This window comes from Corynebacterium sp. (assembly GCF_030532965.1).
In the GTDB taxonomy this organism is placed as follows: domain Bacteria; phylum Actinomycetota; class Actinomycetes; order Mycobacteriales; family Mycobacteriaceae; genus Corynebacterium.
The window spans coordinates 1-57,671 of record NZ_JAUNKC010000003.1 but is presented as its reverse complement, the minus strand read 5'-3'; the positions used below and the strand labels follow the sequence as shown (position 1 = coordinate 57,671).

The following is a 57,671-nucleotide window of genomic DNA, read 5'->3' as shown; positions in this document are numbered from 1 at the left end:
CGGTTCTCCTTTGAGCGGGATTCCGATGCCCAAGGCGGAACCATTGATTTTGGCAATGGGCGAACCGTTGAGGTTGACGGTGCCACCACCATCCTTGAGGCGGGGGAGAGCATCGGTGTGCAATTGCCGTTCGGTTGCCGAATGGGCATTTGTCACACCTGTACCCGCACGCTTGATAAGGGCAATGCGATTAACCTGGTTACTGGTGAAGAACATGAAGAAGGCGCGCGGCTGCGTACCTGCGTATCAGTGGCGTCGGGAGATATTTGCGTGAGTTGATTGTTGGAAACGACGACGCAATTTTTCCTACAACCACAACAGCATGGGTGAGCTGCTGTACGTAATTGAACCCAACTTACGTCACACAACATAACGAGCGATTGGCTTTTTTAAGCGGACTGCCCCGAAACAACCGACACACCCGTTACTGAAAAGGAGAGTGAATTCTTAGATGGCGATTGACAATATTAAAGCGTATTCGCACTTAACCGACCAGGATATTGAAGAGATCGGTGCCAAGTTAGACAAGATCAAGGCCGATATCACCAATTCGCTGGGCGAAAAAGATGTGGCGTATATTAAAAACCTCATCCGGCTACAGCGTTCTTTGGAGGTCGCAGGCCGCATCAGCTTGATGTTTTCCTCCAAGCGCAGTTTCTGGTTGGCAGGCACTAGTTTGCTGAGCTTGTCCAAGATTCTGGAAAACCTCGAAATCGGCCACAACGTTTTACACGGCCAATGGGACTGGATGAATGATCCGGAGATTCACTCGACCACCTGGGAATGGGATCTTGTGTGCCCGTCGTCGCAGTGGATGCATTCGCATAATTACGTTCACCACACCTACACCAATGTCCTGGGAATGGACAACGATGTCGGATACGGCGTGCTTCGGGTGACCCGCGACAAGCGGTGGACGCCTCTGAACGCCTTCCAGCCCGTGATTAATACCGTCTTGGCGTCGCTGTTCCAATGGGCGGTTGGTTATTATGACGTCGAGATCGGAAAGCTCATGTCGGGCCGTAAATCGTGGGCGGAGACTCAGGAGAAGTTCTGGGAAACCACCCGGAAGGCTGGTCGTCAGACTTTACGTGACTACGTGTTATTCCCGGCGCTGTCCGGCCGGAATTTCAAAACAACCCTTGCGGCCAACGCCACGGCTAATTTCGTGCGCTCCGTCTGGGCGTATGCGGTGATTTTCTGTGGGCATTTCCCAGATGAGGTGGAAACCTTTACCAAGGAACAGTTCAAAAACGAGGATCACAACCAGTGGTATCTGCGGCAGATGCTGGGCAGCGCGAACTTCCACGGCGGTAAAATCCTCACCATTTTGTCGGGTAATTTGAACTACCAGATCGAGCACCACCTGTTCCCGGACATGCCGTCGAACCGGCTGGCTGAGGCAGGCGAGAAAGTGCGTGCGTTGTGCGTCGAATACGACCTGCCGTACAACGTCGACTCGTTCCCGGTGCAGCTGTTTAAGGTGCAGAAGACGCTGTTGAAACTGACGTTGCCGAATAAGTACCTGGTTGCCGACCCGGACAATGCGCCGGAGGTACGCTCCAACCGCGCGTTTACCAAGTACCCTAGCGTCGAAATGCAATTGCATCGCGGTGAGCATGATGGGTTGCGCCGCGGCCTGAAAACCGGTTTGAAGCTGCTCAAGGAACTGCGTCCTACCGCGATGGATGTGGTGATGCACTTCTCCGGCCGCACGCCGAAGCGCCTCGCTCGTTAGGAAACGGCTAGGTCTTCCACACAACCCACCTGAGGGATGAAAACCCCAGGTGGGTTGTGTTTTTCGACCGTGGCTATTCCCAGTCGACGTTGGTGCGAAGCGCGCCAAGAAGCTTGCGTACGGCTTGCACGCGGCGCCCGGTGGGGGAGTCGCTAGTAAATTGATCCAATTCGCATTCCGGGTCGGCCGGAGGTCCCATGTGGGTACAGCCACGCGGGCAATCCTCGATAGCCGCCGCAAGGTCCTCAAAAACGCTAACCACCGTGTCCGCGTCGACGTGGGCGAGCCCGAAGGAACGGATACCGGGGGTGTCGATGATCCAGCCGCCCGCATCTAGTGGCAAGGCGACAGCTTGAGTGGAGGTGTGGCGGCCTTTGCCGACGCCGGAGACTTCGCCGGTTTCGCGTTGGGCGTGGGGAACGATCCGATTGACCAGCGTGGATTTGCCCACACCGGAATGCCCGATCAGCGCTGAAATATGCTTTTCGACGATCTCAAGCACCGGTTTCACCGGGTCGTCAATGCCGCAAATGACCACAGGAACATTCAAAGCTGCGAATTCGGCGGCGAATTCTGTGGGATCTGCCAGATCTGACTTGGTTAGGCAGATCACCGGTTGCAAATTACCCACAAATGCTGCGACCAGGGCGCGCTCCACAAAGCCAGAGCGTGGTGGTGGATCGGCGACCGCACATACAATGAGTAGATACTGGGCGTTGGCTACAACGATCCGTTCATACGGGTCGGTATCGTCTGCCGTGCGTCGCAGAACGGAGCTGCGTTCTTCAAGTTTGACTATCCGAGCTAGGGTGTCTTTTTTCCCGGAGGTATCGCCGACAATTCCTACCCGGTCGCCGACTTCGACGGGGGTGCGGCCTAGTTCCCGGGCCCGCATGCAGACGATGGGGTTTTCGTCTTCTCGGCCGTCTAATACCACGCCCCACCGGCCCCGGTCTTTGGTTATGACCATGCCAAATTCGGCATTGTCATGTTTGGGTCGGTCTTTGGTTCTAGGCCGTGACCCTTTGCCGGGGCGGATTTTAATATCTGACTCGTCCCATGAGTGCCGAGTGCGATTTGTCCGTCGTGCCACTTAGCTGTGCTCTCCTGCCGGTTGGGTTACTAATGCCGACCACATCTTTTCAAAACCTGGCAGCGTTTTGGCTGTTGTCGAGATGTTTTCCACGTCTATTCCCTGGGTGGCCAGACCGATGATTGCACCTGCTGTTGCCATGCGGTGGTCGGCGTAGCTGTGCCAGGTGCCACCATGCAGGGTGGCGGGCGTGATGTGGAGGCCGTCGGAAAGCTCCACGCAATTTCCACCAATGCCGGTGATTTCCGTGCACAGGGCCTTAAGCCGGTCCGTTTCGTGCCCCCGTAGATGAGCGATGCCGGTTAATACCGATTCGGTGGTCGCCAGGGTTGCTAGCGCGGCGACGGTTGGGGTCAATTCCCCAATATCGGACATGTCCATCGTGATGCCCTTGAGGGTGCCGGGTGCCGGGCCGGTGACGGAAAGGTCGTGGCTGTTGCCGATGGCATTTAGTTCCACGTGGCAGCCCATGCGGTCGAGGATAAGCCGGATAACGTCGCCTGGTTGGGTGGTGCTGATCGGCCAGTTTTTAATGGTGACGGTGCCGCCGGTGACGGCAGCTGCGGCGAGAAACGGGGTGGCGTTGGACAAATCGGGTTCCACCCGCCAGACGCCGCCGCGCACCGGTCCGGGCGCGACTGTCCATTGGTTTTCCACGGTTGTATCGACGCTCACGCCGGATTGCCGCAGCATATCCACGGTCATTTCGATGTGCGGGGTGCTGGGGAGTTTGCCACCTTCGTGTCGTACCGTGATGCCGTGTGTGTATTTCGGTGCCGCTAATAATAACCCGGATACGAATTGTGAGGATTTCGAGGCGTTGATGGTGACCGTGCCACCGGCAACGTCGCCCGTGCCGATCACTTCGAAAGGTAGGCCGTCGCCGTTGACAGTGATCCCTAATTCCCTAAGCCCGTTAATAATGCCGCTCATCGGGCGGGTGCGGGCGTGGGCGTCGCCGTCGAAAAACACGGTGCCACGGGCTAAGGCCGCGATCGGGGGAACGAACCGCATGACGGTGCCAGCTAAACCGCAGTCGATCGTGCCGCCGCGCATCGGCTGCGGCTCGACATGGATCGTGGCATTGGCGGCATTGCCATGTTCGACTTCTAATTGCACGTCAATGCCGATGCTGCGCAGGGCTCGCGCCATGAGCTCGGTATCCCGGGAGCGCAACGCCCCGGTGATGGTGGAGGGGGTTTCGGCGATGGCCGCTAAAATCAATGCGCGGTTGGTTATGGATTTCGATCCAGGTACCTGCACCACTCCCTGGACGGGGTGGTGGGCAACCGGGGCGCGCCAGAAGGTTTCGTTGTTATTGGGGCTCGCGGTTTGGTTCATGTACACCATAATAGGTGTAATGTGTGGTCGTTTCGTATTATTTGCCAGCGAGGATGACATCCTGACCCTGCCGGGTTTCGAGAGCATCCATGCCCCGGCGGGTTTGCCGCCTGCCCGCTATAACATTGCGCCTACCCACATAATCCCGATCCTGCGGGCGGGCACCACTCCCACTGAGGGGGTGATTGAACCGGCGCGCTGGGGGCTAATTCCGGCGTGGAAACGCGACGACACCGGCGCGACGGCGCTTTTTAACGCCCGCGCGGAAACGGTACAAACCAAGCCGAGCTTCAAAGACGCATTTCTGACCAACCGGTGTGCGATCCCGATGAGCGGCTATTACGAATGGAAAAACAAGAAGCCGTGGTGGATCACCACCACCGAATTGGTGTGGGTGGCCGGGTTATGGTCGGTGCATCAGGGACGGATCACCGCAACGATGCTCACCACGGCGGCAACCCCACCCTTGTTGGATATTCACCACCGAATGCCGAGGTTCCTTAGGCCGGAGGAATGCCACTCCTGGGTTTTTGGCCCCGCCGATCAGGCAGCGTTGTTTCTTTGCCCAGCGCCCACCGAACTGGTGGAAAAATTCCAGATGGCTCCTGCCAATCCGGCGGTAGGCACAGTGGGCAACGATTACCCGGAACTGCTGCTACCACCGGAGGAACCCGAAAACTGGGAATTGTTTTAATTTATGCACAAAGCAGGCAATCGTGTCAGACAGATGGGTTAGTGTGTGGTGCATGTCGTTTGGAATTACAGATAAGACCTGGCCGCTGGATGACGAAGGGTTGACGGATTTCCACCCCGTAACCATCCGGGCCGAAAAGCCAGGCACGTTCAAGCAATTAACCACATGGGGGATTGATTTCCGCCCGATCGAAACCGAATCCGGCACCGTTGTGGCGGGCCTTGTCACCGAAGGGGATCTGGAACGGTTATGGGAAGAACTCGTTCTTTCCTTTAGCGACAATGGCCTGTGGCCGGTAGGTGTCGCCGCCGATGACATCGACGACATCGTGTCCGGGGAGTACTTCGCCTCACCGGAGGAAGTGACCACGGATGCCGCCGCGTTCCTCCGGGAGAACAATCCCAGCCTTACCGATCTCGCCGCTCCGCTTTTCGACGGCACCAGCCCAAGCATCGTTCCCCTGCCAACGGAGCCCGGCGGCGGAATCCTGGTGGTTCCGTGCACCCGCCCAGCCGATGTCCCGGCCACCCTGGGCTGGTTAGGGCCTTGCAATTACGACTACGATGGGGCCGACATCAGCGCCGTTTTGCGTAGCTGGGAGGAACGCTTCGGTGCCGTGGTGATGGTCCTAGGTCCTGCGACTTTGACACTGCAGGTTCCCAATACCCCAACGGAGGAAGCGGAACAGGAAAAACTCGCTCAGGAACACTACGCTTTCTGCCCGGACAATATCGACCAAGGGGCAGGCAGCATCGAAGACTACATCCCCGCGATCGACAGTCTCGCCTGGGGATTCTGGTGGGATTAACTACACTAACTCCACAAACGTCGCCGAGGTCAGTTCCGCCAGGTCCTCGGGTTTAAGGGCAACGTCGATACCGCGTCGCCCGCCGGACACACAAACGGTGTCCCACAGCAGCGCGGTTTCGTCGATAAGCGTCGGCAGCGGGGTTTTCTGCCCGATCGGGGAAATCCCACCCGCCACATAGCCGGAGGATTTCTCCGCATCGTGGCGCTGGGCCATAACCACTTTCGGCACGTTAAAGCCCCGAGCAGCCTTCTTCAGCGACAACTTCTCCGGCACCGGGACACAACACACCCCCAATCGTCGTTTCGGGCCGACCCCTGCGGTGAGATCAACCAGAAGTGTCTTAAAAACCTGGTCTGCGTCGATCCCATTTGAGGCCAATTCGGCTACAGCTGCGGCCCCGAAATCGTGGGTACCGGCGGCGAATTCATAGACCGTGAATTCGATGCCGCCGGAGGTGAGAACCTGCAAAGCATGGGTCGCTGAGGTGGATGTTTTTCGTGCCAAAAGTTATCGCCTGCCCTTATGAACTGCAAGATTGTGTTAGTTGCTATCAGTGCTAGGTAAAATACCCGAAGGAAATTTTACGGAAGGTGAAACAAAGCTGCGATGGCACATAGTACTACTGAGGAATCCAAAAGACGGTTCGAAGCCGAAGCGTTGCCACTTCTAGACCAACTCTATAGCGGCGCGCTGCGGATGACCCGCAACCCCGCAGACGCGGAAGACCTCGTACAAGAAACCTACGTCAAAGCGTTCCAGGCCTTCGACTCCTTCAAAGCCGGAACCAACCTTAAAGCGTGGCTGTTTCGCATCATGACCAATAGCTACATCAATAGCTACCGCAAAAAACAACGGCAACCCATCCAATCCTCCACCGAGGACGTCACCGATTACCAATTGCTTGACTCCACCACACACCAGGCCGTGGGATTGGAATCCGCCGAAGTTGTCGCGTTGCGCAATATCCCAGACCAAACCATCATCGACGCCATGAACACCCTCTCGGCGGACTACCGGATGGTCGTCTACTACGCCGATGTCGCAGGGCTGGCCTATAAGGAAATCGCCGACATCACCGGCACCCCAGTCGGCACGGTGATGAGCCGACTCCACCGGGGAAGAAAACAACTCCGCAATGCGTTAAAGGATGTAGCAGAAGAACATGGAATAGGCCTGGCACAGAAAGAGGCAGCACATAATGCATGACGGAAAGAACAACCAATGGCTTGAAAGCCGCCCAACCATCGGGGAAACGGCTAATTGCGACGACCTCCACATCTTCCTATACGAGCTTGTGGATAAAGAACTCACCGAAGCAGATTGCGCCAAGCTAGAGCTGCACATCACACAGTGCCCAGACTGCGCGGAGATGGTCGCCGCCGAAACTGAACTGCGCGACGTGCTCAAGAAATGCACCGCGAGTCCCGCACCCGAGTCTCTTCGAAGCAAGATCGCTCAAGTCATCGCCAACACCGAATTTCCTTAACACCACTTTCACCACGGAGAGACAATGAACAAACAACGGCTAGCAGCCTTAGGCCTGGTTACCGCACTGACAACCGCCGCCGTAACCCCGGCCAACGCCCAGTCGTCGTCAAGCTCCCCGCTTGACTCCCTATCATCTTCCAGCTCACGCGGCAGCTTAAGCAACGGTAGCTCCAGCGGAAGCTCACTCATAGACTTCATCAAATCGCTCGGAAGCTCCCCAATCACCAATTTCTTCGTCAAAATCTCCGAAGGACTCACCACCAAAACCATCGGCGATATCCTCGGCCCCGGCATCTCCGACCACGTGGGATTCATGTCCGGCGACCTCGGCATCATGGTGCCGGTAGGCGAAAACGAAGAATTCGCCATCATCTTCGGCGACTCCTTCCGCGGCGCCCGATTCGGCCAAGGCGACTGGCTCAGCCCCGTCGGGGTGATCGCAGCCTACGACGCTCATGGGAAAATCACCATCAAACGGCCGCTCAACTCCGGCGATCGGGTGGAACAACTTCTTGATTACGCCCACAACGAGCGCAATCTCACCTTCCTGCCTTCTGATGTCATCAACATGGACGGCACCCTCTACATGCAAGGAATGTGGAACGAAGGAGTCGGCAACGTCCTCTACACCCAAATCTGGAAATCCACCGACTCCGGCAAAACCTGGCAATCCGTCGCCACTACCGACAAACACCACATGAACGGATTCGGCGACCTCATCACCTGGGAACGCGGAACCGACGGCTACATCTACGTCATGTCTTCTCGCTTCCAGCGCGCCGATTCCGTCTACCTCAGCCGGTTCAGGCCGGAACAGATCGGGGACCGGGACAGCTGGGAACACTACATCAACGGAACTTGGAAAGTCCCAACCTCCGCATCGGAACTCACCCCGATCATTTCCACCAACGTTCGGGCTGGTGAAATGTCCCTGCGGCGCATCGACAACCACTGGGTGCTGGCGATGTTTAACGCCCGCACCGCCTCCATCGACGTGCGGATCTCCAAAGACATCGACACCAATTGGAATGAGATCAAACCAGCACACGTGGTAGTCGCCAGCGCGGGCGGTTGGGCAAGTAGCCAATCGCCAAGTAATTTCACCCAGCTTTACGGCGGATACATCGCGCCGGGTTCGCGGATCGACAACCTCAATATTGTGGTTTCCCAATGGAACACCAGCAATAACAGCCGGTATATGTCAACCCAATTTAATGTGCGCGGTTTGGATACCTTCTTTGGCATTTCCGCTGCTGGTGGGGAAGTGGTTCGCCACAACGACGGCGACGAGTCCGTTCTTGAGGTGGAAACGCAACCGCTAAGCCCAGACGTTGCAGAACAACTGACTGAGGAAAAGGCAATGGAGGCAGCCACCGATATCCAAGTCATCCCGTTAGATGACCACGCGCCGGTGAAGCCATAGCCGCTAGCGTCGGCAACGACAACAACGCCGTCGCGGTGTCACGGCGCACTGGATGCTGCTGCGGTCAACGCTGCGCCCGCTTAAACCTAAGGTAATCACGCTTGAATGAACCGGGCATTAAGCGGGCGTAAGTATATCTCCCATTCGGTTTCTTGAATCAGGTGCACGCCGCTGCGCCGATAGGTGACCAGTTGCGTTGGGTCGCCTGCGTCGAAACTCGTGTAGGTTACCTCCGCCTTATCGCCATCGACGACGACGTCTGTGACGCTCGCTGCCGCCACGTAATCAGCTTCGGTGACCAATTGGTCGAAGTGGAAAAAGACCACCGTGCTAAACGGCCCGGGCAGCGGCGCGGGAGTCCCATCGGCGTAGCGTTGGGTGCCGTGCAGCACCACCCAACTGATATTGGCGCAGGGATCGAAGTGATCCGCCTCAAGTGCTACATCGATGACCTGTGGTGCGCCATTGGAGTCAGTGACCGACAGCGGTGTCCCGGTGAGGTAGGGGCCTAGCGCGGTGTCGATCACGCCAAAGCCGTGTGGGTCGCAGTCACCTGCCGCCGGTGTAGTTCGTGGCGTCGTGCTCGCAACGGCGGGTGCCGCCACGCTTGTCGACGCCACGCTTGTCGACGCCGCCTGGTCGGCTGCAGGCGATGGTGCCTGCTGCGTTCCGCACCCGGATAGGACCACGGCTAAGCCGATAGTTACGTATGTTGCGGGGCGGAAGAACGCGCGGATAGCCATATTGTTGATGTCCTTAACAGGAGATAGTTTGTAACAGGAGAAGACCCTCGTTCCTTAAACTGTAGCCTGCGGCGGGATAATTGGCCGTGGGGGAGGGCGGTGCGCACCTGTAACCGGGGTACCGGCCACGCCATGATCGACGCATCGAGGGCGGAAGAATCTACGCGCGAAATGACAAACAGGCACGGAGGGTGTCCGTGCCTGTTTTATGCTAACTTCGGTAACTTAAGCGTTTGGACGTTTGCCGTGGTTAGCCTTCTTCTTGCGACGATCCTTACGCTTACGACCACGCTGGCTCATGTTGCTCTCCTTTGTAATTCAGAAAATCTGAAGGGTTAACAGCAGTCCACTTTACTGCGTGGTGGTAGCTGCATGAAAATCAGTGGATTTTTCATTGCCGTATCAGCTACGGCGGTTATTAAAACTTACAGGGTGATGCGAGCCCGGCCGCGTCCGCGATTCTTACGACGCTTCAGCGCACGGCGCTCGTCTTCGCTCATGCCGCCCCAGACACCAGCGTCCTGGCCGGTTTCCAGTGCCCATGCCAGGCACTGAGAAGTAACAGGGCAACGGTTGCAGACGACCTTCGCGGCAGCAACCTGTGCGAGTGCAGGGCCGGAGTTTCCGACAGGGAAGAAAAGTTCAGGGTCTTCATCGCGGCAGACAGCTTGGTGACGCCAATCCATATTTAATCTCCTTTAGTTCGTTGCAAGATGGAATTTTATTCTTAAGTTTTAGAGGTATCCGCTAAGCAGCGGTTTTCCACGAGAAACCTCGGTTAAATTAGAACCTGGGTGGGGCGCCAGCCAGTAAAGTGGCTGGTGTTACCTATGTTCTTCGGGGTTTGAGGTGGAGGGTTTGTAGGCTGGTGCCTAGTGGGTGGGAGTTTAGCGGGCGTTAATATTGTGTCCGCTTTTTTGATCCTTGAATGATGATGTCACGTCTGACCAATCTTCGCTAGGGGTTAGCCCTAAAATGTGGGGAGCTTCACAATTTTTCCCGAATGTAACTGTGTTTATTGTAGGCATTTTGCGCGACAAAACTCGCTGGGGGAATTTGTGAAATCGTTTTTACCTGCGGAAATGAAAAGGTGTACGAAGAACCGTTTGCCGCAAATTCGTCAAATCTACACCCCCATAAAATGGTCTATATTGATGGTCTTTTACTTACTTAGGCTTAGCTTAAAAGGCCAGTTCAGCGGCAACTTTTCCAAAATGATATATAAATACAAAATATGCTTAAAGTATGCTTAAAATATTATCTCTAAGGAGTTTTAAAGGAAACTAGACTTTCCTGAAAATAATTGCAGTACCCATTTGGGGTTAATCAATCTATTGGAAAAATTGATGACGACGTGCTACCGGATACCCGCGCGATTGAGATCGATGGCTGTGGTTTTATCGTTCGCGTGCAAAGCCTGCGAACGATTGAAACTCTCACGATTGAAGCCTTGGGGCGCAATACGAAGCAGGGTAGACTACCAGACGTGTCTACTTCATCACCTCGCCCGCCAGGACCCGTGCTGTGGGCTGCGATCATCGCGGCTATCCAATCGCTCATAGGGCTGGGCTACGCCGCGTTACTCATCGTGCGAGAGGCAAGCGGATATACCGACCCCTCAATCGTCTACGAATCAGACAACGCCAATACGGCTGTGGGATATGGCACCGCGGTGTTTTTCATCATTATCTTCGGTGCGGTGCTGACAGGCGCAATCTTTATGGCGCGAGCAAAGAAATGGGGCAGGGGCCCCGTCATCATGCTGGAAATCCTGTTGCTGTTGATCTCCTACTACATGTTCAGCGCCGGACAAACCCTCATGGGATTAGCCACGGCGCTATCAGCAGTGATCGCACTGGGTATGCTTTTTAGCCCCCGAGCCGTGCACTGGGCTGCCACCCACTACTAATTAACTTCCGGGGTGCAAAACGGCAACCGTATCCCCGCGCTTTTCAACGATGTAATGGCCCGTGGCCTGAAGCGAAACCGGGCCGCGGTAATCGCCGCGATCAATGGGGATCGTGCGGGTGACAGCGCCATTATCCCAATTGACTGCCGTGAGCCCTTCGGCAGTCGGATACACAACCATGTTGTTTAGCGCGATGGGGGTTCCGATGGCGTCCGGGAAAACATGAACCACATCAAGGGTGCTAGGCATAAACAGGTACAGCTTGTCACCATCGAACCACGACATGTGGTGCGGTAAATCGGCGGTCTGTGGGGCAAAGGCTACCTCGTGGGCCGCCTTGGTCGCTTCGTCGACAAGCGGTGCCGCACTCGCCCCCGTCGAGTTTCGCGGATTACCGTCCTTGTCGTAGCTCGTAATCGTTGCCGATTCGGACGCGCTCTGCGCAGGCGAATAAACCGCGGCCCCCTGCTGATCGATGGCAACCACCTGGTTCCCCGTGCCCGTCAATGCCACACTCGCCGTGACTTCCGGCGTCCGGGATTCCTTCGGGGTGGCTTTGAGCAACCGAAGCCACTGTTGGCCTTGGCAGGTCTGAACGACCGCGACATTCTCGGTGCGGGTGAGCGCGGAGGAAATCACGCAATCCTCATGCGGCTGCAACCCCGGCTCCTGCTTGGCCGAAACCTCGCCGTATTCCAAGGTTCGTACCAAATCGCTGCGCCATAATTCCATGCGCTCCGGCGCCACGATGCCGACCCGGTCGTTGGAAGAAACCGGAACCACGGACGACGCCGCAAGCGCCGAGCGTGTTGCCTTATAAGTGCCAGTCGCGCTGTCAATGCGCACGGCGTCCCCACAGCCGACCCCGGTTTTATAAACCGCTACCACCGAATCCCACGCCTGCTGCAGCGAGCATAATTCGACGTCCCGGCGGTAACTCCAGATAGTATCTCCGGATTCCGGCTCCAGCGCGTTAATCACCCAATCCGAGCCGTCGCGGACCGCGGAAATAACCAAACCTCCGGAAACCACGGGGCGGAAATTCGACGCATCCTGGGCCGGTGCCTGCCACGCGGTGGTGTAGGAAAACCCGAGGAAATTCAAGGCCAATGGCTGTTCGTACGCCGGGTTAGCCGGAGTCAATTCGGAATCGTGGATCGGCGCGGTGGCAACAACGCCACCAATGCCCGCGGCGGTGATGGCGGTAATCGCCGCTACCGCCCACCAGTCCCGGCGCGATCGCTGCAATACGGGGGTGCGCTTGTGTGTATCAACAGTGGTTTTTTCAGTCACGAATGCCTAACCCCGCCGCCTTGCCGAACGGGAGCGGGTGCCGCCGCGCCCCGATTTGCTTGTTCGTTCGCGCCGTCCCCGGCCGCCGGACGACGGTGCGCGGCGACTTCCGGTAGTTCTGCCGGTGTAGACCCGGCGCGGCGGCCCCACTTCTTCCGTTGCGTCTTCGGGAATGTTCAGTGCGGAGTAAAGCTCTGGGGAGTTGCTGAACCATTGGGGCGGTTCGGGGGTTTCTAGTTGCAGTTCCTCGTTGATGAGTTGCCACTTATTCAGTTCGTCGTAGCCAACCATGGTTACGGCGGTTCCGGAGTGCCCGGCCCGTCCGGTTCGACCGATTCGGTGCACGTAGGTCATGGGGTCGTCGGGTGTTTGGAAGTTGATGACGTGGGTGACGTCGTCGATGTCGATGCCGCGTGCCGCCACGTCCGTTGCAACGAGAATGTCGATCGCACCGGAGCGGAATGCATCGAGTGCGGCTTCCCGTGCGGCTTGGTTGAGGTCGCCGTGTACGGTTCCAACGGCGAAGCCGCGCCCGGCGAGATCTTCTGCTAGTTGCGCTGCGCTGCGTTTGGTGCGGGCGAAGATGATGGTTTTGCCGCGTCCGGGTGCTTGGAGGATCCGGGAGCAGGTGGCGACTTTGTCCATGCGGTGCGATTGGAAGATGATCTGCTCGGTGCTCGCGTGGGTGTGGGCTGCGTCGACGTCCTCGGCGCGGATGTGCACGGGTTGTTTAAGGAAGGTGCGGGCCAATGTGAGCACTGGGCCGGGCATGGTGGCGGAGAAGAGCATTGTTTGATGCTCGTGGGTGAGTGCCGATAGTAGTTTCTCGATGTCGGGGAAGAATCCCAGGTCGAGCATTTCGTCTGCTTCGTCTAGCACCAGGATTGCGACTTTATCCAAGTGGAGGATTCCGCGATTGTACAGGTCGAGGAGGCGGCCTGGGGTGCCAACAACAACGTCGACTCCTTTTTTAAGGGTGCGTTGTTGTTCTTCGATGGGGCGGCCGCCATAGACGGTGGTGATCCGAACTGGCAGGAAGGCTGCGGCGGCATCAAGATCGGCACCTACTTGCACCGCCAATTCCCGGGTGGGGGTGACCACCAGGGCGCGTGGGGTGCCGTCGAGTTCGTCGATATCGGCGGCGTCGAAGACGCGGTCAAGCAGCGGTACGCCGAAGCCGTAGGTTTTTCCCATGCCGGTGCGGGCTTGGCCGATGATGTCGCGGCCGTCGAGGGCGATGGGCAGCGTTTGTTCTTGAATGGCAAAGGTGCGGACGATGCCGTGTTGGGCGAGTGCCCGGGCGATTTCGGCCGCGACGCCGAGTTCTAGGAAGGTCGGTGACACTTCTTGTGACGGGGGCTTGGCTTTGCTTATAGAAGACACGTAGTCGATTTTAACGTGCTGAATGGAAAGTTAAAGATATTTCACCGGCAGGTGTGGGGTTTCGATGGTACGGCAGCGGTGTTGAGATTGGATGGAATTACTCAGCGAAATATGTCTGCGGGTATCAATCTGGGTTGGCTAAAAGCGGCGGCGGTGTCGGTATGGGAAACCTTGCTCGCGGGGGCAACCGGGTTATGATGGTGGGAACTTTTAGGGTGCTGCGTTGGCTGGGAATCGCTTGATGTTGCACAATTAAGAGTTGGTTTTATTGTTTTTATTGGCGCGGTGTCGCCCAATTATTAAAAAGAATGGATCGAAAGATTTTATGGACATCAAGATTGGTTTCAGCGATTCGCCACGTGAACTCGTGGTTTCCAGCAACGACGACCGGGACGTAGTTTCCGCCAAGATCGCTGAAGCGCTGCAAGCTGGCACGGGGGTGCTTGAGCTTAACGACGACAAAGGGCGTCGCTACTTGGTGCGCAATAATCACATTGCTTATGTTGAGATCGGTTCCAGCGCGCCGCGCACGGTAGGGTTCGCTGGTGCCTAACCACTCCGACTCGCAAACCGGCGATTCTTTCCAAAGCGATGGCTTTCGGGAAGGCCGGTTTGAAGTTCGTGGTGATTCAATCATGGAAGTTTTTGATCAGCCGGATTCGCCACGGCAGTCGCATGCTTCACGGGACTTAACGGAATCCGGCTTCGAGCGGGGAACCTCGCATCGACACGGTGCGCACAGTCATGCCGCGCATCCGGGGTCGGGGGCGACAATCTCGGCTGCATTACGGCGCTTCGTCGAAGTTTTCGGCTGGCGTGCGTATGCAATTCCGGTACTGGCGATAATCACGGTGTGGGTGCTGGTGGATGTCTTGTTCAGCGGTTTCGGTTCGACTGAAGAGCCGACGCCCGTGGGCGCGCAGACAAGCAGTAATGCGCCGGTCGACCCGCAACGCGGGCCTGATCCGGCTAAGACGCCTCCGCCGTCGATTGCCGCCACCGAATTGCCTGCAGGCGGCAATTTCACCATGACCGGCCAAGGGGTCTACCGCACGGTTGGTGTGCCCGGCGCGCAGCGGGGTGAGGGTAAGGAAAAGACGTTCACCTACGTCGTTGAGGTGGAAGAGGGGATCGATACTGCCGCTTACGGTGGCGACGATGCCTTTGCGACGATGGTGGATGCGACGTTAACGAACGTCAAGGGCTGGACCCACGATCCCCGGTTCCGCTTTGAGCACATTCAGGAAACCCCGGATCTGGTGCCGGATTTGCGGATTCAGCTGACCAGTGTGGAAACCACCCATAGCCTGTGTGGCAATGACATCGAGATGGAAACGTCGTGCTTCTACGGCGATAAAGGGCGTGTGGTTATTAATGAATCCCGGTGGGTGCGGGGTGCCACGCCTTTCGAAGGTGATTTGGGGGCGTATCGCCAGTACCTGATTAATCACGAAGTGGGGCATGGCATTGGCTACGGGCTTCACGAATCCTGCGGCGGCCAGGGCGAATTGGCGCCGATCATGATGCAGCAAACCCTAAGCGTGAGCAATTCGCAGCTGTATCAGATCGATCCGGAAGAAGTATATAAAGACGACGGCCTGGTCTGCGTGACCAATCCGTGGCCGTATCCTCACGTCTGATAAAAGACTGCACGTGAGATAACGAGCCCACGTGAGATTAAGAGGTCACGTGTAATAAACAGCTGAAGCGTCCTGAGGCCGCATACACCTGGTGATTCACCCCGCCGGTGGGGAGAATCACCATTGGTGTGCAGCCGACCTTTATGCTTGACGTATGGCCGAAAATACAGACCGCCCGCAGTTGGATGTGATGAGTTCAGCGACACCGAATGCGACATTGCCTAATCACGTTCGGGATTCCTTTCACGTCCCCCCGCAAGCGCAGCCGCAGCAACTGGGGGCGGCATGGGATTATGGCTGGTTATTAGACACCGTGGTGTTAATTCAGGTTTCCCAGCCAGACCGGGCGGCGTGGTCCTCCCGGTTGCGGGAGAACCTCCAGGTGCCAGGAGTACGGATTGTTCGTCCGGTGCGTTCCACCGACGGGCGGTTTATTAACGCCGGGTGGCGGGCGTCGCATTACGTTGCGGGAAACTTAGCGGCCCGGGTGGATGAGACCGTGGCCGCCGCCCTGCGGCTCGACACCGCGCTGGCCGAGGTGCCGATCCCGGATATTTTCAACCAGGGGGTGGATCAACAGGATGTCTTCGCGGTGGCCGATAAGGCCGCGTGGCGTGATGAACACGATACCGTTGTCCTGGATCCGTCGATTCCCGCCCATGAAATGGTCGCCACTATCGTGCCCAAGGTGCGGGATCTGCTGCGCCCCTTCGTCGAAAAGCGAGCGGTGCAGGTGACCCACGCGGACATGTTGGCAACCACCATTTATGCGGGCACGCAGCCGCCCACGGTGACGGATATTGTGGGCGTGGCGCACCCGCATGGCTATACGGCTGCGCAGACCATCGTCGACGCGCTCATCATGAATGCCACCGACGCCAGAATTATCGATCGGTTTAGTCAGATTCCGGAATTGCCGCAGCTTCTGCTTCGGGCGCTGCTGTATCGGTTGTATGTGCATGCGTTGCATCCGCAGGCAACGTCGAACACCGGTACTAACCTCGAGTGGGCGGCGCAGACGATCATGTCGCGGGTTCGTGGCACAATCTAAACCTATGGCCCCACCCGCATCAACCGACCCGATTGACCCCACCACACACAGCTTAGATCTCCAGGACGAAGTCGCACGCGACGTCGCCGCAGCTGAAACTATGGACACACCACAGGCTCACGAACAACCCCCTCACCAGGAAACCTTCCGCGACGAAGCGGACGCCGAAGAATTCACGTCACCGGTGGGTGCGGTGCGGGTGCAGCTGGTCCGGCCGGAAACCCACAATCCACAACGCGAATGGGATAACCCGCTGTTTACCGAACAACAGGGGGTGTGGCGGCTGATCGGAAGCGCCGGAACCGGGGTTAGTTCCTTGCTGCTCGATACCATTGCAAACCGCATCGCAGCCGGGGAGCGGCCGGAAAATATCCTGGTTATCGCGGCTTCCAAACAGGCAGCCTCGCGGCTTCGGCGCGGAATCGTCGCCCGGGTCGCCACCGATTCGTATCGTTCCGCCAGCACAATGGTGCGTTCGATCCACTCGTTGGCCTTTGCCCTGTTGCGCAGCAGCAGAACCGAAAACCTCCGGCTTATCACCGGTGCGGAACAAGACGCGGTTATCCGAGAATTGCTCGCCGGGCATATTGAGATGCGGATGCCCCGGTGGCCGGAGCACTGCCGCGATGCCATCGGCATGGTTGGTTTCGCCCGGGGGCTGCGCGATTTCCTCTTACGTGCGGTGGAACGCGGCTTGAGTCCGGAAGATCTAGAAGCGTTGGGCGGTGACTATAACCGCCCTATGTGGACCGCCGCCGGGGAATTCCTGCGCGAATACGAGCAGATCATGGCGCTTGGCGGCACGCATTCGTTAAGCGCATCGGAGCTGGTCAGCATGGTGTTAGAGGCGGAGCTTCCCGACACCAGTTTCAGCACCGTCATCGTCGACGACGCGCAGCATTTGGATCCGAAATCCGCCGAATTAGTGGCGGAATTACTGAGCCGGGCGTCTTTCGCGGTCATCGCGGGCGACCCAGAGCAATCCGTCTACCGGTTTCGGGGTGCCCGGCCGACGTTTCTCACCGAATACCCGGTGGATCACGAGCTTAAACTGCACACGCCGCACCGGATCGTCGCCAAGCCTGGGGCGGCCGGGGTGGAATACCACGAATTGGAATCGGTTGGGCAACAGAACGAATTAGTCGCCGATATTATCCGCCGGGCGCACCTGATCGATGGCGTCGCCTGGAAAGACATCGCGGTAGTGGTCCGGTCGGTCGGGATGATCGCCCCGATTCGGCGCGGATTGCTGGCGGCGGGTGTGCCGGTCCATATTGACCCCACAGACATCGTGCTCAGCCAACAACACATCGTTGCGGCATTGCTATTGGCGGTTCGCGCGGTGCGGGAACAGATCACCTCAAGCGAACTTGAAGAACTCGTATTGGGACCCATCGGCGGCGCCGATGCGGTCACCCTGCGCCGGTTATTCCGGGCGCTGCGCAAAGTGGAATTACGCCACCACCGCGTCGAAAGTGAAGCATCCGACACGTCGTCCCGGCCAACGATGCGACGCGCCATCGACATTCTGGCCGACATTGTGCTTGACGCGGAACCAGACCCCGATTTCTTAGCCGACGTCACCGCCGAGCTCACCCAGCGGGAATTGGATATTCTCACCCGCATCCGCACCGTCCTTGCCGCCGGACGGCAAGCCGGAACGGTGGAAGAAATACTGTGGAATATTTGGTCCGCCACCAACCTGGACCGACATCTGTTGGCCGTGAGCCTGCGCGGCGGGGCGGCAGGCTCCCAGGCGGATCGGGATTTGGATTCAGTCATGGCGCTTTTCGACGCCGCCGGCGACTGGGTGGAACGCCGCCCCACCGCCAGCATCGATTCCTTTATCGCCCATATTCGGGAACAAGAACTGCCCACCGGCGTGCGGGATCGTCGACTAGCCACGCCGGAGGCGGTCAGCATCGTCACCGCCCACGCCACTTCCGGCCAAGAATGGGACACCGTTGTGGTCTGCGGGGTGCAGGAAGGCCAATGGCCCACGCTGGGGGAGACCGGAACCTTGTTTGGCCAGGAGGAACTCGTCGACCTTATCGACGACGGCATTGAACCCGGCACCCCCATCTCCCGCGCCGCCGAACGGCTCGCGGAGGAGCGGCGCCTATTTGGCATGGCAACCAGCCGGGCCACCCGGGCGCTGTACATCACCGCAGTCGAGGCACCGGACGCAGAAGAAGCACTAGAACCGTCCCGCTTCGTGCGGGAGTTCGCTGAATACAACGCCGCCCTCGCCGAAGCTGCTACAACCACCCCGCACACGGCAGCTAAAAAGGATACGACGGAAGCGAACCTAGCCGCCCCGGCTGCCAGTGACGAAGCACAACAGGGTGATTTATTCGACTTACTTGATACCGTGAATGCCGAGCCGACTCCAGCCCCAGACACGGCGGCCGAGCTTGCCTGGCCGGTAGAAAGCTACGCCACCCGACTCCTATCAGTGCCAGCGATTGTCGCGGAATTACGGCGGGCGCTAATTAATCCGCAGCTCAACCAGCGGGCCAAAGACCAAGCCGCACGCCAATTGGCCCGGCTTGCGGACGCCGGAATCCCCGGGGCCGACCCCACACACTGGTGGGGAATCACGGACAGCAGCGAAACTGACACTCTAAAAGTCACGCGGTTATCGCCGTCCCGGATCGAGGCGGGGCTGGAATGCCCGCTGCGGGCAACGCTGCACCAGGTACTGACCGACGAAGAAACCCCCATCGCATTGCTGCGAGGCACGTTGCTCCACGCATTCGCCGAGGCCATCGCCACCGGCGCTGATATCGATGCGGCGCGGGAAGCCATCATCGCCGCCTTCGATTTCATCCTGAAGGCACCGCCGTGGCTGAGGGAACACGAAATCCAGGTATGGAAAGACGCCCTCGATCGGACCGCGCTGTGGCTTAAAACCACCCGAGGGATTTTTGAGCAGGTCGGGGTGGAAATCGCCGCGAATATTCAGCTGCCAAACGGGGTGAAGCTGGTCGGCCGGATCGACCGGCTCGAAAAAACCAGTGACGGCGGCTACCACATTGTCGATTTCAAATCGGGTGTTAATCGCCCCACCAAGGACGAAACCCAAAACCACGTCCAGCTCATGGCCTACCAATTGGCGCTACGCAACGGGACTCTATCCGATTCCGGCACGGAAATTGTCCTAGGCCCGGGTATGGCGGTAGATGGGGCGAGCCTCGTGTATCCGGAGAAACCGGGTAAGAATATTGCTACGGTGACCCAGGCGTCGAAAAGCGAGGAAGAATTGGCGGAATTCGCAGCTAAACTGCCGCCCCTTGCGGCGGAGCTTTCCGGCCCGACGTTGCGGGCCACCACCAACCGCCATTGCCGCACCTGCCAATTATCGGTGCTGTGCCCGGCGCTTGAAACCGGGCAGTGGCTGACCCACCCAACAACGGGCAGCACTAATACTTAAAACCGAAACCCACCACAACCGGATACCAGCACGAAAACTGTGAGGAGCTTAAAACCCATGGCACCAGGTACACCGTCAGGTACGCCATTAGGTACGCCACCAACCACACCATCCGGTGACGCCGCGGTGAGAACTGGCACCGTCGACCCAATCGCCCTGTCGGCGCTGTTAGGGCAGAAGTTTCCGCCCACCCCGCAACAGGCGGGCGTGATCGAAGCCGAGCTAGGGCCGCTGCTCGTGGTGGCGGGTGCCGGTGCCGGTAAAACCGAAACGATGGCGGCGCGGGTGGTGTGGTTGGTAGCCAATGGTCTGATCGAACCGGATCGGGTCCTGGGCTTGACCTTCACCAGAAAGGCAGCGCAACAGCTGTCGAAACGCATCCGTACCCGATTAGAGCAACTGGCCGGAATACCCGATATTGGCGTGTTGGATCCAAGCGGCAAGCTGGCCCGCAGCCTCACCGCCATCGCGCCGACCGTTTCCACCTATGATGCTTTTGCGGGAAAACTCATCGGCGAGTTCGGGCTTATGCTGCCGGTGGAACCGAGCTCAAGGGTTATCACCAATTCGGAGCTGTTTCGGATCGCGTATTCCATCGTGGAAAACTATCGAGGGGCACTAACCACCAGCAATAAGCCGGTGACCGTGGTGGAAACACTCCTGGCCTTAGTCGCCGAGCTGGATAGCCACATGGTCAGCGCCCAGGATGTGTGGGAGGAAACCACACCGTTCGTCGAGCTTTTCGATACCCTCCCCAAAGGGCCCCGCCAGCGGGACGCACTGAACCAAACCATGCAGAAATGGAAAGATACCCAACAGACGCGGTTGGAATACTTGCCATTGGCGCGGGCATTGAAAGACCACCTGGTGGAAAAGAACCTCACCACCTTTGGCGAACAAATGTCGCTGGCCGCACGGCTGGCCCAGAAAGCCCCCGAGGTGGGGAAGGTGCTGCGGAGCCGGTTTCAGGTCATTTTGTTGGACGAATACCAAGACACCAGCCACGCGCAGCGCGTGCTACTGAGCACTCTATTTGCGGGTACCGCGGTCACGGCGGTGGGTGATCCCATGCAGTCGATTTACGGGTGGCGCGGTGCAACCGCAGCTAACCTGGAACGATTCGTCACCGACTTCGCCGCCGGTGGGGTACCAGCACCGAAAAAGGAACTCACCATGAGCTTCCGCAACCCACCTAAAGTTTTAGCCTTGGCAAACGCGGTATCGGCCGCCGTTTTGGGGCCAGCAACCGACCCGCGCCGACCCGTGCAACCCTTAGAATCGCTGCCCGACGTGCCCGCCGGGGAGGTGTCCCTGGGATTTTTCGCCACCGGCGAAGCGGAGCGGGAATTCATTGCCGAGCACCTGGCCGCCGAATACCACGACAAGAAAACCGACGAACCGTTCACCGCAGCCGTTTTGGTGCGCAAACGCGCACACATGGCGGCAATGGCCTTGGAACTTCAGAAGCGGGGCGTGCCGGTGGAGATCGTCGGTCTGGGCGGATTATTAGACGTCCCGGAAGTCGCAGACATGGTTGCCATCGCCACCATGCTTATTCGCCCCACGGATTCCCAGGTGGCGTTACGCATCTTGGCGGGCCCGATGGTGGGCCTTGGGGTCGCCGATATCATCGCTGTGGCCAAGCGTGCCGCTAACCTGGCTGGGCGCAGCAAAACCGAGGACATCAACATCGACACCATTACAGACCCGATGGAGAAACTGGCGGCGATCATCGCACACACCGTCCCGGCGGAACCAGAAACCGTGGTCGGGCTCACCGACGCCATCGCGGATCTGGGGGAGCCGGAATCGTACAGCGCGGAAGGCTACCGGAGGCTACTGCGGTTAAGCGGGCAATTGCGTGCGCTTCGCAAGACAGTTGCGGCGGGCCAAAGCTTGCCGGATATTTTTGCCGATATTGAACGGGTGATGGGGATCCGCACGGAAGTATTAAGCCGGGAAAACCCCCGCACCGATGGGGCAGCGGGCACGGTGCATCTGGATAAACTGCACAGCGAAGTGGCATCCTTCGCAGCCGTGGCCGATGCAACGTTGCAGCAACTGCTGGATTATTTCACCATCGCGCGCAGCCAGGATAACGGACTAGCACCGGGGGAAGTCGCGGTACGAAGCGACCGGGTGCAGATTCTCACCGCCCATAAAGCCAAGGGCTTGGAATGGAAAACCGTCTGCGTACTGCACGCCGACAACCGTACCTATGCGGCTCGGGTGTCCACCTGGCTTACCAACGTTGCCGCCGTTCCGTCCACGCTGCGTGGCGACGTTGCCGAAGACGGCGACCAGGTGGGCTCACCGGTGTTCGATACCGTAAGTCCGGAGAATCGAAGCGAGTTTGAAAAAGCCGGAAAGGAACACATCGACGCCTTTAAACAAGGCGCGGCGGAAGAAAACACCCGACTGTTTTACGTGGCGATCACCCGCGCGGAGAAGCGGTTGTTCGTCACCGCCTCGCGGCAGCTTGATACCGAAAGCACCACGCAATCCGAGCCGTACGAGAATTTCCTCCTATTAAAACAACAGGCACCGGACTGCGTGGTGGAATGGTTCGATGGTGAAGCAGACGCCGCACAGGATGCGGCGAAGCCGCGTGAAGGCATGTTCCCGCGGCCCGCGCATGACGCCGCCACCACCGCAGCGCTTGTGGCGGCAGCTAACCGGGTGGCAAAAGCCCGCGAGACGGAAATCCCCTTCAATGACGATAAAGATATTTTTGCGTTGTGGGAAAAGGACGTTTCGGCGCTTATCGACGAACATGAGCGGCTGAAGGCCCAGGTCGTCTCCGTGGAATTGGCGCGGGAACTCACCGCCACCGACATTGTGGCATTGAAACAAAACCCCGAACAGTTCGCCCGAAGGCAACGCCGCCCGGTGCCGTTCAAACCGAATCAATACGCAAAACGCGGAACCGAATTCCACATGTGGCTGGAGGAACGCTTCGGCGGGGCGGCGCTACTGGACGAGTCGGAGCTGCCCGGCATGGATGAAGAAATCAGCCCGGTGCAATTGCAAGAACTCAAGGACGCGTTTGTATCCGGGCAATTCGCCAACCGCACACCGATGTTCGTGGAGCAACCTTTCGAGGTATCCATCGATGGCATTGTTATTCGTGGCCGCATGGACGCGATTTTCAAAGACCCCGACGGTTGGCATATCATCGACTGGAAAACCGGCCGCCCGCCGACTAAAGCCGATATGCAGTATTTATCGATGCAGCTGGCGGTGTATCGGTTGGCGTGGGCGCAATTGCAGGGGATTTCCCCTCACGATATTCGGGCGTCGTTTTATTACGTGCGCGATGATGAATTAATCAGCGCAACCGAGTTGCCCACCGAATCCGAATTAGGTGAGGTGTTTGCCCAAGCGGTGGAAACTGATTAACAGTGGTACCCTTGATTTTCTTGAGCAATGTGGTTGGCTGGACGCTAACGGTGGTTATGTTATGGGACAGTAATTTGAGTTTTTCAGGAGCGAAGTCAAATGCCGAATAGGTTTGCCGATCGGTTCCGGACGGAATCGCAGAAGCCGGAAACCCCAGAGCATGCGCTGCTGAACGTCATCAGCATACCCACAAATATGCAGGTCAGTCCGCTGCGGCTGATTACCCGGCGGTTTGTTATCGCCATTATTCTCATCCTGATCGTGGCGATAGTTGCCTACGTGGAAAAAGGCGGATACTCGGAGGATCTAACCTTCATTGATGCCTTGTACTATTCCGCCGTCACGCTGTCTACCACTGGTTATGGCGATATCACCCCGGTGACGCAGACTGCCCGATTGATTAATATTTTCGTGGTTACGCCGCTGCGTCTTGCGTTCCTGATACTTTTGGTCGGCACCACCCTGTCCGTGCTCACCGAGGAATCGCGACGTACCTGGCAGATTCAACGTTGGAGGAAAAAATTGCGCAACCACACCATCGTCATTGGTTACGGTACCAAAGGCCGGTCCGCAGTTTCCGCGCTGCTTGCGGACGGCACCTCGCCCAAAGACATCGTGGTGATTGACACCGATCAATCGGCGCTGGAATTAGCCGCCAATGCGGGGTTGGTGACGGTCGTTGGTTCCGCCACCCGCTCGGAGGTTTTGCGCCTCGCGGGTGTGGGTAAGGCGAAGGCCATCGTGGTGGCACCGAGCACGGACGATACTGCGGTGTTGGTGACGTTATCGGTGCGGGAACTTGCGCCTAGCGCTTGGATTGTTGCCAGCGTCCGGGAAAGCGAAAACCAGCATCTATTAGAACAATCGGGTGCCGATTCCGTCGTGATTTCTTCGGAAACCGCCGGTCGAATGCTCGGCTTGGCCACCGTCACCCCATCCGTTGTGGAGATGATGGAAGACCTGCTATCGCCGGACGAAGGTTTCTCGGTTGCCGAGCGGCCGGTGGCGGAAGACGAAGTGGGCGCAAACCCACGTCACCTCGCGGATATTGTCCTAGGGGTGGTGCGGTCTGGCGAGCTGTATCGCATCGACTCCCTAGAAGCGGAGACCGTGGAGCCCGGCGACCGGTTGCTGTATGTCCGACGGGTTTTTAGCAACGATGTGAAGGACCAGTGAACGCGCTAGTTTTCGATGCCCACGGCCGCACGCTTGTCGACGCCACCGGGGCGCCGCTGCAGGTTACCGCAATCCGTGACGTCCCAGCCTTCCCATTAACCACCCCAGGTGACACCACTTTGGGTGGGGAACCGCTGGTGGTGCAGCGGATCGCCAACCTGGAGCGGTGCGTACCAGACGGCGTCGACAAGCGAATGTCGCGCACCGACGATCCCCTGGCCATATACGCCCTGGCGGTGTTACACCACCGGGAATCGTGCCGCTTCGACCCGCTGACCGGCGCGCCGTTGGAGTATTCCGACCACCTTGTCGGAACCGTGTCCCGAAAAAATGACCACGAACGGCCAGTATTTCCCCGGATAGATCCGGCGGTGATCGGCATCATTACGCTGCGCGATTCCGATCGTATCCTGGTGGCGCAAAACGCAGCCCGCCCCGGCTACCATTCGTTGATCGCTGGCTATGTGGGGCTAGGGGAGACGTTCGAAGACACCATGGCCCGGGAAGCCTGGGAGGAAACCGGACGGCGGATTTCCGATATTCGGTATCTTCGCAGCCAACCGTGGCCGTATTCTGGTTCCATCATGGTGGGCTTTTCAGCAACGACGACCGACGAGTATCCCGTCGGCGAACTCGACGGTGAAGTAACCGATATCCGATGGGCCACGAAAACCGACGTGCTTTCTGGTGCCATAACCTTACCCGGTGCCGGGTCACTGGCACGTTCATTGATTATGGAATGGGTGCATTCGTGATAAACCTAGACGATCTTGATTCCGATCAACGCCAAGCCGCCACCGCCCCGCGCGGACCGGTGGCGATTCTCGCGGGTGCTGGGACCGGTAAAACCCGCACGATCACCTACCGCATCGCCCACCTTATCGACCAAGGATTCGTCAGCCCGAACCGAGTCATGGCGGTGACCTTCACCAAACGCGCCGCAGGCGAAATGGCGCACCGGCTCCGCCTTATGGGCATCGGCGGGGTGCAAGCCCGCACCTTCCACGCTGCGGCGATGCGTCAGCTGAGTTACTTCTGGCCGCAAGTAGCAGGAAACCTGCGGTGGCGGCTATTGGACAATAAATTCCCGCTGGTCGGGCGCGCCACCCGGGCTGCCGGGGTGGATTCCTCGGTGGAAAATGTTCGAGACATCTTAAGCGAAATCGAATGGGCGAAATCGCGGCTGATAACCCCGGAACAATACGTCAAAGAAGTCGGATCCAGGCGCACCCCGTGCCCACCGGAAACCATCGCCAAGATTTACAAGCGGTACGAGGAATCAAAAGTCGCGCCCGAGGGAATGCTGCTTGACTTCGACGACCTCCTGCTCCATGTCGCCGGCGCTATTGAAAATTCCACCGCGATCGCCGAGGAATTCCGCCAGCAATACCGCACCTTCGTGGTCGACGAATACCAGGACGTCACTCCGCTGCAGCAGCGAGTGCTGGAGGCGTGGTTAGGGGATCGGGACGATGTGACTGTGGTCGGGGATGCCAACCAGACGATTTACTCCTTTACCGGCGCCAGCCCGGACTATCTTTTGAACTTCTCCCGCATCTACCCCAATTCCACCGTGGTGAAACTGCAACGCGACTACCGTTCCACCCCGGAGATCACCACCCTGGCCAATACGGTTATCAGCAAAGCCACCGGCCGGGTGGCTGGCACCCGGCTCGAACTGGTGGGAATGCGGCCCGCCGGACCGAAGCCGCAGTTCCACGCCTACGATGACGAACCCGCCGAGGCGCGGGGCGTGGTGGCAGAGATCAAGAAGCTCCTCGATTCCGGGGTGCCTGCGGCGGAAATAGCTGTGCTGTACCGCATCAACGCCCAATCCGCCACCTTTGAACAGGCGCTTTCCGAGGCCGGAATCGTCTACCAAGTGCGCGGCGGCGAAGAATTCTTCAAACGCCCGGAAATCCGGCAAGCCATCAGCCAATTGGTGCGCGTCAGCACTAGGGACGACGTGCCCGAAGAGGCCGTCGGCCCGGAGATTCACCGTCTGGTGCGGGCGGTATTAGCACCCATGGGGCTCACCGCCGAGGAACCCGCCGGTACCCAAGCCCGCGAACGGTGGCAAAGCCTCAACGCACTGGTGGAACTGAGCCACGAATTAGGCCAAGCAACCCCCGACCTTGATATTCACGGGTTACTTGCCCAATTACAGCAACGCGCCGAGGCGAAACACCCACCCACGATGCAAGGCGTAACGCTGGCATCCCTGCACGCGGCAAAAGGCTTGGAATGGGATGCGGTTTTCCTCGTCGGGCTTACCGACGGAACCCTGCCTATCACTCACGCGGTGAAATCCGGCGACGACGCGATCGAGGAAGAACGCCGATTGTTTTACGTGGGCGTGACCCGCGCCCGGGAACACCTGTACCATTCGTGGGCCGCCGCACGCCAAGAAGGTGGGCGCGCCACCCGGAAACGCACCAGGTTTTTAGACGACATTGTCCACGATGCGCCAACCAGCCCCGCGGCGGCCATCCGGAAGAAACGCGCGACCCGCTGTAAAGTATGCGGCCAACCGCTGACCGATCCGCAGCAAAAAGTCCTGGGCAGGTGCCTCGACTGCCCATCGACCGCCGACGCCCAAGTTTTCGAGACGCTGCGCACCTGGCGGGCCGGGATTGCGAAGGACAATAACGTTCCCGCGTACATCATCTTCACCGACGCCACCTTGATGGCAATTGCCGAAAACCTCCCCGCCACCGAAGCCGACCTGCTGGCAATCCCCGGAGTGGGGCAGGTAAAACTCGAACGCTACGGTGCGGATTTGCTAGCTACGCTCGCGCAATTCCTCTAGCCGCTGGTTGCTTGTCGACGCACTCCTTATCCCACGTCTAGGAAAACGCAGCTAGTGTGACACACCAGTGGTGCGCTGGTGGGCACTAGACAGCGGCTGTCTGGCGCAACAGCCAGAATCTCATTACGCCGCCGACCAGCAGGCGGGGCAAATGGGGTGCGAGGCGATAATAAACTCCGAAACGGTTTCCTTATACGGCGAAACCTCAATGACGGTTCCCGGTTCAAGGTCCTTATTCACCACCCCGGGCGCCGGATAGCGCGGTTGGAGCAGCGCCCCCAGCCGGGCCGCCACCGTGTATTCGACAACCGGATTGCGGCGCGGATTCAGCGGCATCTGCACAGACATGGAACGCCATAACGGATCCACGCTACTGCGATACAGCTCCGCGCACTGCACACACGGCCCCACACCGCCGGTGCGGATTGGGCCGATAACACCGGTCGCATCAATCAGCGATACCGGAATCACATCGGGCCAGCGGGCCAACTGCTGCGCTAAGCGCCGCTTGGAGCCCAATTTCCCGGCGGTCACCACTGGAATATCCCAGGGCAGCTGCGAAATGAACCGGGAATCGGAATCACCCTGGAGGGGGCGTCTAACAATGATGCCCATCTCCGTAAGCACTTTGCTCACGGTGTTAGCCAGCGGGGAGGCTCCTAGTACCGCGAGGGTGATCTGCCGCGCCGGGATCAGAACCCCATGGTTGAGCAGGTCATCAATGAGCTGGTCAGTTTTGGGGAATCCCAGCCCGGTCATGGCGATGCGTCGGCGCAGCACCGCCACCGAGGTGGGGCGGATACAGGCGGTGAGTATCGGGCTTAACAGCCGGATGATGCTTGCCCGAGCCTGGAAAATCCCGGCGGTCGTGGCGTCGAGCCCGAATTGCAGCGCGGTGGTATCCCTCGTGAGAATATGCGCCGCAGGGCTTAACATGACCTCTGTCTGGGTGGCCGCTTGCTCTTCGGCCGGTTCGGTGCGGGTTGTGGTTTCTGCCAGTGGTGGCACACTGGCTAACCGTGCTGTGAGTGAAAAGTGGTTTCTTTCTTCCCCCAACATATATTCATGATGGCACACGCTAAGATGTTTTGTCATGCACTCCGAGGAGTTTTCCCCCAAAGTTGAGGTGATTCGTTCACCGCGGCGTCGCAAGTCGATTGCCGCCCGGCTTGTCGACGACCGCATCGAGGTGCGGGTACCAGCAGCCCTTGATCCGGCGGAAGAACGGCGGCTTGTCGACGAGGTGGTGGCGAAACTCAAAGCGAAGAAAACCGCCACGGTGACAAGCGACGCGGAGCTTTTGCAGCGAGCCACGCACCTTAACACAGAAGTTTTGGGTGGCAGGGCCCGGATCGGCTCAATCCGTTGGGTGACCAATCAGAATTTCCGGTGGGGTTCCTGCACGGTTCTCACTGGTGATATTCGGATTTCCCACCGATTGCAGGAAGTGCCCGATTACGTTCTAAACGCGGTGATCGTCCACGAGCTGGTTCATACGTTTATCACCGATGGGCATTCCAAAGACTTTTGGCATTGGGCAGATAAAGTCCCCCAGGCGGAGCGGGCGAAAGGATTTTTGGAAGCCTGGCAGCATTGCTATCAGGCTTCCGCCCGCTGACTGGGGGAGGAAGTCTTCGGCAGTAGACGTTAGTTCGTGCCGTTATCTTCCGAGTTTTCTGACTCGTCTGGTTGAGAAGTGTCCTGGTGTTTCGTGGAGTCATTCGTGCCGGAGGTGGGGTTTTCCTTGTGATCCTGCTCCGGTTGTTGCGCCAGCATTTCTTCCAAGGCGGTGATCTCGGCGATGGGGTCGAAGGTGCTGGTGTCTGAATCATCCAACAGCGTGTCGATAAACTCCGCCGAGTTTTCCAGGTGCTCGGCCGACGGCAGGAAATCGGGGTGATCCCACACTTGGTCGCGTCGTTTAGCGCCGACCGCCACGGTGACGCGGCGCCACAGCTCCGTTGCCTCATTGACCTTTGGAGCGGCGAATTCAATGCCGACGACGGAAGAGAACGCTCGTTCCGCCGAGCCGCCGGTGGCCCGGCGCCGTCGCCAAGCCTCATTCAACTTCGCGGTCGCCGGTACCCGGTCACCCATCGCCTCAGTGACCACTAATTCCACCCAGCCCTCAATCAAAGCCAGGAGGGTTTCAAGCCGAGTGGTGGCACCCTCATTGCGGGACCTGATGGTTGGCTCTAAGTTCATGTCCTGCAATTGCGCCATTGCATCCTGGATGGCGGCGGGATCCTGCGACTCAATATTGAGACTGCGCATGGCTTCCTCCATAGCAGAGGTGTCTATTTCTAAGCCTGCGGCGTATTCCTCAACAGAAGAAACGAGCCGTTCAGTCAGCCACGGAACGTGGCGGAACAGGCGCTGGCGTGCCGCCTCCCGAGCGGCTAGGTAGACCAAAACATCTTGGTGGGAGACTCCCACTTCTTCCGAAATGCGGGCAACCGCCGCCGGCAATAACGCCGTGGTGTGGGCAGGTGCTAATTGAATGCCGAAATCGGAACCGGAAAGCGACTGCACCGCCAGGTCGCCGAGGGCGTTTCCTAATTGCAGCCCGAAGTTCATCGAGGCCATTCGATCCATCATCCCAAGAATCGGCCCCATCATCTCGCGGGCTTCCTCCGGCATGGTGTCAATCTTTGCCTGATTCATGTGCTGGGCAACCGGGGTGACCATGCGCTTCCAGGTGGGGAGGGTATTGCTAAGCCAGTCCTCGGCGTTCCACGCCACAACGGAATTCTCCGAGGCAGGTAAATAGGTGGCGTCGTTAAGCCACAGCTCTACCAAATGGACGGTATCGGTTACCGCCTTTTCCTCGTTGGCGCTGACCGGCGGCGTTTTTCCTATCTGCTGCCTAGCGATACGTTCAGCTACCGCGTAATTGACCGGACCTGCGCCGTCCGGGGAATTCATGGAGGAACCTAAACCGGACAGCATCTGGCCGAACTCATTTAAAACATCGCCGATTCCGCCGTTAAAACCGCCGAAGGGATTGTTATTGTCGCGGTTATTCTCGTCGTCATCGCGGGGGCCAAAACCGAAAGAAAATCCAAAGCTATTCATGACCTAAACGCTACCTACTTCTACCTAGTTCATGCCATTAACGCGGCAACGCTGTTAGCGAACATTCAGAGTTCACCTGGGGTTTTTGCTAGCATCCGGATATGTCACAGGCAGCTGACATCAGATTGTTATCTCGCTGCCAGCACCCGGTGCGGTGCAGCCCGTCGTTGCGGCGGGAAAGCGTGCACCATATCGACAGCAAAACCCGCCACAATGCGATGAAACTTCCTCGCCACGGCGTGGGTGGGGGATGGTATGGGAAGCGAACACCACCACTAACAGCGAACATCACTGACAGGGCGCAACCGCACACTCGACCTTTCTTTTACCGAATGGCTGCAATCCATTCTTTGGCTTCGAATCGGTCGAGTTGAAAATCAGCACCACAATTCTTGGGGTGGAATCTTAAAAGCCAGCGCTTCTAGCGAGCCAAACCCAACTCGACCTATTTACTGCCATAGCGGGATAAACGGGGGCTAAAATCCGCAAAAGTCGAGTTGCAGAGACTTAGCTTTTGCCAGAAATGGGGGCTAGGCCCGAAAAGGCCAGGTTATTAGGCGGTATGGTTTTCGGTGGAGTGAGAATTTCACTGCGGTAGACACAATCGTGGATGGATCGTCACAAGGGGCGGCTTCCCCTTAGGTTCCATGGCGTGCGGCGCGCCGGGCTGCAAGGGTGGGGCAGCGTTCTAAGTCGGTTTCCTGAGTCGGCGGCTTGAAGTCGTGGTGGGGGCGTACGGTACGCTAGTTATTCGTGAATCGACGTATCCGAACCCTGGTCTTTGGTGCCGTTCCGGTGCTAGCGCTGTTATTAGCGGTAAATACAGCCACTATCCCCGGCACTAATATTTCCGTGACCGTGCCGTATGCGGCGGAGGGGCAAGGCCCAACGTTTAATACCTTGGGGGAGATCGACGGAGTGAAAGTGGTGGATATTACCGGCACCGAGGTTGATGAAACCGCCGGTAAGTTGAACATGACGACGGTGTCGGTGCGTACCAATATGACGGTCATGCAGGCAGCAAGCCGGTGGCTATTGAGCGGTGATAACCTCATCCCGATTGAGCAGGTTATTCCGCAGGACAAGTCGGAAGATGAAGTAAACGAGCTTAATCAGCAGGCGTTTTTGGTATCGGAATCGGCGGCAACCACGGCGGCGTTGCGGTATTTGGATAAGCCATTGGAAGTTGAGGTCGCCAGTATCGTGGCCGATTCCCCAGCCCATGAGGTGATGGAAGTCGGCGACCGCATCATTGCCATTGGGGGCACTGACGTGAAAAGCGGGGGACACGCGCAGGAATTGGTTCGCAAGAAGCGTCCCGGTGATGTGGTTGAGGTGAGCTTTGTGCGCGACGATAAGCGCATGGAGGCGGAGGTTATTTTGGCGACGCACCCAGATGACCCGACGATGCCGCTTTTGGGGATTTCGATGGTGACGGTTCCGGCTGAGGACATCACCGTGGAATACAATCTGGACGATATTGGTGGTCCGTCGGCAGGCATGATTTTTGCGCTAGCGGTGGTGGATAAACTCTCGCCCGGCAAACTCAATGGTGGGAAGTTCGTGGCCGGCACCGGCACGATCGACGATAACGGGACGGTGGGGTACATCGGTGGCGTCGTGCATAAGGCCAAGGCGGCTGCGGATAGCGGCGCGGAATTATTCCTCGCCCCCCGGTCCAATTGCGGGGAACTGCGTGGAAAGAACTTTGGCACCATGACGGTTGCCGCGGTGGACACGCTGGAGGAGGCGATCGCCCAAATGGATAACTTCGCCGCAGGGAAAGACGTGGAGGGCTGCCGCTAGTCGGGGTTAGTTCTTAGCGTCGGTGGGCTCGGCATCCGTGCTGCTTTTCGACGCCGCCTGATCCGTATTTTCCACCAGTCCGAGCTCATGAATGCGCTTGGTGGGGTCGATCTCGTCGGTCGAGACCATTTGCTGCATCACCAACCCCTCTTCGTTGTCCACGACGGTGATAATAGCCGTGTTCCCTAACGTCGACCAGCCCACCACAAACCGCCCGGTGTCTTTAATCACCCGGGAATTGCGCAATCCGGTGAGCAATTGGGTAGTGGACGCGGCCTTGGCGTCTGAGGCAAAGAACTGGAATTGGCCCACGTCTTTGCCCGTGCAGGCCATGGAATTCTCCACGCCATTTGGGTCACAGGTGTCAAACTGGGCGAACAGTGAATCGGGGGCCAGGGTACCGAAGGTTTTCTGGGTTTCGGCCACCGTGGCGTTAACCGCCGCCCGCGAACTGGAACTGGACGGGGCTAAAGTTTCGTCGCTGGACGTCTGTGTCGTCGACAAGCTAGTCGGCTGACTCGTTGCGGTTGCCGACGTCGCTGACACCGCCACGGGCGTGGTGGCCGTCGAACTGGCCTGCGATGAGTCCTGGGAAGAACATGCCGAAAGCACAATGGCTGAAGTCACCGCTACCAGCGCGACAGAAAGGCGCGGGGAACCGGCGCGAAACGAAAGTGTCATGTGCATAGCATCCTTATAAAAGTTCTTCCAATTACTGCTCACCCCAAGTGTATGCAAGGAAGATTATTCTACTCAAAAGTGGCCTTGAGTGCCGCAATAACCCCAGGTGCAATGCCCGGCCCGCCGCGCAGTTCAATATCGTCCTCGGCAAATGGGCCCTTCTTGGCCAATTCTTCCTCGGTGGGGCGCAACTGCAATAACGTCAACTCGGCATCGCTGCGCAAAACGCCGCTAAACAACCGTGCGGCCCGCGGCACCCCGGTGGGGTCGGCGGCATCGCTAAACATGATCTCCTGAGCCAAAATCGCCCCGACCACTTCATCCGGCCATACAACCCGCGAAATATAGTCGCCTAATTCGTCCGAACCCGGCAGGATCGAATCGGGAAGTTCGTCCTGCACAACCAGGGCGAGGGGGGATTGTTCGATTTCGGCGTCGTCGATGACATCCACCAGCAATCTGGCCGGGACTAACCCAAAAAGAGTGGGCGGCGCGTCCCAGCCTTCCGCGTGGATGAAGTCAACGGCCTCGCGCATTGCCTTATTTAATGCTTGGGGCATGGATTCCCGGTCGTGGTTTTGGCTCGTCATTGCTCACTGTCCTTCCCAGATATAAGTCGGTAAAGTAGGAGACTACCTGTGATTAACCCCAACAACGAAAAAGGAGATGGCGTTGGCTACTGGCCTAACTCCACCAACCCCACAAGTTGGTCGACCACCGCGACTGGTATCGATCATTGTGTTGGTTTTGTTCATTCTAGGCACTATCGTCCCCACACTTATCAGTTTCTATACTGACTTATTGTGGTTCGGCGAAGTGGACTTTAGGGGGGTGTTTAACAAAGTAATCCTGACCCGCATCGCGCTCTTTGTCGGTTTCGGACTGATCTCCGCGCTTGTCGTGTGGATCGCAGCCACCATCACCCTGCGGGGTCGGCCGTCCGAGGAATCCCGGATGTTCGAGCTTGATCGGCAAATGTACGAGTACCGCAAGCAGCTCGATCGCACCACCCGAAAGGTCTTGCAGTTCTTACCCCTCATCGTCGGCGTGGTTGCTGGTTTCCTCGGCCAACGAAGCTGGCGGGTAGTACAGCTGTTCTTAAACCGCCAAGATTTCGGAATGACCGACCAACAATTCGGCGTGGACTACGGCTTCTATGCGTTTACCCTGCCGATGATTCGGCTCGTGGTGGGCACCTTATCGACGCTTTTGGTTCTGGCGTTCATCATCGCGCTCATTGGTCACTATCTCCTCGGCAATATCACGGCTGGTAATGCGGCCGCCGGTCAGAAATCCCGCATCGCTCGCTACGCCCAGATCCAACTCGCGGTAACCGCCGGTATCTGGATGTTGCTGAAGGCAGTGGGGTATTGGTTGGACCGCTACGATCTGCTGCTGAACCGGCACGAGACTTTCGTCGGTGCCTCCTACACCGATATTCATGCGGTGCTTCCTGCCAAGTTGATTCTGCTGTTCATCGCCATCTTGGTTGCGGTTAGCTTCTTCAGTGTTATCTTCCTGAAAGACTTGCGGATTCCTGCGCTGACCACCGTTTTGATGGTGCTGTCCTCGCTTGTGATCGGAAACGCCTGGCCGATCATGATGGAACGGTTCTCGGTTCAGCCCAACCGCGCGGAGAAGGAAAGTGAATACATCTCCCGCAATATTGAGGCAACCCGCTTCGCCTACGGCTTGACCGATGAAAACGTCACCTACCAGGAAAACTGGGGTGCCAAAGGGGCAAGTAAAGATGCGGTAGCCTCCGACGTTGCTACGGTTTCCAATATCCGCCTGCTTGATCCGGAGATCATCTCGCCAACCTTCACCCAGCTGCAACAGCTGAAAAACTTCTATGGTTTCCCGGCATCGCTGGCGATGGACCGCTACGAGATCGACGGCGAACTGCGCGACTTCGTGGTTGCCGCCCGTGAAATCAATCCCAATTCGCTGCGGGAAAACCAGCAAAACTGGATTAACCGGCACACCGTCTACACCCACGGCAATGGGTTCGTGGCGGCCCAGGCTAACCAGGTGGATGAAGTAGCCCGCGACGTCGGTTCCGCCCGTGGTGGCTATCCAGTCTTTACGGTTTCCGATCTGCAGACCACCGACGAGGACGCAAAGAAACTCGGCATCGTGGTCAAAGAACCACGCGTCTACTTCGGCCCGCTGATCTCTTCTGCCGAGGATGGCAAGGATTACGCCGTGGTTGGTTCCGATAACGGAAATTCGGTGGAATACGATACCGACTCCTCCACCTACACCTATGCCGGTAAAGGTGGCGTCGACATCGGTAACTTCTTCAATCGCGCAGCGTTCGCCGCCCGGTACCAGGAACTCAACCTCATCCTTTCCGAGCGGGTAAATTCCAAGTCGAAGATCCTGTTTGAACGTGACCCACGTACCCGGGTGCACAAAGTCGCCCCGTGGCTGACCACCGATTCCACCACCTACCCGGCGGTTATCGATGGCCGAATCAAGTGGATCGTCGACGGCTATACCACGCTAGGTAGCCTGCCGTACGCATCCCGTACCAGCCTGACCGCCGCCACCAACGACACCTCCGGTGATGTTGGTTCCGCTCAGCGTCCGCTGGTTACCGACGAAGTCGGCTACATCCGAAATTCGGTGAAGGCAGTCGTGGATGCTTACGACGGTTCCGTGGAGCTCTATCAGTTTGATAAACAAGACCCGGTTCTGAAGGCATGGATGGGCGTTTTCCCCGACACCGTCAAGCCAAAGGAAGAAATCTCCACCGAGCTGATGGACCACATCCGCTACCCGCAGGATATGTTCAAGGTGCAGCGCGCCATTTTGGCCCGCTACCATGTGGATGAGGCACGCGACTTCTTCACCAACGACCGGTTCTGGTCTGTTCCGGATGATCCGTCCGCCGATGAAAGCAATCGGGCTGCACAGCCGCCGTTCTACGTTGTTGCCGCCGACCCGGAATCCGGCAAGCCGTCGTTCCAGCTCATCACCCCGTTCCGTGGTCTTAACCGCCAGTACTTGGCTGCCCACATGTCGGTGAGCTCCGACCCGCAGACCTACGGCAAGATCACGGTTAGGGTTCTGCCGACCGACACCCTGACCCAGGGGCCGCAACAGGCGCAGGACACCATGATCTCCTCCGACCAGGTTGCCCGCGACCAGACCTTGTGGAAGGCCACAACGGATTTGAAGAACGGCAACCTCCTGACCCTGCCGGTCGGTGGCGGCGAAATCCTCTACGTGGAGCCGATCTACTCCAAGCGCAAAGGCCAAGAGTCGGCGTTCCCGAAGCTGCTGCGCGTACTGGTCTCCTACAAGGGACAAGTTGGCTACGCACCAACAGTTTCTGAGGCACTAGCCCAGGTTGGTATCGATCCGCGTGCCGCCCAGGACTTGGCGGAGGCGGAAGGAATCACCACCGCTCCGACCGAATCTGATAGCGCGCCAACTGATGGGGAGCAACAACAAGACGTTCCGACCCCACCAGCAGCTGCGGCAAATGAAGCTGAGGCCATCAAGGGAATTAACGAAGCCCTGGATAAGCTACGCGATGCCCGCAGCGGCACCCATGAGGAATACGGCAAGGCATTGGATGCGTTGGATAAGGCAGTTGAGGATTACCAAAAGATTGCCAAGTAACTAACACCCCAGCGAAATCCCCGGCATAAAACCCACAACAATGGGTTTATATGCTGGGGATTTGTGCTTTAACTGCAAGCTGGGTAAAGTAATCACCCGTTGCAAGGAACGCATGTTCTTCGCTTCACGGCGCGGGGTGGAGCAGCTCGGTAGCTCGCTGGGCTCATAACCCAGAGGTCGCAGGTTCGAATCCTGTCCCCGCTACTAAAACCAGGGGCCGTCTCGAAAGAGATGGCCCCTTTGCTTATCTGTGGGCTGTCCTTAAAGGTGCGTTAACGGATAAAAAGTGTCCAGTCAATGTCTTAGTGTCCCGGCGCTGGTGGTTGTATTCTTTTATTGTCCCTGGACCAACCGTGCACCGGGGTTGGTTGTAGGAAAAGAATGATTTAACTAAACGCCAAAGCATATTTCAATGCCAACCCACGGTCTTTCTGACGTCACCACTGTTGTATATGGTTCGGAAGCATATACAACGCCACGTTAACCCCGCTAAACTGTGTTCACGCTCGGAAACGGACACACTTTCAGTCAAGCGCGGGGAGGTTCCATGCATTGAATCGTATAAGTTTCTTGATTCATCTTTCGCCTGTCCTGAAGCTTTGCCCCAGGACGAGCATGGAACTAGGAGGATCAGCTCTAAAATGCCCACACGTAACAATACTTGAACTTCATTTATCAGAATTGACTTGCATATCACAATCGGAAATAATTGTATTTTCCGTCACGTATTAGCAATTCTTAGACTAGGTGGAAGGGAGGGAAATGCGTAGCCAGAGAGCACTTTTCGTACAACCAAATCGCACTATTGGCGTATTTAAGCTTGCAAAGCCTTCGAACTGGCCTAATGGAGAGGCTTCTCATTTTGCTGTTACCAATTTGTTGGCTTCAACTTCCGCTGGTCTCGTTATTGCGACGATGGTTTTATTTTTCAACACCAACCATGGATTTGATATTGCAAGTCTCACGCGGGCAGCGAGCATTGGTAGTTTTACCGGGTTGGCCGCAATTCCCATTATTGGCAGACTTGCCCGAATTTTCAGTTCCCAAACGGTGTACACGTACGCCCTGCTGATTCAATCAATAGTACTTATCGGTTGGCAGTTGACTTTCGGCATGGTGATAGGAACAAGCGTTATTATCGCTTTTTCGCTTTGTACTGCGGCTATTGGTGCAACAGTCGGTGGGCTAATCGCAGAAATGGAGATCCCAACTGGTGCACTAGCTACGACACGTGCGGCACTCCGCACTATCTCTAACATTGGAATTGGCCTGGGTGGCCTATTAGCAGCTCTATTTTTAAAGATTAGTTCTTACGGCGCAAGAGCCTCAATACTGCTAGCAAGCTTTTTCACTTTTCTTGCTTTCCTTAGCATGATCCGGCAGCTGGTTCGAGCGTCGCGTTCGAGATCTCGTACAACGCTCAGCGATCTGTCTGGCAAAACGCATGTGCGTAAATCCATAACTTCGAACAATGCCAATCCGTATCGTGATGCCCGATATGTTGGGTTATTTGTGACTAATGGACTTTTGTCCACACATACAGATGTGCTCACATACGTGATACCGGCGGTAGTGCTTCTGAAGTTTTCGGATAAAATGAGTCTCGTTGGGCTTGCTGCGGCCATTAACGCGTGCATTGTTATCCTATTTCAATTACGCAACACTGAACGGGCAGCGAAACTAAGCCCTACCGTGGTGACAACGGTGGCAACTATGGCCACTGTGACAATGACTGTTCTGCTAGCTGGAAGTAGTCACTTTGGCGAATTACTTGCTCTGGTATGTCTTCTTGGCAGTGTAATTGCCCTCACGGTCGGTGAACTCTGGCAGTCCAGCGCAGAATTTCACATTTCCTATGCTGCAGCACCAGAAAACAATCATCAGGAATACCAGGCTGCATATGCTTTTGGGCGAACTCTTGCTCGTTCAATTGCACCGGTTTGCCTCGGCTGGATTGTAACTTTTGGACACAGTGGTTGGCTGCTTCTTGGTACCGTGTATCTTGTTGCCGGAATTGTGCAAATCACTTTAGCGTCCAATATGGAAAGCAAAACCAGCTAACACTGATTCAAGTTAAATAATTATCCGAGTAACTGATAAAAAAGGAGACCTGGCATGACGACTACATGGTCTATCAAAACTGCTTTCACTTTCACCGATGACGAACAAAAATCCCTCGCGCATTCCTTCGAAAGTATTTCGGCAAATCCTTACCGTCAATACGAAGCATTCCGTTTTCAAATCGGTCGACTTATAACCGATGATTTAATCCCTCAACGTTTCATGGATTTTATATCCGATTTACCTCGTTGGGATAGAGATGCTGACCCAGTTTTTGTTGTGGACAATATTCCTGTCGACGATGTTCCTCTGCTGGACTTTTCGGATCCGGTCAACGATAAGCGCGCCCGTAAGAACTCTTTCTATTCGGAGAGCTTTCTTGAATTGTTTGCTCAATTAGCGGCGACTCCGGCGATTTCTTACCTGAACGTCAATGGCGGCGATGTATTCCAGGATATTCACCCAAAGCAAGAGCTACAGAACACACAATCCCAAAAAGCGCTTACTGAAATATACTTCCATAAGGATCTGGCGAACCATTTCGTTCGCCCAAACCAAGTTTATATGGTGGGTGTGCGAAATGATCCGATGAACAAGGTCTATACGAGCTTCACACGCAATATCGACGTTCTTCAGGAGTTTACTGAGGAAGAAATCGAAATCCTACGCTCACATGAGTTCGCAACGCCATATGACGATTTGACTGTTAAAGACGGCTCGCTTCAGCTTGGAGAAGCCCCTAGGCACCCAGTACTTAGTGAGGTAACAAACCTACGCTATTTCGAGAATCGAACAGTAGGAGTGACAGAACGAGCGCAGGCGCTCATCCCACGCATCAATGAAGCTCTCCATTCGAATAAGCAGCGGCTCTTTGTTGCCCCAGGCCAGTTTGTTGCGACATATAATAATCACACAATCCATGCAAAGGAGATAATTGAAGTTCTCTCTGGTGAATCTTTAAAGCACCGGTGGATCATGAAGACGGTGAACGTGGATAACTTGGCACCGCATGCAAAACACTTCATGCCGGGTACCAACTATCTGGTCATGGGTTAGATATGCAGTCTTCGTATACGAATTCGTGTCCTAGGGAAGTTATCGATCACATTCAAAGCTGGAACAGTAATGATCCTGCGGCACCTGCAATTGTTGTACGAGACAAAGATCTGCGCACCGAGATTTCACGCAAAGAACTAGGGGATGCGGTCACAAAACTTGCAGCTAGGCTTGAGGATGCGTGTCCATCAGGCGGGCTTGTAGCCATTGCAGGACAGCACGACCGGCCTACCGCAGAGACTGTAGTAGCGCTACTTGCTTGTCTTCAATCCGGGCTCGATTTTGCTCTATGCACACACTTCCACGTGCCTCAGATTCTAGAACAAACCGGTGTTTCTGCAGTCCTTGCAACTGATTCAAGCCCAAAAAAGCCTTGCAGTTGGGCGGCTCTCGATGTTCAGGTAGTTGGTCCCCATCCCAATGCAGCTCTTTCTCGCATAAATGCCGTATCTAACTATGTGGTGTTTAGCTCCGGAACTACAGGAAAACCTAAAGGAATCATTGGTTCTGGTATAGGTTTAAATGAATTCATTAACTGGCAGGTAGACACTTTTGCAATCACGGATCGCGATCGATGTGCTTGCTTAACGCCACCAACATTTGATGTATTTTTACGCGATGCACTTACTCCACTGGCAGCTGGTGCAACACTCGTGTTACCTAGCGAAGAAGATTGCCGTAATCCAGCAACACTTTTCCTTGACGAGGATATTACTGTCTGCCACGTGGTGCCGAGCCTCGCGATGCGCTGGCTAAGACGCGCACATGGTTGTTCTCAGACACTTCGGCTTGTGTTTTTCGCGGGCGAACCGCTTTATCTACAACACATCACCGCGTTAAAAACATTTGCCCCACATGCAAAGGTGATCAATCTTTACGGCCCAAGCGAAACGACCCTTGCGAAGTTCTTCTTTGATGCAACGGAATGGGAAGGCCTTGGCGTTTGTCCAGTTGGAAACCCGCTTCCCGGCACACAGTTCACACTTCGTGAGGGTGAAGTCCATATCAGTCCTAGTTTTGTACTTAATGGTTATCTGAACCGCGAGGATTCTTCCTTCTACCAGGAAGGGGGTCGGTGGTGGTTTGCCACTGGCGATTTAGGTAGGGATACCGACCATGGACTTGTCATCGAAGGACGTACTGACCAACAAGTCAAGGTTGCAGGTGTCCGGGTGAACACGACTGAGGTGGCTGCGGTGATTGCCAGCTGTGCAGGTGTCGAAAACGCAACTGTCTTAGCCGTGGAGGAGGAGTTGGGAACTACCCTGGCCGCTTTTGCGCAGAGCGCCACCAGAAACGCCTCAGAACTTTTTGGTGAACTGGCGAATCTGCTGCCAACTACGCACGTGCCTGCACGGTTACTAGTGCTCGAGGAGTTGCCGCTCAATTATCGAGGAAAGCTTGATCGTACGGCACTGCGAAAGATTCTGCATGACGACGCTGATGTGCTTCACAATTCTAGTAACACTGAAAGTCCGTTGCTTCGTCAAATCTGTGACTGTGCAGCTGAGGCTCTTGGGATTAAAATTGGCCCAAGTGAAGATTTCTTCGCTGCAGGCGGCACTTCGTTAGAGGCTGCTGTGTGGGCAACGAAACTAGCTGCTGTCGGGGTGAACGTCAGTATGCGTACTCTTTTTGAGTTACGCACTCCACATGCCGTTGCGGTATCTGTAGAACACACTCCTTCTTTAGAAAACACGCAACACAACCTGTCATCAACACGACCGAGAGCACCAGAGTTTCAGGATTTTTCAGGAACGCTGCCAATGACTGCCAGACAGCGCCGCTACGCACGAGTGTATCTACCGAATGGAAATCGTAACTGGGCAAACATGACCACGGCGGTCCCGCTTCCACCGGAATTAAGGGACGATTTGGAGACTGCTTTAAAGGTAGCGACACAAACAGTTCACACTCTTGTGTCCCGGCACGACAGTCTGCGGTGCACCATCGACACCACGCAAGGGCTGCAACATTTTCGATCAGAGCAAGAGTGTGTACTTCCGCCGATCAAGCACCTCCACAAAGCTGAATGGGATCAGCAACTCGGTGAACCTATCCCCGTTGAACAGTATCCACCCCATCGTTGGGCTTTGGTAGATGGACAATTATGTTGGGTTATCCACCACCTTTTTTGCGACGGGCACAGTCAGTCGGTGCTACGCAAAGAGGCGACGGATTTGCTGCAGGAAAAGCAATTAGCTGAACCTACAGCTTTAACCTACGCAGAGTTTACCAACCTTGAACCACGTACGGTTTCCCAAGCCTGGTGGGAACAACAGCTTGCAGATCCGCCTGAGCTGCCTATTGTGATGGAGTCCACCAGGGACGATTCAGGAGCATGGAAAGCAGTATGCCCAATTCCGGCAGAACTGGTACAAGCTAGTCGGGTTCGTGGTATCACGCCTTTCCAGGGGGTGATGTTGGGGATGTTTCGTGAGTTCATGTCACGTACTGGTCGTACGGATTTCTTAATCGGTACTCCTGGTCTTGGGCGCACCGTTAGTGGAGTTGCGGAAACCGTTGGCAACTTCATCAGCTTGGTGCTCGTGCGTTTGCGTGCGGACGAAGTCACCCCAGCTGTGCTGCAAGATCGTTTGCTCGGAGCCTTAGAAAACCAGGATTATCAATATGACCAGGTTATGGATGATTTGGGTCAGCCCACAAGTGAGGATCGCTTTCCCATCACTGGGTTTTTTGCTTCACACATGGAAGTAGCTTCGTCACCGGTTCCAGGTGTCACCACTATGGAGGTCGATGTGAAATTTGATGCTATGGCCTACGTCTTGCGATGTGGGCCTGACTATTTCCTGGAAATTCAAGCTCGCAGAAGTATTTTTAGTGACCAAGAGATGAATGACCTTCTTGCCGAAGTGCTCACGCACTGGGAGAAACAATGCTAAGACCAAGCTCTCGTTCAAATATTGCCGATTCACAGGTAATAAGTGATGAACCAGTTGCCATCATCATGTCAGCCGCTAGAAGCGTGTCGCCGCAGATGCACGAAGCTTTCCCCAACGCGCACGTCATTACAGATGGTGATCCTGCGGTAGTTGGTCGGGTAACCGGTTCGGATATCGTTCACCCAGGTACCCAAGTCTCCGGCATGCAGGCTTTTTCCGCCGTACTTAAAGCTGCCCGTGCTGCAAAAGTACGTGCAGTAATTACACCGTTCGAGACCGGTCTTCCAGCTGGCGCCTTTGTGCGCACTCTCCTTGGACTTCCCGGTACAGGGATGGAAGCGGCGATACGCTCCACCAACAAGTATGTGATGAAACAGTGCTTCAGTGCAGCCGGAATTCGTACTGCTAATTTTGTGCGTGTTGAAAATCAGCAGCAACTAACGCTTGCAAGACAACGCTTGAACGACGAGGTCGTCATCAAACCATTGTTCGGTGGTGGAAGTGCTGGTGTAACCAGGCTTGTGCCTGGTATACCAGCCGAAGAAATAGAGTTTCCTATCCTATGCGAACAAGCATTGAGGGTGGAGGCTGAGTTTCACATGGATGGCGTGATTAATGACGGCACGGTGATGTTTGCTGTTGCATCGCAGTATGGGGAACCAATGCTTAGTAGTGCGAAGGCAATGCGCACCTATTCCTCGCGAATTCTCGATCAGGGAAGCGACATTGCACAAGCTTGCCTACGCCTTTCGGAAGAGGCGGTCGAAGCTGTGCGCCTTAGAACCGGTGTATTCCACGCAGAAGCTTTGCTTACCACCGATGGTCTATATTTGGGGGAGATAGCTTGTCGCCCTGCAGGTGGGGGCATCCCCCTTGCCTTGGAATTATCCAGTGGAATTAATGTCACCCGTTACTCTTGGGCAGCAGACTGCGGACATGAAGCAGCGGTCGACATTCCATCTGTAGTGAAAAACATTTGGCATGTGGCGTTACCGGAAGGCCTTACCAGCACCCAGCGGCAACGCCTATCTGGCATCCCCGGTCACCTTTGTACAACCACTCCACTTGAAGTAAAACCGCTCATTCCACCTCAAAAAGAAACACAGTTGGACGTACACAAGGACCCTTCCCAAGGGGTAGTTCAACGAGAAACGAAAAAAGTGTTTTATTCCGCAACAAATGCAGGGTGCACGTATTTTGATGTGGACCTTAATCAAGATGCACCAACACAGGTTCGTATTCTTCTGGAGCAGTCGCTATGATCCGCAGTTATAAAAGTGCTGGACAGGTTCCAGGTTGGGCGGAAGCCTCTAACACTAAGGGAGGCTTCTATTTGAGCCCTTGCTGGCTCGAATCCGCTGACTCTGACGGTGTTTCCACACCGGCATACTTTCACGACACGGAAAATGCACCTTCAGTATTCCTTGCGGCACACTACAGTCCCGAAGAAAACAATAGTTTTTATCATCCTGGTTTGATTTTGGGGGGACGTCGAGGATATTTATCACCGTTGTTGGGAAACCCAAGTGATGATTCACTCCGCGTAATCGTCGATCACGCCTGCAAGCATTTTAATACACTTCAGTATACGTGGCCTTACCTGCCACCTGCTGATGCCGTACGAGTCCATGCAGCATTGGGTGGCAATCTTTCTTTTGCAGGCGCACATTGCCTGATCGATGTTGATGATTGTTCGAGCCTGGACGACTTTATTTCGAGATTTGATTCGAAGCAACGCCGTACAAACGCCCGACGAGAGCTTCGACGTTTTCAAGAATCCAATCTCAGCCTAAGACGGTGTACGCTTGGCGAACCACCTGCAACTCCCGAAGTTCTCGGCCCGCTGTTAGGGCAGGTGCAGCGCGGATACGGTCATGATCACAGTGACAGTGTTTTAACGGATCTTCTTCGCAGACAACGCGATAGCCTTGGGGAAGATTCGGTTGTATTTCTAGCCACCGATGAATACGGTGTTTGTGCTTTTAGCCTTTGCTTTCGATATGGAGATAGTCTTTACGTTCGTCTTGTCGGTTTTGATCGTAGTCGTATCCAAAACGCGGGTGCTTATGGGGTTCTAGCAATTTACGAACCAGTCGATTTCGCAATTGAAGAAGGGCTTGACACAGTCTATCTCGGCATGGAGTCGTTTGAAGCTAAAGTTCGACGCGGGGCACGGGTTGAATCTTTGTGGACAGTTTCTCCCCAACCAATAGCTGCAGTTGATATTAGCCGTATCTTAGGGGAGTTACCTGCCCGTGAAGCTTCTATGCTGGAGCAAGTTGTTGCAAAAGTTACGACCAACGAGAATTTTTTGCCCGAATAATTCTCCAACTAAGTCAGAAATTGCATGGACTTTAGTTAAGCGGTGAGAAAACTAACGTATGTGCCGCTACAGGTGCCACATGCGTACACACCACCTGCATAGAACAACAAGAAAACATGAAGCCCTGTCATTATTGTTAGTACGATTGAACAGAATTCCGGTTCGCGGCCATTTCGAAAACTTCGACGACGAGCATCATTGTCGGTGATAAACGTCGTCGAAGAATGAAAATATCAAGGTTTCGGTTGGTTAGGCGTTAGTCACCACCACCCACTTAGGTTCGTCCATGTCCGGGTCGAAGGGGAACATCGGTCGAGTGATCCGGTGATGGCCGAGGCGAATAAGGTCCTGGTCAACGCCGCCGGGGGTCAATGCCAGCATCCAACCCTTGGCAATAGCGTGGAGTTCTGGTTCCAGGTATCCGATTTTGACGCAGATGATCTCCATGTCTTCCGGTTCAATCCCTAAGCGACGGTACATATCCAGGGTCGCATATTGGGTGCGGCGGCTGGTGATAATCACCTGTAGTTTGCCCACATCAATACGGGCGCACATGCCGCCGGTGGGGTCGTCGGCAAGCGCGCCGACGATACCCGATACAGTGGCGGTGCCGGGTGGGGTGGTGTCGATGTGGCCGCCAACCGGGGTGGTTATCTCAGCCCCAACGCCAGCATCGACGGCGGCTTGAACAGCGGCGGGATCGACGATGGAGGCGAGAACACTCGGGTGGTTGACCGCTTCGGAATGCATGAGGGCATCAAGGGTGAATGTGCAGTCATCAGCACCGCCCGCGCCGGGGTTGTCGCCGGAGTCAGAAATGATGAATGGGTGCTGGTCAGGCGTGGCGCTGAGCGCTTTTTCGAGGCAGTCGTCGAACTGGGCGGCGGGGGCGACAAATTCAAATTCGTGGCGTACCGACCAGAGCCGTTTGGCTAGTTTAAGGGCCTTTTCCTCCACGAGTGGTGCGTTATCACCGTAGACAACGATGGTTGCGGTGGAACGCGGCTCATCAGCCCAGGCGTAGCCAATCCAAATGGCGGCGTCGGTGATCCCGTCCAGAGCTTCGATCGCGGGAATGCTTCCGTAGAGGGACTTGGCGGGTTCGAGCCGCGTGGAGGTCATTTCCCCAGGTAGCAGGATGGGGACGTGCACGAGTGCTTTGTGCGGTTTTGCGGCGTCGAAAAGCAAAGCCTGGCACAGGTTGCGGGCACCACGTTCCCGGGTTTCCCAAGTGTCTTCGTGCGGGGCGAGCCGGAAGCAGGTGAGTTGATCGCAGCCGTGGAAGAACGTGGTGGATACGTTTCCGTGCAGATCCATCGTGCAGCCGACGAAAACGTCATTGCCGACGGTGCCCCGGATTGCGGTGATGAGATCGCCTTCGGCGTCGTCTAATCCGATGACATTCATTGCGCCGTGAATATCGAAATAGATGCCATCTAGGGCTTTCGTCGTGTTTGCTTCGGCGAGTTTTTCGCAGATTTCGTCCCGCCAGCTGTAGTAATCCGCGGTTTCGACCGGGCCGCCGGGCACGGCGCGAGCGTGCAGGATGGGGATCCATTCGACTGATTGGGACCAGTCACGATCGGTTTCGGATATCCACGGATAACGTTCAAGCAATGCATCGCCGCGCAGCACGGTGAAATCGGCGGCGGTGGCGATATGTGGGGTAAAGGTGCTGCATTCGGTGTGTAAACCGCAGATGGCAATTCGAGGTCGGGATGTGGTCATGATGGGGTAGTGGCTCCTTGATTCGTGCGATTGATGGCGGCAAAGCACAGCTCAGCCATGCCATACAGGGCGGCGTCGGCCTTGGTGCGGGAGGCCTCAATGGTGAGATCTTTGGTGGTCATCGGCAGGCAGCGGGCATAGAGTTCACTGCGTATCGACGCGGTAAAGACGTCGATGCTGGATAAGGAACCGCCGACGATGACGTCTGTGGGATTAAGGAACGTAACCAGGGGCGCTAATACCCGCCCGACGCTGGTGCCTGCACCACGCAGCATGGTCGTTACCACCGGATCCCATTGCTCGGCGCGTTCCACCACTTGGGCGACGGTATGAACATCAATGCCTTCTTCACCCAGCGCGCGGATAATGCCCGCGCCGCTGGCGACGGTTTCCATGCAGCCGGTACGGCCACAACTGCAGGGACGATCACCAGCCTCCGGGACGGAATTGTGTGCGATATCGCCCGCAAGCCCCCGACCGCCGGTGTAAATTTCGCCGTTGAGCACGGCCGCGCCGCCAATTCCGGTTCCGGCCTTGATATAAATGCCGTTCCAGGTGCCGGGGGTTTCCTCGCGCATGGCGCATTCCCCGACGGCACCCGCGCGGGCATCGTTGTCCAGTTCCACAGGGGCGTCGATAAGCTCGCGGAGAATGGGGGCCAGTGCGACGTTATTCCACCCGGGCATCCGGGCGGCCCCCACCACCATGTGCTCGGTTCGATCCACCGGCCCGGGAAGCGCTATCCCCAATGCCGCCGCACCTGATTTGCCGAGGGATTTCTCGGAAAGTTTCTGCAAGTGGTCGATGATATTTGCCAGGACGACGTGGGGGCGGTCGGTTAACGACAGGGGTACCTCTTCTGTGGCAACGAGATTTCCGGGTCGGTCGGCTATACCGATGCGGGCATGGGCGGAACCTATTTCAGAAAGCCAAATGGGATCATGGCGGTGCGTGGGTTTCAACACTTGCGTGCGCCTGCCACCCGTGCTGGCGGCGGGGGATTCGTCCACTTCGCCAGCGCTGATGAGTTCTCGGACGATATTGGACACGGTGGAGGAAGAAAAGCCCGTTGTGGATGCGATCTCGGCGCGAGAAATGCCTGCGGGGGTGGCGTCGATAAGCTCGCTGATGATTGTTTTAGCGCTAGGGGCTGCCAGATCGTTCATGGGATTGGTTCTCCTTTCGCGCAGCTTATGGCGGTTTTATCACGACTGTCACAATATACCCTAACACCCACGATGGAAAAAGTGACTTTTTCCATCAAAAAAATAAAAAAATTTATCTGAAAACGGTAAAACAAGTTCTTTCACGTGACTAATATTTCAATCACACGGTCATTTCCCTGCTCAACCGGAACTGCCTCGTGCCAAAGTTCTCACAGACAACAGGAGAAGAACAATGCGACGTTTAACTCGCTCTCGTCGAGTCATTGCTCTGCTCGCCGCAACAACACTTCTCGGCGTCACAGCCTGCGGAGGTAACGCAGACAACGCCGGAAGCGGCGGCGCAGCCAGCAATGGCGCTGCCAACAATTCCGTATCCATCGCCTTAAAGACCCCAAGCTGGATCCTGCCAATCAGCGCGCCGGGTCACACGCAAGGCGAAAACTCACTGTTTATCAACAATCTGTACTCGCCACTGTTTAACTACGACCTCAGCAGCGACGCTAAGTACAACATCAACGAAAAGCGCTCGATAGCAGAAATTCCAGAAGTCAGCGACGACGGTATGACGCTGACTATCACGCTGAAAGACCGCAGTTGGAGCGACGGCACTCCGATCACCACCAAAGACATCGAATTCTGGTGGCGATTGGTCAATGCCAATAAAGAGGCGTGGGCATCGTATAAGAAAGGGCATCTGCCCGACAACGTCACCGAATTCAAGGTGATCGATGACCGCACCTTCAGCTTGACCACCGACAAAGCCTATTCCCCGGCATGGTTCGTCGGAAACCAACTGGGCAAGATGGTGCCATTGCCAAAGCACGCCTGGGATAACGATGATCCTGAGGCCGGTGGCGACAAAGATCTGTCCGCAACCGACGAAGGCGCAAAGAAGGTATTCGAGCAGCTCACCGCCGCATCGAAGGACACTTCTAGCTATGCGACGAGCCCACTGTGGAAGACCATTTCCGGGCCGTTTGCGGTAGACAAGTTTGTTCCAAACGGCGAGGTTACACTGGTCGCTAACAAGGACTACAGCGGCGAGGACAAGCCATCACTCGATTCGATCGTTTATAAGCCGTTCACGGGCGATGATGCCGAATTCAACGTTCTGCGTTCCGGCGGTGTTGACTACGGCTACATCCCAGCTGGTGCTATCAACCAAAAAGACTTCATTGAATCAAAGGGCTATACCGTAAGCCCGTGGTACGGATGGTCGATCACCTACATGCCGTTTAACTTCAATAACCCTAAGACCGGGGTGCTGTTTAAGCAAAAGTACCTGCGGCAGGCAATGCAGCAACTGATCGACCAACCAACCCTATCCAAGGTGGTGTGGCAAGGAACCGCGGCCCCAACCTGTGGGCCGATCCCGCAGAAACCAGGTTCCGACGGCTCGATGGAAGGCTGCGCCTACAAGTACGATCCGGAAGCCGCTCGCAAACTCTTGGAAGAACACGGCTGGGACACCAGCGCTGGCGTTGCCACCTGCACCGATGCCAGCAAGTGTGGTGAAGGCATTGCCGAAGGCACCAAGCTCAGCTTCAAAGTGACCAGCCAGTCCGGCTTCTCCGCCACATCGAAGATGTTTGAATCGCTGAAATCTGAATTTGCCAAAGTAGGCATCGAATTGAATATTCAGGAAGTGCCTGACTCGGTGTCCGTTACTCAGAAATGCGAGTCCACTGACCCTGGGTGCGACTGGGATCTGTCCTTCTTCGGATCGCAATCATCGTGGTACTTCCCGGTTTATGCCTCCGGTGAACGGCTATTTGCCTCCGACGGTGCCGTTAACCTCGGCAGCTACAACGACCCGAAGGCTGACGAGTTGATCGAAAAGACACAGTTCGGCACCGACGATAAGGCAATGGACGAATACAACGCCTATCTCGCCGAAGAACTGCCGGTGCTGTGGATGCCTAACCCAGTTGCCCAGACATCCGCATACAAGAGCAATATCTCCGGCATTGATCCACAGGATCCGACCCTGGGAATGTACCCACAAGACTGGAAGATCACCCAGTAACGGTGTACTACCTCATGCGTTAGGCGTCGAAAAGCACAACTTCGGCGCCTAACGCCCACCGAAACCAGCCCAAGGACAACGTAGATGACTCGCTACCTATTGCAGCGTTTCCTGCAAGCACTCGTCGTGGTGCTGCTCGTCACGCTTATTACTTTCACTATTCTCCACCTCCTACCCGGTGGGGCGGCGCGCGCAGCGCTGGGAAAGGAAGCAACCCAAGCGCAGATCGACGCCTTTAACGCAGCTAACGGATTTGACCAGCCATTACCCTTGCAATACCTAAGCTATCTCGGCAGGTTATTCACCGGTGATCTGGGATATTCCACCCAAATGAACCAGGAGGTTTCGCAGGCGATTGTTCAACGCATGCCAAAAACCATGGTGCTATCTTTGATGTCAATCTGCATAGCGGTCACTCTCGCGGTGCCGCTGGGGGTCTACCAAGCAGTGAAGCGCAACAAAGCCGCCGACTATATCGGAACCGTTTTCGCACTGCTCGCGTACTCCACCCCGCTCTTCTTCCTGGGGCTGGTATTCATCATCATCTTCGCCCAAAAACTAGCGATCCTGCCGCCCGAAGCGCCCCAAGGATACACGCTTGGCGAAGTCCTTTCAGACTTCAAAGCCCTGATTCTACCTGCGGTAACGCTCGCAGTGGTCACCATGGCAGCGTATTCCCGCTACGTCCGATCCTCGATGATCGACAATCTCAACGAAAACTACATCCGCACCGCGCGGGCCAAAGGCTTAAGCGAATCCCGCATCATTTTTGGACATGCACTGCGCAATAGCCTGTTTCCTATCATCACCCTCTTGGGCATGTACCTGCCCGCATTATTCAGCGGTGCCTTGGTGGTGGAATCACTCTTTAACTATCCCGGCATGGGATTGATGTTCTGGCAGGCGGCCCAGCACCGAGATTATCCAGTGCTGCTTGCGGTAACCGTCATCGTCTCCTTAGCCACCGTGCTAGGAAACCTGCTGGCCGACATCTGCTATGCCATCGCCGATCCTCGCGTTCGCAGCGGAGGTAAAAACTAATGACAACCACACACGAACCACCCCGCGAAACCCCACAAGCGGCCGCTGGCACGCCCGCCGCTGGCGTGGCCGCTTCCGGAGTGTCGCACAACCACTCTGATTCCGCCGAACCTCTCCGCAGCTCCCTCCGCCAAGGGCTTGAGGTATTCATGCAAAACCGCTTGGCGGTAGCTGGCGCAATCATCATCATTTTTCTCACCCTGTTCTGCTTCGTTGGTCCGTTTATTCACCACACCGACCAGGTTCACACCAACCTCGCCGATGCATACCAAGACCCCGGCGGCGCGCACCCGCTCGGCACCGACGGTGTCGGTTATGACACTCTCGGTCGGCTGATGGTAGGCGGGCAAACGTCGATCATCATCGGGCTATCGGCCGGATTGCTCGCCACGTTCATCGGCACCATTTGGGGTGCAACCGCGGGATTCCTCGGCGGTTGGATCGATGCCGCTATGATGCGCATCGTCGATGCGCTCATGGCCATCCCCGCATTGTTCTTGTTTATGTTGATCGCCACCATTGTCACCCCAACCGTCGGGCTGTTGGTGGTCATTATCGGGGCATTCGCCTGGCTCAACCCTGCGCGTCTGATTCGTGGTGAAGCCATTGCGCTCAGGTCGCGGGAGTATATCGTCGCTATGCGGGGCATGGGTGGCGGATCGGTGCGTGCAGTACGCAGCCATATTGTGCGCAATGCAATCGGTACGGTGATCGTCAATGCCACCTTCCAGGTGGCAGACGCGGTGCTGTACGTGGCCTACCTGTCATTCCTGGGGCTTGGTGTGCCGCCACCTGCGGCTAACTGGGGCGGAATGCTGTCCTCCGGTTTGGCGGAAGCGTATTCCTCGCACTGGTGGTTGCTGTACCCGCCTGGCGTATTGATTATTCTGCTCGTCATCGCCTTCAACTTTGTCGGCGATGGGCTCCGAGATGCCTTTGAAGTGCGGTTACGCAGGAGATAGTGATTAAAAATGGCTCTTAAGGTCGCATATGCACTTGCGTGCTGGCGCAGCGTTCGTTACTTGCTTTGCGCGCCTGGCATGCGGCCGAAGAGCCGGTGGCTGACAAGCTGCTGCAGCGACTGGTTGTACACGGCTGGTGATCCGGTTTTAGGAAGGCTTGAGGATAACACCGTTGTAACCAGAATCCACAGCAGAAGTTCCAACTTAAAGTGAATGGTGGAAGCTAGAAATGAACACTGGTGAATACAACCCAATCGCCACGGTGCACCCTAATGGTTCCCAGCCGCTTTTGAGTTTGCGTGACTTGGAAGTAAGCATCGCTGTGCGTGGTGGCACCGTGCGCCCGCTTCAGGGGGTGAACCTCGATATTTATCCGGGTGAAACCGTCGGTATTGTGGGCGAGTCGGGGTGCGGTAAGTCCATGACCGCTTTGGCTCTCATGGGGTTATTGCCGCCTGGTGGCTACGTCAGTGGTGGTGAAATGCGGTTTGCTGGTACAGATTTGCTCCAGCGTAGTGAGAAAGAGGTTCGGCGTTCCCGGGGCATGGATATGGGAATGATTTTCCAGGACCCCTTGACCTCGCTTAACCCCACCTTGACCATTGGTGTTCAGCTGATGGAGCCGCTGCGGTATCACACTGATCTGGATAAGAAGCAGTGCCATGAGCGGGCGATCGAGGTTTTGAAAAAGGTTGGTATGCCGCGGCCTGAGCGGGTGATGCAGGAGTATCCGCATCAGTTGTCGGGTGGTATGCGGCAGCGGGTGATGATTGCCATTGCGTTGATCTGCCAGCCGAAGCTGCTGATCGCCGATGAGCCGACGACCGCGTTGGATGTGACCACCCAGCGGCAGATTCTGGATTTGATCGATTCGCTTAAGCAGGAACTCAATACCGCCGTAATGCTTATCACTCACGATATGGGTGTTGTAGCCGGTCGGACTGATCGGATCGCGGTGATGTATGCCGGGCGCATTGTGGAGACGGGTTCTACTCGTGCGATTTTCAGGAAGCCACAGCATCAATACACCCGATCGCTTATTGCGGCGTTGCCGGAGCAAGCCCGCAAAACCGGCCAACGTCTGTACACCATTGAGGGGCGACCACCGAGCCTGCGGGGAATCATTCAGGGGTGTGCCTTTGCACCCCGGTGCCCACTCGCGGAGGCGAAGTGTTTTAGTGAGCTGCCGCAATTCCGGTCAACGCTCAAAGATCAGCCTGGCCATATCGTGGCGTGCCATTTTCCTGCCGGGCCGCCGCTTATAACCGGTGAGGCCACTGGAATGGTGGAGGTCAACGACACCACTTCTGCCCGCCCGTTATTAGAGGTGGAAAACGTGGTGAAGGAATATCCGGCGTTTAGCAGTGGGATTTTCCGGCGCCGGATTGGTTCGGTGCATGCGGTAAGCGATGTGTCCATCAGTGTGCAAGAGCACGAAACCTTAGGGATCGTGGGGGAATCGGGCTGTGGTAAATCCACGCTGGGGCGGTTGATCGCGGTTTTAGATGAGCTGAGCTCCGGTACGGTTACGTTCAATGGCGCAGATATTGCGGGCGTGCGGGGTGGGCGTCGAAAAGCTCTGCATCGCGACGTGCAGATGATGTTCCAGGACTCCGCCGCCGCGATGGACCCACGGATGCGCATCGATTCCATCCTCACCGAACCGCTGTCGATCCAGGGTATCGGTACCAAAGAGCAGCGCCTAGAAAAAGCGCGCGAACTTTTGGCGGCGGTCGGCCTGGGGGAGGACGCGTTAGCGCGCTATCCGCATGAGTTTTCCGGCGGGCAGCTGCAACGCATCGGGTTGGCTCGCGCGCTGGCGCTGGACCCGAAGCTGATCGTGTGTGACGAGCCGGTTTCCGCCTTGGACGTGTCAGTGCAGGCGCAGGTCTTGAACCTGATGCGGGATCTGCAGGAACGGCTGGGGCTGACTTATGTGTTTATCTCCCACGACCTGTCGGTTGTGCGTTACGTCTCCGACCGCATTGGGGTGATGTATTTAGGCAAGCTCGTAGAAATCGGACCGGCCGACGAGGTTGTCGATCATTCGCGGCACCCGTACACCAAGGCGCTGGTGGAGTCGATTCCGGTGGCTGATCCGGATCGCGTGAGCGACGACACCATCGTGTTGCAGGGCGAGCCCGCCAGTGCGATCAATCCGCCGGAAGGCTGCCGGTTTAAGACGCGCTGCCCGTTTGCCACCGCGGAATGCGGGACGGAGCCGCCGTTGCAAGACAACGGGTCCGGGCATTTCGTGGCTTGCCACCATCCGCTTGACCTCATGCAACAGACAATTTCGCCGGAGGGGGAGACTTGCTGTGCTTAACTTCGAATTACGTACCGGCCCGGTTTTCTCACCGGCGCCACGTTATCCGGATCTGACGGTTCCGTCGTGGTGGCGGGACGCCAAGCTTGGGGTGTTTGTGCACTGGGGTATTTACTCAGTGCCCGCCTGGGCGGAAGTCGATGATGGTCGTTATATTCCGCCCGAGCGAGCCTATGCCCACCACCATTACGCGGAGTGGATCGGCAATACCATGCGTATTCCGGACAGTTTGGCGGCTGAGTATGTCGCTGAGAAATACGGGGTGGGCACCAGTTATGAGGACCTCGCCGACCACTTTGATGCTTCGCTTTTCGACGCCGCCACTGTCATCCGAACTTTCCGCAGCATCGGCGCGGGCTACGTTATCCCCACGACGAAACACCATGATGGTTTTTGCTTATGGGATACTCAGACCACCCCATTCAATGCGGTGAACCGTGGTCCGAAACGCGACCTCATCAGCGAATTTGTTCGCGCGGCGCGCGCGGCGGATCTTCGGGTAGGCCTGTACTATTCCGGGGCGCTGGACTGGCATGTGAGCGATTTTCCGCCGATCCAAAGTAATCGCGAATTATTTATCTACCGCCGAAACGATGCGGCGTTCGCCACATACTGCGCCGACCAACTAGGCGAGCTTATTACCAAGTACCGTCCGGACATTCTCTGGAACGACATCGAATGGCCAGACGCCGGTAAAGGCGCGGAGGACTTCGGACTTGCCGCATTGCTGCGTGATTACCTCGCACAGGTACCTTCCGGGGTAGTTAACGATCGGTTCGGCATTCCTGCCCACGGCCATTTAACCCGGGAATATACCGATGTTGATGAGATTATTTCCCACCCATGGGAGGCAACCCGGGGGTTGGGTGCGTCGTTTGGCTATAACCATGTAGAAGGCGTAGAGCATGTGCTCAGTGCCCCGGAAGTGGTGAAGCTACTCGCACACACGGTTGCGCGCAATGGGAATCTGTTGCTGAATATCGGATTGGACGCGGCAGGAAGAGTCCCGGAAATATACATCCCAACCCTCCACGGATTGGCCGAATGGATGGATACGCACGGCGATGCAGTTACAGGCACCCGCCCATACCGTGGCCTGGGGGAGCCGAACGACCGCTGGGCAGCAGTGACCAAAAACGAGGAAGTTTTCATCTACCTCATGCAGCCAGGCACAGCTGAAATACCGGCACTCGACCACGCATTATTCACCCTAGACGGCAGGCCAGTTACGGGAGCGCTTCCAGACGATCAACGGGGGCTGCCGGTTGCCGTGCTGCGCACACAAGACGCCTATAACCCAAGGGGTGCGCTATGACCAAGATAGAAATTGCCGTCCAAAACGCAACAGGTGCCCGCATCGCTTACGACGCCGGTGCAGACCGTGTCGAATTGTGCCAGGCCCTCCACACAACCGGCGGCCTGACCCCAAGTGATGCGACGATCCGCGCCTGCGTCGACGTGGACATAGATGTGCACGTGTTAATCCGCCCCCGACCCGGTGGGTTTTGCTACACCCACGATGAGATAAACCTCATGGCAGAAGAAGCCCGCGACGCCTTCTCCTGCGGGGCCGCTGGCATCGTAATAGGTGCAGCACTGCCGGATTGCAGCCTGGATACCGCGGCACTGGAGAAACTAGTAGCCGCAGCCGGTGGCGCATCGGTAACCTTGCACCGGGTATTCGACACCCTGACAGACCGCGAAGCTGCGTTGAAAACCTGCGCCGAGCTCGGTATTACTCGGGTGCTTACTTCGGCTGGCGAGCCTAGCGCCGTCGACAAGCCTGAGCTGCTTAAAGCATTAGCATCGGCGTCACCGGGCGTAGAAATCATGGCCGGTGGTGGGATAAGCCCAGCAAACGTTGAGCTTTTGCGCGGCACTGGCGTCCACGCAATCCACGCATCCTGCAGCACCATAGGGCCAGATACCGGCCCCAGCGGGCCCGGCGGCGGATCACAGCACACTTACATCACCGACCGCGAAACAGTAACGGCACTAGTCACAACCGTACAAACCTGGAAAACCAGATCATGAGCACTCAGACTATCCTTGGCATTGACATCGGCGGCACCAAGACCGCATATATTCTCGTCGATGGAACTGGTGCAATCATCGCCCGGCATCGACATGACACCACCGATGCTGCTGATATGGTGGATCGCATCGTTGAATATGTAGGTTCATTGGACCCGTACCCAGCCGCAATCGGCATAGGAACCACCGGAATCGTCGACCCTGATACCGGGGCGATACGCACAGCCTCCGACGCCATTGCGGGCTGGTCCGGTTTTCAACTACGGGCAATCCTAGAGACCAAACTCGGGATCCCGGTTGTGGTCGAAAACGACGTGAACGCCTTTCTCCTCGGCGAATTCAGCCACGGCGGCCATGGCACCGACAATCTGCTTGGCGTCATGCTAGGCACCGGCGTTGGCGGCGCAGTGCTATACAACGGCACGCTCATCCGGGGCGAAGCAGGGGCTGCGGCGGAAATAGGCCACATGCCCGGTTTCGGCGACTTACCATGTACCTGCGGCGGAGTTGGACACCTGGAAACCAGGTCAGCGGGCCGCGCGATCGCAAAACGCTACACGAAGCGCACTGGGATTACAGCCACCACACAAGATGTCGCACAAGCGGCGCGCGCCGGGGATGAGGGTGCATGCGAGGTGCTTTATGACGCAGGCTTTCAGCTCGGCAAAGCACTCTGCATGGCGGCCACGCTTTTCGACGTCACCACAGTGGTCATCGGCGGCGGCGTATTAGGCGCATGGGACATCCTCCAACCGGCATGCCATGATGCGCTCGAAGCCTACCCGCTGGTGACGGACAAAAACATAACCATTCGCCACGCCCAAGTCGGTGATGACGCCGTCGCCTTGGGAGCCATATTCGCAGCACGCGCAGCGATAGCTAGTTAACGCCCTATGTGGTGGATAGTGCGCCGATTGGCCACACTGTAGACCTCAACGAGCGTTTCACCTGCGTACCGCACTGCAACACCATCGTCTAACCCGATTCCTGTTGGTAGCAAACCCTGAGTAATCGCATCGGCGAATACTTCAGCGCGGTCTTCTTCTGTGTCGTAGTGCGGGCAAAAGCTTCCCGACAGGATCTGCAAACCATCCTTCAGGGGAGCCAGCACCCGAAAGAGTCAATCAGACACGCCTCGAATCAACAGGCTGCACCAGCGCTCATTCCTGCAAGCACAGTTCCATGTTCATATGCCCTGCGTAAAGCAGTATCGAGTCCGTGTAGTCGCCATATGGCGAGCATATTGGCACATCCCAGTTTGTAGCGGTGGGTGAACTCGACTGATCCTGCATGAGGGCGGGGTATTCGGTGTTCCTGGGGCGGATTAGTCGAGTTGGTGGTTTGTGGGGTGTTCTGAAACCATGCTGATCGGGGGCTTTGTCTGGATAGGAAGCAGTACTCAAGGCTCAAGTCACACGCTCAAGCCACA

Annotated in this window: 46 protein-coding genes and 1 tRNA gene (1 of these 47 running past the window's edge); 32 read left to right on the top strand and 15 right to left on the bottom strand. The window is 56.7% G+C overall.

Going from position 1 to position 57,671, the window contains the following annotated elements:
• Together Q4D85_RS02435 and Q4D85_RS02430 are read left to right on the top strand one after the other, a co-directional pair.
• On the top strand, positions 1-279 hold the final stretch of the coding sequence (locus Q4D85_RS02435) for a ferredoxin reductase (protein ID WP_303197970.1). Its footprint begins 786 nt before the window's first position; the window shows 279 of its 1,065 coding nt (coding positions 787-1,065); its start codon lies beyond the left edge, outside the window; the stop codon is at positions 277-279.
• A 172-nt stretch (positions 280-451) separates the two neighbouring features.
• Positions 452-1,738: an acyl-CoA desaturase gene (locus tag Q4D85_RS02430; RefSeq protein ID WP_303197969.1), complete on the top strand. Its 1,287-nt coding sequence runs from the start codon at positions 452-454 to the stop codon at positions 1,736-1,738.
• A 73-nt stretch (positions 1,739-1,811) separates the two neighbouring features.
• Here Q4D85_RS02430 and rsgA read toward each other — a convergent pair whose 3' ends face one another.
• Both rsgA and aroA read right to left on the bottom strand, forming a co-directional pair.
• The gene (gene rsgA, locus Q4D85_RS02425) at positions 1,812-2,831 is read right to left on the bottom strand and encodes a ribosome small subunit-dependent GTPase A (RefSeq protein WP_303197968.1); all 1,020 of its coding nucleotides are present in this window, start codon (positions 2,829-2,831) and stop codon (positions 1,812-1,814) included.
• Positions 2,832-4,172, bottom strand: a complete 1,341-nt coding sequence (aroA, locus tag Q4D85_RS02420) for a 3-phosphoshikimate 1-carboxyvinyltransferase (RefSeq protein ID WP_303197967.1) — start codon at positions 4,170-4,172, stop codon at positions 2,832-2,834.
• A 19-nt stretch (positions 4,173-4,191) separates the two neighbouring features.
• On the opposite strand from aroA, the gene Q4D85_RS02415 reads away from it, so the two are divergent.
• Together Q4D85_RS02415 and Q4D85_RS02410 are read left to right on the top strand one after the other, a co-directional pair.
• Positions 4,192-4,866 carry an SOS response-associated peptidase gene (locus Q4D85_RS02415; protein ID WP_303197966.1) on the top strand — a complete coding sequence of 225 codons (675 nt, stop codon included), beginning with the start codon at positions 4,192-4,194 and terminating at the stop codon, positions 4,864-4,866.
• A gap of 52 nt (positions 4,867-4,918) precedes the next feature.
• Entirely contained in the window at positions 4,919-5,674 is a 756-nt protein-coding gene (locus Q4D85_RS02410) for a DUF4253 domain-containing protein (RefSeq protein ID WP_303197965.1), read from the top strand.
• Here Q4D85_RS02410 and Q4D85_RS02405 read toward each other — a convergent pair whose 3' ends face one another.
• Complete coding sequence (locus Q4D85_RS02405; RefSeq protein WP_303197964.1) at positions 5,675-6,181, bottom strand: aminoacyl-tRNA deacylase; 507 nt, start codon at positions 6,179-6,181, stop codon at positions 5,675-5,677.
• 102 nt (positions 6,182-6,283) lie between these two features.
• Here Q4D85_RS02405 and Q4D85_RS02400 point away from each other — a divergent pair, with 102 nt between their 5' ends.
• Genes Q4D85_RS02400 through Q4D85_RS02390 form a run of 3 tightly spaced genes read left to right on the top strand, consistent with a single transcriptional unit; the run spans position 6,284 to position 8,588 of the window.
• Positions 6,284-6,883 carry a sigma-70 family RNA polymerase sigma factor gene (locus Q4D85_RS02400; protein WP_303197963.1) on the top strand — a complete coding sequence of 200 codons (600 nt, stop codon included), beginning with the start codon at positions 6,284-6,286 and terminating at the stop codon, positions 6,881-6,883.
• Entirely contained in the window at positions 6,876-7,163 is a 288-nt protein-coding gene (rsrA, locus tag Q4D85_RS02395) for a mycothiol system anti-sigma-R factor (RefSeq protein WP_303197962.1), read from the top strand. Before Q4D85_RS02400 ends, rsrA begins: the two co-directional genes overlap by 8 nt.
• Positions 7,164-7,187: 24 nt before the next feature.
• Complete coding sequence (locus tag Q4D85_RS02390; RefSeq protein WP_303197961.1) at positions 7,188-8,588, top strand: DUF4185 domain-containing protein; 1,401 nt, start codon at positions 7,188-7,190, stop codon at positions 8,586-8,588.
• 95 nt (positions 8,589-8,683) lie between these two features.
• Here the strand turns inward: Q4D85_RS02390 and Q4D85_RS02385 are convergent, their stop codons facing one another.
• Positions 8,684-9,331 carry an LppP/LprE family lipoprotein gene (locus Q4D85_RS02385; RefSeq protein WP_303197960.1) on the bottom strand — a complete coding sequence of 216 codons (648 nt, stop codon included), beginning with the start codon at positions 9,329-9,331 and terminating at the stop codon, positions 8,684-8,686.
• A gap of 425 nt (positions 9,332-9,756) precedes the next feature.
• Entirely contained in the window at positions 9,757-10,017 is a 261-nt protein-coding gene (locus Q4D85_RS02380) for a WhiB family transcriptional regulator (RefSeq protein WP_047261413.1), read from the bottom strand.
• An 800-nt stretch (positions 10,018-10,817) separates the two neighbouring features.
• On the opposite strand from Q4D85_RS02380, the gene Q4D85_RS02375 reads away from it, so the two are divergent.
• A complete protein-coding gene (locus Q4D85_RS02375) occupies positions 10,818-11,240 on the top strand; it encodes a hypothetical protein (RefSeq protein WP_303197959.1) in 423 nt (140 codons plus the stop codon).
• Here Q4D85_RS02375 and Q4D85_RS02370 read toward each other — a convergent pair whose 3' ends face one another.
• Together Q4D85_RS02370 and Q4D85_RS02365 are read right to left on the bottom strand one after the other, a co-directional pair.
• Entirely contained in the window at positions 11,241-12,533 is a 1,293-nt protein-coding gene (locus Q4D85_RS02370) for a hypothetical protein (protein WP_303197958.1), read from the bottom strand. It abuts the gene before it with no gap.
• Between the two features lie 6 nt (positions 12,534-12,539).
• A complete protein-coding gene (locus tag Q4D85_RS02365) occupies positions 12,540-13,907 on the bottom strand; it encodes a DEAD/DEAH box helicase (RefSeq protein WP_303198118.1) in 1,368 nt (455 codons plus the stop codon).
• A 334-nt stretch (positions 13,908-14,241) separates the two neighbouring features.
• Between Q4D85_RS02365 and Q4D85_RS02360 the strand changes: the two genes are divergently transcribed.
• The 8 genes from Q4D85_RS02360 to Q4D85_RS02325 all read left to right on the top strand — a co-directional run bounded on the left by Q4D85_RS02360 (position 14,242) and on the right by Q4D85_RS02325 (position 27,424).
• Positions 14,242-14,469, top strand: a complete 228-nt coding sequence (locus tag Q4D85_RS02360) for a DUF3107 domain-containing protein (RefSeq protein ID WP_047261417.1) — start codon at positions 14,242-14,244, stop codon at positions 14,467-14,469.
• A gap of 82 nt (positions 14,470-14,551) precedes the next feature.
• Positions 14,552-15,556: a DUF3152 domain-containing protein gene (locus Q4D85_RS02355; RefSeq protein ID WP_303197957.1), complete on the top strand. Its 1,005-nt coding sequence runs from the start codon at positions 14,552-14,554 to the stop codon at positions 15,554-15,556.
• Positions 15,557-15,710: 154 nt separating this feature from the next.
• Positions 15,711-16,607, top strand: a complete 897-nt coding sequence (locus Q4D85_RS02350) for a TIGR02569 family protein (protein ID WP_303197956.1) — start codon at positions 15,711-15,713, stop codon at positions 16,605-16,607.
• Between the two features lie 4 nt (positions 16,608-16,611).
• Positions 16,612-20,040 carry an ATP-dependent DNA helicase gene (locus Q4D85_RS02345; RefSeq protein ID WP_303197955.1) on the top strand — a complete coding sequence of 1,143 codons (3,429 nt, stop codon included), beginning with the start codon at positions 16,612-16,614 and terminating at the stop codon, positions 20,038-20,040.
• A gap of 57 nt (positions 20,041-20,097) precedes the next feature.
• Positions 20,098-23,439, top strand: coding sequence for an ATP-dependent helicase (locus tag Q4D85_RS02340; RefSeq protein ID WP_303197954.1), 3,342 nt, complete (start codon positions 20,098-20,100; stop codon positions 23,437-23,439).
• 99 nt (positions 23,440-23,538) lie between these two features.
• Complete coding sequence (locus tag Q4D85_RS02335) at positions 23,539-24,615, top strand: TrkA family potassium uptake protein (RefSeq protein ID WP_303197953.1); 1,077 nt, start codon at positions 23,539-23,541, stop codon at positions 24,613-24,615.
• Positions 24,612-25,370, top strand: a complete 759-nt coding sequence (locus Q4D85_RS02330) for an NAD(+) diphosphatase (RefSeq protein ID WP_303197952.1) — start codon at positions 24,612-24,614, stop codon at positions 25,368-25,370. Before Q4D85_RS02335 ends, Q4D85_RS02330 begins: the two co-directional genes overlap by 4 nt.
• Positions 25,367-27,424, top strand: coding sequence for an ATP-dependent DNA helicase UvrD2 (locus tag Q4D85_RS02325; RefSeq protein ID WP_303197951.1), 2,058 nt, complete (start codon positions 25,367-25,369; stop codon positions 27,422-27,424). Before Q4D85_RS02330 ends, Q4D85_RS02325 begins: the two co-directional genes overlap by 4 nt.
• Positions 27,425-27,547: 123 nt before the next feature.
• Here Q4D85_RS02325 and Q4D85_RS02320 read toward each other — a convergent pair whose 3' ends face one another.
• Positions 27,548-28,432 carry a hypothetical protein gene (locus Q4D85_RS02320; RefSeq protein ID WP_303197950.1) on the bottom strand — a complete coding sequence of 295 codons (885 nt, stop codon included), beginning with the start codon at positions 28,430-28,432 and terminating at the stop codon, positions 27,548-27,550.
• Positions 28,433-28,517: 85 nt separating this feature from the next.
• Between Q4D85_RS02320 and Q4D85_RS02315 the strand changes: the two genes are divergently transcribed.
• The gene (locus Q4D85_RS02315) at positions 28,518-29,042 is read left to right on the top strand and encodes a M48 family metallopeptidase (RefSeq protein WP_303197949.1); all 525 of its coding nucleotides are present in this window, start codon (positions 28,518-28,520) and stop codon (positions 29,040-29,042) included.
• Positions 29,043-29,071: 29 nt separating this feature from the next.
• On the opposite strand, the gene Q4D85_RS02310 is transcribed toward Q4D85_RS02315, so the two are convergent.
• Positions 29,072-30,499, bottom strand: a complete 1,428-nt coding sequence (locus Q4D85_RS02310) for a zinc-dependent metalloprotease (RefSeq protein WP_303197948.1) — start codon at positions 30,497-30,499, stop codon at positions 29,072-29,074.
• A 753-nt stretch (positions 30,500-31,252) separates the two neighbouring features.
• Here Q4D85_RS02310 and Q4D85_RS02305 point away from each other — a divergent pair.
• Entirely contained in the window at positions 31,253-32,305 is a 1,053-nt protein-coding gene (locus Q4D85_RS02305) for a PDZ domain-containing protein (protein WP_303197947.1), read from the top strand.
• A gap of 6 nt (positions 32,306-32,311) precedes the next feature.
• Here Q4D85_RS02305 and Q4D85_RS02300 read toward each other — a convergent pair whose 3' ends face one another.
• The gene (locus tag Q4D85_RS02300) at positions 32,312-32,986 is read right to left on the bottom strand and encodes a hypothetical protein (RefSeq protein WP_303197946.1); all 675 of its coding nucleotides are present in this window, start codon (positions 32,984-32,986) and stop codon (positions 32,312-32,314) included.
• A gap of 68 nt (positions 32,987-33,054) precedes the next feature.
• Entirely contained in the window at positions 33,055-33,576 is a 522-nt protein-coding gene (locus Q4D85_RS02295; protein ID WP_303197945.1) for a PPA1309 family protein, read from the bottom strand.
• Positions 33,577-33,652: 76 nt separating this feature from the next.
• On the opposite strand from Q4D85_RS02295, the gene Q4D85_RS02290 reads away from it, so the two are divergent.
• The 7 genes from Q4D85_RS02290 (at position 33,653) to Q4D85_RS02260 (ending at position 44,959) form a co-directional block, all read left to right on the top strand.
• The gene (locus tag Q4D85_RS02290; RefSeq protein ID WP_303197944.1) at positions 33,653-36,616 is read left to right on the top strand and encodes a UPF0182 family protein; all 2,964 of its coding nucleotides are present in this window, start codon (positions 33,653-33,655) and stop codon (positions 36,614-36,616) included.
• Positions 36,617-36,746: 130 nt separating this feature from the next.
• Positions 36,747-36,820 (top strand) — tRNA-Met (locus Q4D85_RS02285).
• A 558-nt stretch (positions 36,821-37,378) separates the two neighbouring features.
• A complete protein-coding gene (locus Q4D85_RS02280; RefSeq protein ID WP_303197943.1) occupies positions 37,379-38,677 on the top strand; it encodes an MFS transporter in 1,299 nt (432 codons plus the stop codon).
• Positions 38,678-38,731: 54 nt separating this feature from the next.
• Positions 38,732-39,733 (top strand): hypothetical protein, encoded by a 1,002-nt coding sequence (locus Q4D85_RS02275; RefSeq protein WP_303197942.1) that lies wholly within the window; start codon positions 38,732-38,734, stop codon positions 39,731-39,733.
• A 2-nt stretch (positions 39,734-39,735) separates the two neighbouring features.
• A complete protein-coding gene (locus tag Q4D85_RS02270; RefSeq protein WP_303197941.1) occupies positions 39,736-42,636 on the top strand; it encodes an AMP-binding protein in 2,901 nt (966 codons plus the stop codon).
• A gap of 95 nt (positions 42,637-42,731) precedes the next feature.
• Complete coding sequence (locus Q4D85_RS02265) at positions 42,732-43,898, top strand: acetyl-CoA carboxylase biotin carboxylase subunit family protein (RefSeq protein WP_303197940.1); 1,167 nt, start codon at positions 42,732-42,734, stop codon at positions 43,896-43,898.
• Positions 43,895-44,959: a GNAT family N-acetyltransferase gene (locus Q4D85_RS02260; protein ID WP_303197939.1), complete on the top strand. Its 1,065-nt coding sequence runs from the start codon at positions 43,895-43,897 to the stop codon at positions 44,957-44,959. Before Q4D85_RS02265 ends, Q4D85_RS02260 begins: the two co-directional genes overlap by 4 nt.
• Positions 44,960-45,208: 249 nt before the next feature.
• On the opposite strand, the gene Q4D85_RS02255 is transcribed toward Q4D85_RS02260, so the two are convergent.
• Complete coding sequence (locus Q4D85_RS02255) at positions 45,209-46,687, bottom strand: M81 family metallopeptidase (RefSeq protein WP_303197938.1); 1,479 nt, start codon at positions 46,685-46,687, stop codon at positions 45,209-45,211.
• Positions 46,684-47,853 carry an ROK family protein gene (locus tag Q4D85_RS02250; protein WP_303197937.1) on the bottom strand — a complete coding sequence of 390 codons (1,170 nt, stop codon included), beginning with the start codon at positions 47,851-47,853 and terminating at the stop codon, positions 46,684-46,686. Before Q4D85_RS02250 ends, Q4D85_RS02255 begins: the two co-directional genes overlap by 4 nt.
• Positions 47,854-48,085: 232 nt before the next feature.
• Here Q4D85_RS02250 and Q4D85_RS02245 point away from each other — a divergent pair, with 232 nt between their 5' ends.
• From Q4D85_RS02245 to Q4D85_RS02215, 7 genes are all read left to right on the top strand, one after another.
• Complete coding sequence (locus Q4D85_RS02245) at positions 48,086-49,879, top strand: peptide ABC transporter substrate-binding protein (RefSeq protein ID WP_303197936.1); 1,794 nt, start codon at positions 48,086-48,088, stop codon at positions 49,877-49,879.
• 84 nt (positions 49,880-49,963) lie between these two features.
• Positions 49,964-50,920, top strand: a complete 957-nt coding sequence (locus Q4D85_RS02240) for an ABC transporter permease (protein WP_303197935.1) — start codon at positions 49,964-49,966, stop codon at positions 50,918-50,920.
• Complete coding sequence (locus Q4D85_RS02235) at positions 50,920-51,882, top strand: ABC transporter permease (protein WP_303197934.1); 963 nt, start codon at positions 50,920-50,922, stop codon at positions 51,880-51,882. Before Q4D85_RS02240 ends, Q4D85_RS02235 begins: the two co-directional genes overlap by 1 nt.
• Before the next feature lie 229 nt (positions 51,883-52,111).
• A complete protein-coding gene (locus Q4D85_RS02230; protein ID WP_303197933.1) occupies positions 52,112-54,208 on the top strand; it encodes an ABC transporter ATP-binding protein in 2,097 nt (698 codons plus the stop codon).
• A complete protein-coding gene (locus Q4D85_RS02225) occupies positions 54,201-55,523 on the top strand; it encodes an alpha-L-fucosidase (protein WP_303197932.1) in 1,323 nt (440 codons plus the stop codon). Before Q4D85_RS02230 ends, Q4D85_RS02225 begins: the two co-directional genes overlap by 8 nt.
• Complete coding sequence (locus Q4D85_RS02220; RefSeq protein ID WP_303197931.1) at positions 55,520-56,242, top strand: copper homeostasis protein CutC; 723 nt, start codon at positions 55,520-55,522, stop codon at positions 56,240-56,242. Before Q4D85_RS02225 ends, Q4D85_RS02220 begins: the two co-directional genes overlap by 4 nt.
• Positions 56,239-57,129, top strand: coding sequence for an ROK family protein (locus tag Q4D85_RS02215; RefSeq protein ID WP_303197930.1), 891 nt, complete (start codon positions 56,239-56,241; stop codon positions 57,127-57,129). The genes Q4D85_RS02220 and Q4D85_RS02215 overlap by 4 nt, the downstream gene beginning before the upstream one ends.
• Here Q4D85_RS02215 and Q4D85_RS02210 read toward each other — a convergent pair.
• Positions 57,126-57,353, bottom strand: a complete 228-nt coding sequence (locus Q4D85_RS02210) for a Type 1 glutamine amidotransferase-like domain-containing protein (RefSeq protein WP_303197929.1) — start codon at positions 57,351-57,353, stop codon at positions 57,126-57,128. The genes Q4D85_RS02215 and Q4D85_RS02210 overlap by 4 nt on opposite strands.
• Before the next feature lie 29 nt (positions 57,354-57,382).
• Complete coding sequence (locus tag Q4D85_RS14510) at positions 57,383-57,484, bottom strand: Type 1 glutamine amidotransferase-like domain-containing protein (protein ID WP_368502236.1); 102 nt, start codon at positions 57,482-57,484, stop codon at positions 57,383-57,385.
• Positions 57,485-57,671 lie beyond the last annotated feature (187 nt).

Excerpts from the sequence above, each read along its gene's own strand:
- Q4D85_RS02245 (WP_303197936.1), top strand. The coding sequence starts at position 48,086 with ATGCGACGTTTAACTCGCTCTCGTCGAGTCATTGCTCTGCTCGCCGCA.
- Q4D85_RS02260 (WP_303197939.1), top strand. The coding sequence starts at position 43,895 with ATGATCCGCAGTTATAAAAGTGCTGGACAGGTTCCAGGTTGGGCGGAA.
- Q4D85_RS02220 (WP_303197931.1), top strand. The coding sequence starts at position 55,520 with ATGACCAAGATAGAAATTGCCGTCCAAAACGCAACAGGTGCCCGCATC.
- Q4D85_RS02410 (WP_303197965.1), top strand. The coding sequence starts at position 4,919 with ATGTCGTTTGGAATTACAGATAAGACCTGGCCGCTGGATGACGAAGGG.
- Q4D85_RS02295 (WP_303197945.1), bottom strand. The coding sequence starts at position 33,576 with ATGACGAGCCAAAACCACGACCGGGAATCCATGCCCCAAGCATTAAAT.
- Q4D85_RS02215 (WP_303197930.1), top strand. The coding sequence starts at position 56,239 with ATGAGCACTCAGACTATCCTTGGCATTGACATCGGCGGCACCAAGACC.
- Q4D85_RS02430 (WP_303197969.1), top strand. The coding sequence starts at position 452 with ATGGCGATTGACAATATTAAAGCGTATTCGCACTTAACCGACCAGGAT.
- Q4D85_RS02345 (WP_303197955.1), top strand. The coding sequence starts at position 16,612 with ATGGCCCCACCCGCATCAACCGACCCGATTGACCCCACCACACACAGC.
- Q4D85_RS02310 (WP_303197948.1), bottom strand. The coding sequence starts at position 30,499 with ATGAATAGCTTTGGATTTTCTTTCGGTTTTGGCCCCCGCGATGACGAC.
- Q4D85_RS02255 (WP_303197938.1), bottom strand. The coding sequence starts at position 46,687 with ATGACCACATCCCGACCTCGAATTGCCATCTGCGGTTTACACACCGAA.
- Q4D85_RS02250 (WP_303197937.1), bottom strand. The coding sequence starts at position 47,853 with ATGAACGATCTGGCAGCCCCTAGCGCTAAAACAATCATCAGCGAGCTT.
- Q4D85_RS02335 (WP_303197953.1), top strand. The coding sequence starts at position 23,539 with ATGCCGAATAGGTTTGCCGATCGGTTCCGGACGGAATCGCAGAAGCCG.
- Q4D85_RS02280 (WP_303197943.1), top strand. The coding sequence starts at position 37,379 with ATGCGTAGCCAGAGAGCACTTTTCGTACAACCAAATCGCACTATTGGC.
- Q4D85_RS02230 (WP_303197933.1), top strand. The coding sequence starts at position 52,112 with ATGAACACTGGTGAATACAACCCAATCGCCACGGTGCACCCTAATGGT.
- Q4D85_RS02265 (WP_303197940.1), top strand. The coding sequence starts at position 42,732 with ATGCACGAAGCTTTCCCCAACGCGCACGTCATTACAGATGGTGATCCT.
- Q4D85_RS02355 (WP_303197957.1), top strand. The coding sequence starts at position 14,552 with ATGGAAGTTTTTGATCAGCCGGATTCGCCACGGCAGTCGCATGCTTCA.
- Q4D85_RS14510 (WP_368502236.1), bottom strand. The coding sequence starts at position 57,484 with ATGCTCGCCATATGGCGACTACACGGACTCGATACTGCTTTACGCAGG.
- Q4D85_RS02315 (WP_303197949.1), top strand. The coding sequence starts at position 28,518 with ATGCACTCCGAGGAGTTTTCCCCCAAAGTTGAGGTGATTCGTTCACCG.
- Q4D85_RS02385 (WP_303197960.1), bottom strand. The coding sequence starts at position 9,331 with ATGGCTATCCGCGCGTTCTTCCGCCCCGCAACATACGTAACTATCGGC.
- Q4D85_RS02240 (WP_303197935.1), top strand. The coding sequence starts at position 49,964 with ATGACTCGCTACCTATTGCAGCGTTTCCTGCAAGCACTCGTCGTGGTG.
- Q4D85_RS02400 (WP_303197963.1), top strand. The coding sequence starts at position 6,284 with ATGGCACATAGTACTACTGAGGAATCCAAAAGACGGTTCGAAGCCGAA.
- Q4D85_RS02275 (WP_303197942.1), top strand. The coding sequence starts at position 38,732 with ATGACGACTACATGGTCTATCAAAACTGCTTTCACTTTCACCGATGAC.
- Q4D85_RS02360 (WP_047261417.1), top strand. The coding sequence starts at position 14,242 with ATGGACATCAAGATTGGTTTCAGCGATTCGCCACGTGAACTCGTGGTT.
- Q4D85_RS02415 (WP_303197966.1), top strand. The coding sequence starts at position 4,192 with ATGTGTGGTCGTTTCGTATTATTTGCCAGCGAGGATGACATCCTGACC.
- Q4D85_RS02235 (WP_303197934.1), top strand. The coding sequence starts at position 50,920 with ATGACAACCACACACGAACCACCCCGCGAAACCCCACAAGCGGCCGCT.
- aroA (WP_303197967.1), bottom strand. The coding sequence starts at position 4,172 with ATGAACCAAACCGCGAGCCCCAATAACAACGAAACCTTCTGGCGCGCC.
- Q4D85_RS02380 (WP_047261413.1), bottom strand. The coding sequence starts at position 10,017 with ATGGATTGGCGTCACCAAGCTGTCTGCCGCGATGAAGACCCTGAACTT.
- Q4D85_RS02340 (WP_303197954.1), top strand. The coding sequence starts at position 20,098 with ATGGCACCAGGTACACCGTCAGGTACGCCATTAGGTACGCCACCAACC.
- Q4D85_RS02350 (WP_303197956.1), top strand. The coding sequence starts at position 15,711 with ATGGCCGAAAATACAGACCGCCCGCAGTTGGATGTGATGAGTTCAGCG.
- Q4D85_RS02300 (WP_303197946.1), bottom strand. The coding sequence starts at position 32,986 with ATGACACTTTCGTTTCGCGCCGGTTCCCCGCGCCTTTCTGTCGCGCTG.
- Q4D85_RS02290 (WP_303197944.1), top strand. The coding sequence starts at position 33,653 with ATGGCGTTGGCTACTGGCCTAACTCCACCAACCCCACAAGTTGGTCGA.
- Q4D85_RS02270 (WP_303197941.1), top strand. The coding sequence starts at position 39,736 with ATGCAGTCTTCGTATACGAATTCGTGTCCTAGGGAAGTTATCGATCAC.
- rsrA (WP_303197962.1), top strand. The coding sequence starts at position 6,876 with ATGCATGACGGAAAGAACAACCAATGGCTTGAAAGCCGCCCAACCATC.
- Q4D85_RS02390 (WP_303197961.1), top strand. The coding sequence starts at position 7,188 with ATGAACAAACAACGGCTAGCAGCCTTAGGCCTGGTTACCGCACTGACA.